Here is a 51,538-nt window from a genome sequence, read left to right on the forward strand (position 1 = left end):
GCCCAGCCGCGGCCCCAGCCCCGGGTGCGCGGCGAGGACGGCGTCGTACCGCTCCAGCAGCCCCTGGCTGTCCCGCGCGGCACGCGTGCGTGCCCGCTCCGCCGCCGACGAGGCGCTGTTGCCGCCGGAGTCCGGATCGGCGGAGCAGCCCACCAGCAGGGCGGCGCCGGCGGCCGAGGCGAGCAGGGATCTTCTGCGCGGCCCCGAGGGGGCGGGCATGGGTGGGGAGTACGGCACGGCTGACGTCCTCGGGGCCTCGTACGAACACACGGGCGGGAAGACACCCGCCGGTGATCACGGTACCCGCGCACCCCCTCGCCCCATGTCACCGGCTCAGTGGACCCACCCGAGGGGCGCGGGACCGTATCGATGCGCCGCTCCGCCGCGTGGACGCGAACAGCCCCACGAACCGCAGCCGCCCGAAGACCCGGACCCCCGAGCTCACAGGCGCCCCGCGCCACCCCCGGAGGGGACGGCATCACCCCCCGCGACCGGATACCCTTTGACCAGACACGCGACCCATCCCACAACAGCACACGCGGCCGAGGAGTCACCCGGATGAGCACCACCCAGAGCGAGAGGCTGCGAGAGCTGCTGGAACCGCTCGTCACCTCCCAGGGGCTGGATCTCGAGGAGATCGCCGTGGACTCCGTCGGACGCAAGCGGGTGCTGCGCGTGGTCGTCGACTCCGACACCGGAGCCGATCTGGACGCCATCGCCGATGTGAGCCGCGCGCTCTCGGCGAAGCTCGACGAGACCAACGCGATGGGTGACGCGGCGTACGACCTGGAGGTCGGAACCCCCGGCGCGGAGCGCCTCCTCACCGAGCACCGGCACTTCGTGCGCGCCACCGACCGGCTCGTGAGGTTCCAGCTGACCGAGGGCGGCGAGCTGGTCGCCAGGATTCTGAAGGTCGACGACGAGGGCCTCGACGTCGAGGTGCCCGGGGTGAAGGGCCGCAAGGCCACCACCCGCCGGCTCGGCTTCCCGGAGATCGGCAGGGCGCGCGTGCAGGTCGAGTTCAACCGCAAGGACGACAAGGTCAAGAAGGACATGAAGGAAGAGGAGGAGGCGTAGCCGTGGACATCGACATGAGCGCCCTGCGGGGCTTGGTTCGGGAGAAGGAGATCTCCTTCGACCTGCTGGTCGAGGCGATCGAGTCGGCCCTCCTCATCGCCTATCACCGCACCGAGGGAAGCCGCCGGCACGCGCGCGTGGAGCTCAACCGGGAGACCGGGCATGTGACCGTGTGGGCGAAGGAGGATCCCGAGGACCTCGAAGAGGGTCAGGAGCCCCGCGAGTTCGACGACACCCCGTCGGGCTTCGGCCGGATCGCCGCCACCACCGCCAAGCAGGTCATCCTGCAGCGGCTGCGCGACGCCGAGGACGACGCGACGCTCGGCGAGTACGCGGGCCGTGAGGGCGACATCGTCACCGGCGTGGTCCAGCAGGGCCGCGACCCGAAGAACGTGCTGGTCGACATCGGCAAGCTGGAGGCCATCCTGCCGGTGCAGGAGCAGGTCCCCGGCGAGACCTACCCCCACGGCATGCGCCTTCGGTCGTACGTCGTCCGGGTGGCCAAGGGCGTGCGCGGACCGTCGGTCACCCTCTCCCGTACGCACCCGAACCTGGTGAAGAAGCTCTTCGCCCTGGAGGTGCCGGAGATCGCCGACGGCTCGGTGGAGATCGCCGCGATCGCCCGTGAGGCCGGTCACCGCACCAAGATCGCCGTACGGTCCACCCGTTCGGGTCTGAACGCCAAGGGTGCCTGCATCGGCCCGATGGGCGGCCGGGTGCGCAATGTGATGGGCGAGCTGAACGGCGAGAAGATCGACATCGTCGACTGGTCGGACGACCCGGCCGAGATGGTGGCGAACGCCCTGTCACCCGCTCGGGTGAGCAAGGTGGAGGTCGTCGACCTGGCCGCCCGCTCCGCCCGGGTGACCGTGCCGGACTACCAGCTGTCGCTCGCGATCGGCAAGGAGGGGCAGAACGCCCGCCTCGCCGCCCGGCTCACCGGCTGGCGGATCGACATCCGGCCCGACACCGAACAGGCCGCCGAGTAACACTCTGGTAACGCCGGGTGATGCCGGGCAGCCCGGTGGCCCGGGGAATAGATCCAAGCCGCAGGTCGCTTGGTTTACGACAACAGCCGTTCGATCTTTGCCCCAAAGGGGTGAGGTCGGTACGGGGAGGTAGACTTAACCGTGTCTGGCCGGACGCACGCCGGAGCATGCCCTGAACGCACCTGTGTGGGGTGCCGGGAGCGGGCGGCCAAGAACGATCTGCTGCGGATCGTGAGGATCGAGGACGCATGCGCCCCCGATCCTCGCGGTACGCTGCCCGGCCGGGGTGCCTATGTACACCCCGCCCTGGTCTGTCTCGACCAGGCGGTGCGCCGCCGGGCGTTCCCGCGGGCACTGCGCGCCCCGGGGCCGCTCGACACAAAGGCGTTGCGCCGATACGTCGAGCAGACAACAGTTGCCGAGCAGGCAACACCGTAAGACGAGCCGTACGGAACCCCGTGCGGCCTGGTACCTCGCGAGTCGAAAGCAGGTCGAGATTGCGATGAGCACTCGATGAGTACGCGATGAGTACGCCCATGAACTAGCGACGGTCCGGCTTCACCCGGACCTCAAAGGAGCGAAGTGGCTAAGGTCCGGGTCTACGAACTCGCCAAGGAGTTCGGCGTTGAGAGCAAGGTCGTCATGGCCAAGCTCCAGGAGCTCGGTGAATTCGTCCGTTCGGCGTCTTCGACCATCGAAGCGCCCGTAGTACGCAAGCTGACCGACGCCTTCCAGGGCGGTGGCAGCGGCAAGTCCGCCGCGAAGCCCGCCCCGCGCAAGGCTGCCCCCAGGCCCGCCGCGCCCTCTCCGGCGCAGGCGGCCCGTCCGGCTGCCCCGAGGCCGCTGGCCCCCAAGCCTCCGACGGCGCCCGCTGCCCAGCAGCCGGCCGCCCCGGCGGCCCCTGCGGCGCCCGCCCCGGCCCCGGGCCCCCGTCCGGTTCCGGGTCCCAAGCCCGCGCCGCGTCCGGCTCCGGCCGCCCCGGAGTTCACCGCTCCGCCGGCCGCCCAGGCCCCGCAGGCCCCGGCCGCGCAGGGTCCGCGTTCCGGCGCCCGTCCGGGTGCCCCGAAGCCCGGCGGTGCCCGTCCGGGTGGTCCCGGCCAGGGCCAGGCCCGTCCCGGCCAGGGTGCCCCGCGTACCGGTGGCCAGGCCCCGCGTCCGGGTGCCCGTCCGGCCGGTCCGCGTCCGGGTAACAACCCCTTCACCTCCGGTGGCTCCACCGGCATGGCCCGTCCGCAGGCCCCGCGCCCGCAGGGCGGCCCGCGTCCGGGGGGTCCGGGTGCTCCCGGCGCCGGTCCCCGTCCGCAGGCCCCCGGCCAGCAGGGCGGCGGTCCGCGTCCGCAGGCTCCGGGCGGTTCCCGTCCGTCGCCCGCCGGCATGCCGCGCCCGCAGGGCGGTCCGCGTCCCGGCCCGTCCGGTCCGCGCCCGAACCCCGGCATGATGCCGCAGCGTCCCGCTGCCGGCCCGCGTCCCGGCGGCGGTGGTCCCGGTGGCCGCGGTCCCGGTGGCGGCGGTCGTCCCGGTGGCGGCGGCGGTCGTCCGGGTGGCGGCGGCTTCGCCCGTCCCGGTGGCGGCGGTGGCGGCTTCGCCGGTCGTCCCGTTGGTCCCGGTGCCGGCGCCGGCGGTGGCTTCGCCGGCCGTCCGGGTGGTGGTCCCGGCGGTGGCGGCGGTGGCCGTCCCGGCTTCGGCGGCCGTCCCGGCGGTCCCGGTGGCCGCGGTGGCACGCAGGGCGCCTTCGGCCGTCCCGGCGGTCCCGCGCGTCGTGGCCGCAAGTCGAAGCGGCAGAGGCGCCAGGAGTACGAGGCCATGCAGGCCCCGAGCGTCGGCGGCGTGATGCTGCCGCGCGGCAACGGCGAGACCATCCGTCTCTCCCGCGGCGCGTCGCTCACCGACTTCGCGGAGAAGATCAACGCCAACCCGGCGTCGCTCGTCGCGGTCATGATGAACCTCGGCGAGATGGTCACCGCGACGCAGTCCGTCTCCGACGAGACGCTGCAGCTTCTCGCCGACGAGATGAACTACGCGGTTCAGATCGTCAGCCCGGAGGAGGAGGACCGCGAGCTGCTCGAGTCCTTCGACATCGAGTTCGGCGAGGACGAGGGCGACGAGGAGGACCTGGTGGTCCGTCCGCCGGTCGTCACCGTCATGGGTCACGTCGACCACGGTAAGACCCGACTGCTCGACGCGATCCGCAAGACGAACGTCATCGCGGGCGAGGCCGGCGGCATCACCCAGCACATCGGTGCCTACCAGGTCGCGACCGAGGTCAACGACGAAGAGCGCAAGATCACCTTCATCGACACCCCGGGTCACGAGGCGTTCACCGCCATGCGTGCCCGCGGTGCGAAGTCGACCGACATCGCGATCCTGGTCGTCGCGGCCAACGACGGCGTCATGCCGCAGACGGTCGAGGCGCTCAACCACGCCAAGGCGGCCGACGTGCCGATCGTGGTCGCGGTCAACAAGATCGACGTCGAGGGTGCCGACCCGACCAAGGTGCGCGGTCAGCTGACCGAGTACGGCCTGGTGGCCGAGGAGTACGGCGGCGACACCATGTTCGTCGACATCTCCGCCAAGCAGGGTCTGCACATCGACTCGCTGCTGGAGGCCGTGATCCTCACGGCCGACGCCTCGCTCGACCTGCGGGCCAACCCGGCCCAGGACGCGCAGGGCATCTCGATCGAGTCCCGTCTCGACCGCGGCCGTGGTGCCGTGGCGACGGTCCTCGTCCAGCGAGGCACGCTGCGGGTCGGCGACACGATGGTCGTGGGCGACGCCTACGGCCGGGTCCGCGCCATGCTCGACGACAACGGCAACAACGTCGCCGAGGCCGGCCCGTCGACGCCGGTCCAGGTCCTGGGCCTGACCAACGTCCCGGGTGCGGGTGACAACTTCCTGGTGGTCGACGAGGACCGTACGGCCCGTCAGATCGCCGAGAAGCGCGCCGCCCGTGAGCGCAACGCGGCCTTCGCCAAGCGCACGCGCCGCGTGTCCCTGGAGGACCTGGACAAGGTGCTCAAGGCCGGCGAGGTCCAGCAGCTGAACCTGATCATCAAGGGTGACGCTTCTGGTTCCGTCGAGGCCCTGGAGTCCTCGCTGCTCCAGCTGGACGTCGGCGAAGAGGTCGACATCCGCGTCCTGCACCGCGGCGTCGGTGCGGTCACGGAGTCCGACATCGACCTGGCGATGGGCTCCGACGCCATCGTGATCGGCTTCAACGTCCGCGCGGCCGGCCGCGCGGCGCAGATGGCCGAGCGCGAGGGTGTGGACGTCCGGTACTACTCGGTCATCTACCAGGCGATCGAGGAGATCGAGGCGGCCCTCAAGGGCATGCTCAAGCCGGAGTTCGAAGAGGTCGAGCTGGGTACGGCGGAGATCCGCGAGGTCTTCAAGTCGTCCAAGCTGGGCAACATCGCCGGTGTCCTCATCCGCTCCGGCGAGGTGCGCCGCAACACCAAGGCCCGCCTCATCCGCGACGGCAAGGTGGTCGCGGAGAACCTCACCATCGAGGGCCTGCGTCGCTTCAAGGACGACGTCACCGAGATCCGCGAAGGCTACGAGGGCGGTATCAACCTCGGCAACTTCAACGACATCAAGGTCGACGACGTCATCGCGACGTACGAGATGCGGGAGAAGCCGCGGGCGTAACGGCCGACGGTTCGTGCTGGCCGGCGGGACTGCGGTCCTGCCGGCCAGCGCGCCGTTCCGGGGGCCGGCGCCCCCGGGCGGCACCGCGGCCGACGGTGCCCGGGAAACCCGCTCGAGCCACCGACGGCCAGGCGGTAACGTGGCTCCCAGGCCATCGATCCCGTACCGGCGGGTAAACCCGGCACACAACATGTACGTGGGGACTCTGTCCTTCGACCTCCTCCTCGGCGACGTCCACTCGCTGAAGGAGAAGCGCTCCGTCGTCCGCCCGATCGTCGCCGAACTCCAGCGCAAGTACGCGGTGAGCGCGGCCGAGGTGGATCACATGAACCTCCACCGGCGAGCGGTCATCGGCCTCGCCCTGGTCTCCGGCGACGCGGCGCACGTCAGCGACGTACTCGACCGGTGCGAACGGCTGGTCGCCGCCCGCCCCGAGGTGGAGCTGCTGTCCGTACGACGGCGCTTCCACGGCGAAGACGATTGACGACCGGACCCAAACACCAACGCAAGCAGAAGAAAGAACGGGAGACGGACCAGTGGCCGACAACGCGCGGGCGAAAAGGCTGGCGGACCTCATCCGGGAGGTGGTGGCCCAGAAGCTGCAGCGCGGGATCAAGGACCCGCGGCTCGGCTCGCACGTCACCATCACGGACACCCGGGTCACGGGTGACCTGCGGGAGGCGACCGTCTTCTACACGGTCTACGGCGACGACGAGGAGCGGAAGGCCGCGGCGGCGGGCCTGGAGAGCGCCAAGGGCATCCTGCGCTCCGAGGTCGGACGCGCGGCCGGGGTGAAGTTCACGCCGACCCTGTCCTTCGTCGCGGACGCCCTCCCGGACACCGCCCGGACCATCGAGGACCTCCTCGACAAGGCACGGCAGTCCGACGCCAAGGTCCGTGAGGCGGCCACCGGCGCGGCGTACGCCGCCGGCGCGGACCCCTACAAGAAGCCGGCCGAGGACGACACGGCCGAGACGGACGGCGACGCCGCGGAATGACCCAGAAGCACACCACGCCCGACGGCCTCGTCATCGTCGACAAGCCGTCGGGCTTCACTTCGCACGACGTGGTCGCCAAGATGCGCGGCATCGCGCGGACCCGCCGGGTCGGCCACGCCGGCACCCTCGACCCGATGGCGACCGGCGTCCTGGTCCTCGGTGTCGAGCGCGCCACCAAGCTCCTCGGGCACCTCGCCCTCACGGAGAAGGAGTACCTGGGCACCATCCGCCTGGGCCAGAACACGATCACCGACGACGCCGAGGGCGAGGTCACCTCGGCCACCGACGCGTCCAAGGTGACCCGGGACGCCATCGACGCCGGCATCGCCAAGCTGACCGGCGACATCATGCAGGTCCCGTCCAAGGTCAGCGCCATCAAGATCGACGGCGTACGGTCGTACAAGCGGGCCCGCGACGGCGAGGACTTCGAGATCCCCGCCCGGCCGGTGACCGTCTCCTCCTTCTCGGTGTACGACGTCCGGGACGCCGTCGCCGACGACGGCACCCAGGTCCTCGACCTGGTCGTCTCCGTCGTCTGCTCCTCCGGCACCTACATCCGCGCCCTCGCCCGCGACCTGGGCGCCGGCCTCGGCGTCGGCGGCCACCTCACCGCGCTGCGCCGGACCCGCGTCGGGCCGTACAAGATCGACACGGCGAGGACGCTGGACCAGCTCCAGAAGGAGCTGACCGTGATGCCGATCGCGGACGCCGCCGGGGCCGCGTTCCCGCGCTGGCAGGTGGACGCCCGGCGCGCCCGGCTGCTGCTGAACGGCGTCCGGCTGGAGATGCCCGACGAGTACGCGGGCGCCGGTCCCGTCGCCGTCTTCGACCCCGAGGACCGCTTCCTCGCACTGGTCGAGCAGCACAAGGGCAAGGCCAAGAGCCTGGCCGTCTTCGGCTGAGACGCCCGGCCGTCCTCGGCCGGGACACCTGCCATGGGCACTGCCCGTGGAGCGGCGGCCGGCCACGGGGTTGGGCTCCTGCCGCCGCTCCACGGTCCCCCCTCGGTTCCCCCATCCCTAGGGTTATCCAGCGGCACCCGTCCATTCACCCGACCGGGCAGGCGCTCGGAGTGAACCGGGGGAGCGGAAGGGGGCGCGTTCGCCACGCGATCTGTCCCGCCGATCATCGCCCGCCTACCGTCGTGAGACAGGGCACGGGCAAGGCGGGGAGGTACGGCCATGGCGGGACGGGGCCCGCGCACCGGAAGCGGTCGCTGGGCGGTGGCGGACGGTACGGGGGAGGCGGCGGACGGCTTCCGGCGGGGACACCGGAACCGTACGGTCGACAGGCGCGCCGGCGCCACCAGCTACACCACAGGCACCACAGGCACCGGTGACACCGCAGACCTCTCGAACCCCACCGCAGGCCACGCAAGCTCCACCGCAGGCCACCCGGACACCGCGGCCGCCCCGGGCACGCACCTCGTCGGCCCCCGCCCCGATCCCGCCCTCGTCCAGCTCCGCGACCTCGCCGGCCGGCTCCGCGGCGTCGGCTTCCTCGCCGATCACCAGGGCACCCTGCTCACCAGCCACGAGACGGTCGACGGCCTGCCCCGGCTCGTCCTGCAGGTCGCGGGGGGCGACCGGACCTGCGTGGTCGCCGCCGACGCCGTCACCCCGCTGCCCGAGCGCGACCTGGCCCTGGTCCGCACCGAGGGCCTCGGGCTGGACCCGCTGCCGCTGTCCGTACGGGAGCGGATCGACGCCGGAACCTATGTACGGATCCCCGCGGGCTGCTGGCGTCAGGCGCGGGTGCTGGACGCGACCGAGGTGACGTACACCGCCACCGACCGCTTCCACCTCCTCCAGGACGCGCTGGAGCTGGCGATCGGCACCGCCGGCCGGGACGCGCTGCGGCTGGGCGGCGGTTCGGCCGGGGGACCGGTGCTCGACGCGGATACCGGCGCGGTGATCGGCGTCCTCGGCAGCGCCCTGCACTCCGCCCAGCGCGACACGGGTTTCGCGGTGCCGCTACGGCCCGCCGACGGCCCCCTGGCCGAGCTGCTCGCCCGCAACGCGGCCACCGCGCCCGCCTACGGCGCCGACCTCAACCTGGCCGGCATCCTGCAGCTGACCGCCACCTCGGTCGGCCAGGACGGCCCGCAGGGCCTTCTCGCCGGTGCCGTGGAACCGGTCGAACGCCACGGAGTCGCACGGGAGTTGGCCGCCTTCACGGACGGCGACCGGGCCGTGCTCGGGCTCGTCGGCGCCCCCGGCAGCGGCCGTACGACGGCACTCGCGGACCTCGCCGCCCGACGGGCCCACGGCGAGCGGCTCGCCCCGACGCTGTGGCTGCGCGGCGCAGACCTGGAGGATGCCGACGAGTCGGTGGCCGACGCGGCCCGCCGCACCCTCGAACGGGCCGCCAGAATCGTCGCCGCCGCCCGCTCCGTCCGCCCCGAGACACTCGGCGACCTCACCCCCGAACACCTGGCCCACCTCGCCGCCCGTGCCGGCCGCCCGCTCCTGCTCCTCCTGGACGGCCCCGAGGAGATGCCCCCCGTCCTCGCCCACCGCCTCCCCGACTGGACCAGGGGGACGGCCGACTGGCTGCGCAGCACCGGGGCACGTCTGGCGGTGGCCTGCCGGGAGGAGTACTGGGAGCGGGCGGGAGCACACTTCCCCGCCGACCTCCTGCACACGCCGACGCCTCCTGCGGCCACCGCCACCCCGCCGGCTCCGGCGGCGTCAGCCCGTGTCGCTCATTGCGCGGGTTCGGAGGGGTCCGCTGTTTCCGGGGTATCGGCGGGGTCCGCCGCGGCTGAGGCTTCGACCGGCTCCACGGCTCCGGGCGCTCTCGCCACTTCCGCGGCCCCGACCGGTTGTACGGCCCCGACCGGTTCTGCGGGGCCGGGGATTCCCGAGGCCCCGGCCACCCCGCCCAGGGCGTCAGCGCCCGCCGCGTCTGCCGTTCCTGCCGATCCCCCTCATGCCGTTCCTGCCGATCCCGCCGCTCAGGCAGGCCCCCCGACGCCCACCGAGCCCTGCACCGCCCCCACCAGGCCCACGGCACCCCTCCCACCCTGCATGCACCTCCCCGACCTCACAGCCGAGGAGGCCCGTCTGGCCCGCGTGCGTTACGCGATCCCGGACGGCGCCCTCGCCGAGGGCGACGCCCGGCATCCGCTCGCCCTCCGGCTGCTGTCCGAAGTCCGGGCCGCCACCCCGGACGCGGAGATCGCGGGGCCGGTCGACCGGCACGAGGTGTTCGCCGCCCACCTGGACCTGATGTGCCTGCGGATCGCGGTCCGGCTCGCCGCCGAGAGCGGCCTGCGCGGCACCGCCGTACGTCGGCTCGCCGCTCGCGTGGCCGGGCAGGTCCACGAGGCCGCCCGGCGCAGCCTCGGGCCCGGACAGGGGGAGCTGGACCGGGCGTCGTTCGAGGCGGTGTTCCCCTGGGGACCCGCCCCCGCCCGGCTCGGCGGCGGCACCGGCTGGGCGTCCGCCGTACTGGCCGAGGGCCTGCTCGTCCCGGCCGGCCGGGGCTACCGCTTCGCGCACGAGGAGCTGGCCGACTGGATCCAGGGCATGCACCTCGACCTCGACGAGGCCCTGCGCGCCCTGGTCCACCGCCCCCGTGCCGACGGCGAAACCGCTCCCGTGCCGGTGCCGCACCATCGCATCGGCCCCGTCGTCCAGGCCCTGCTGCAACTCGCCCGGCAGCACGGCGAACACCAACTGGCCTCCCGCCTGCGGGACTTGACGGACGCCCTGGACCGCGACCCCGGCTCCTGGTGGGCCGCCCGGCTGCTCGCCGGCACCCTGCTGCAGGTCCCGGACGCGATGCCGTACACCCAGGTGCTGCGGGTGCTCGCCGACCGGATCGTCGCCTGGCGCCGCGCACAGCGGCCCGTGCCGGCCGATTTCGGTCCGGGCTTCTGGACCCAGCTGCCGGTCCGCGACACCGAGCGGCTCGAGCTGCTGCGCCGGCTCGTGCTGGCCGACCCGGCGCCCCCGGAGGCCGGCGAACGCTACCTGGACGCCGTCGCCCGGCTGCTCGCGGCCGCGCCCGCCGTCGTACAGCCGCGGCTGACCTGCTGGTTCGACGACGAACGGCCGCTGCCCGCGACTCCGCACGCCACCGTGGCGACCGCCGCGCAGGCGCTGCTGCACACCCACCGGCACGGCGCGCTGGACGACCTCACCGAGATCCTGGTGGCCGCCGCGCACCGGCGCGCCGACGAACTGCTCGCGACCCTCGCCGAGGACGAGCCGTCGGCCGTCTGCCGGGCGGTCGACCGCTGGGCACACGACGAGCGCCCCGCCCGCCGGGTCGCGGCCGTGACCTTCGGCCTGCGCGTGGCGCCCCACGTCCGTTCGGACGCCGACCGCGAGCTGCTGCGCTACGCCGCCCTCGCCCTGCTCGCCCGCCCCGCCGACTGCACCCTGCACGGCGGCGCCCTCGCCCTGCTGGTCCGCGACCCGCACACCCGTGACCGGCACCTCGCCGCGGCCCTGCGGCACTTCGCCGACGGCGACCCGCAGGTCCCGCCGGGCGCCCTGGCCCCCGCCCTGACCACTCACCCCGAACCGGTCCTGGAGGCCTTCCAGGCCCGGCTGCGCGGCCCGCACGCGGAGGAGGCCCTGGGCACCCTCACCGACGTCACCACCCCGGCCCTGGCCCGCCGCGTGGCGGCCCTGATCCAGGAGGCGGTACGGCTGCGCCCGCAGACCGCCGGCCGCCTCGCCGCCCACGTCGACCGCCGCCTGGCCCAGGGCCCCACCGTCCGCCCGGTCCTGCTGCCCCTGGTCACGGGCCTGCTCGACGGCGCCCCCGAACAGCTCCGCGCCGCCCTCGCCACCGTCCTCGCCGGCGCCGGCACCCCCGCCTCCCGCCCGCTGCGCCGCGAGCTCCTGGAGGTGCTGCTCGCCCGCGAACGAGAACCGTCCGTGCTGGACGCCGTCCTGCACGCGGTGGCCGAACCCGGCGACTGCGACGGTGGCGGCCACGCCGACGGCGACGGCCACGGCGGCTGCGACGGCGACGGCTACGGCGGCTGTGACGGCTACGGCGACTGCGACTGCGACGGTCGCGAGGAGGAGATCCGTGGTCTCGTCCACCGCACCGGGCTGCTCCTCGTCCGCACTCCCGAGGGCGCCACCCGCTTCGACCGCGGCCTGGTCGACCTGGGCCGGCACGTGCCCGGCTTCGCCGCGCGGATGGCCGGCTGGCTGGCCGCCACACCGGACGAATGGGCCGCCGTCGTCGGCCCCAGCACCCGCCGCATGCTGGAGAACCTCGCCGGCGTCCGGGTACCGGCGTGAGCGGCATGGAAGTACGGCCTGAGCGGCGGCGAAAAGAGACGGCTGGGAAGACGGCCCGGAACGTGCGCCCGGTCACAGCCCCGATACCGATGCGAGCCCGGGGCACCCGGCATGGCACCCTTAGACCTGCGCAAGTCTTAAGCGTCGTTATGGACACGGGTTCGAGGAGCGGTCACAGTGCAGCGCTGGCGTGGCTTGGAGGACATCCCCCAGGACTGGGGGCGCAGCGTCGTCACCATCGGTTCCTACGACGGCGTCCACCGTGGCCACCAGCTGATCATCAAGCACGCCGTCGACCGCGCCCGCGAGCTGGGCGTCCCGGCCGTCGTGGTCACCTTCGACCCGCACCCCAGCGAGGTCGTCCGCCCCGGCAGCCATCCGCCGCTGCTCGCCCCGCACCACCGCCGCGCCGAGCTGATGGCGGACCTGGGCGTGGACGCGGTGCTCATCCTCCCCTTCACCACCGAGTTCTCGAAGCTCTCGCCCGCCGATTTCGTGGTGAAGGTCCTGGTGGACAAGCTGCACGCGAAGGCGGTCGTCGAGGGCCCGAACTTCCGCTTCGGCCACAAGGCCGCCGGCAACGTCGAGTTCCTCGCCGAGCAGGGCAAGACCTACGACTTCGAGGTCGAGGTCGTCGACCTGTACGTCACCGGCGAGGCGGGCGGCGGCCTGCCGTTCTCCTCGACCCTGACCCGCCGCCTGGTCGCCGAGGGCGACGTGGAGGGCGCCCGCGAGATCCTGGGCCGCCCCCACCGCGTGGAGGGCGTGGTCGTGCGCGGCGCCCAGCGCGGCCGCGACATGGGCTTCCCGACGGCCAACGTCGAGACGCTCCCGCACACCGCGATCCCCGCCGACGGCGTGTACGCCGGCTATCTGCACGTCGAGGGCGAGGCCATGCCGGCCGCGATCTCCGTCGGCACGAACCCGCAGTTCGACGGCACCGAGCGCACGGTGGAGGCGTACGCCATCGACCGCGTCGGCCTCGACCTGTACGGCCTGCACGTCGCCGTCGACTTCCTCGCCTACGTGCGCGGCCAGGCCAGGTTCGACACCCTGGAGGCCCTGCTGGAGCAGATCGCCGCGGATGTGAAGCGGTGCCGGGAGATCGTGGCGGCGGAGGAGTAGGCCTTCGACGACTCTACGAGCACGAAAGGGCGGCCGGTGCGACGAGCACCGGCCGCCCTTTCACTTACTGCTGCTGCTGTGGCGGCGGCGGGGCCTGCGGAGGCTGTTGCCCCTGCGGCGGCTGGGGATAGCCGTACGGCTGGGCGGGCTGCTGCGGCGGATAGGGCTGCTGGCCCGGCGCGGCCTGCGGATAGGGCTGCTGGCCCGGCGCCGCCTGGGGGTACGGCTGCTGCCCCGGCGCCTGCGGGTACGGCGGCTGTCCCTGCTGGGGCGGATAGGGCTGCTGCGGAGGCCCGGTGTACAGCTCCTGGCCGGGTGCCTGCGGGTACGGCTGGCCCGGCATGGGCTGGCCCGGCATCGGCGGGGCGGCCACCGGTGGCGGGTTGCCGTCGCTGGTCCACAGCCCGTGCGCCTGCTGGTGCCGTACGAAGTCCTCGGCGATCAGCGCGGCGAGATTGAAGTACGCCTCGCGCGTCTTGGGCCGCATCATGTCGAGGTCGACCTCGGCACCGGCGGCCAGATGCTCGTCGAAGGGCACGACCACGACCGCGCGCGTGCGCGTCTCGAAGTGCGCCACGATGTCCTCGACCTTGATCATCTTGCCGGTCTCGCGGACACCGGAGATCACGGTGAGCGAGCGGGAGACCAGGTCGGCGTATCCGTGCGCGCTCAGCCAGTCCAGCGTCGTACTGGCGCTGCTGGCGCCGTCCACGGACGGCGTGGAGATGATGATCAGCTGGTCGGCGAGGTCGAGCACCCCGCGCATGGCGCTGTACAGCAGACCGGTGCCCGAGTCGGTCAGGATGATCGGGTACTGCCGTCCGAGGACGTCGATCGCGCGCCGGTAGTCCTCGTCGTTGAACGTGGTCGAGACGGCCGGGTCCACGTCGTTGGCGATGATCTCCAGACCGGAGGGCGCCTGCGAGGTGAACCGCCGGATGTCCATGTACGAGTTCAGGTACGGGATCGCCTGCACGAGGTCACGGATGGTGGCACCCGTCTCCCGGCGCACGCGCCGCCCGAGCGTACCGGCGTCCGGGTTCGCGTCGATGGCGAGGATCTTGTCCTGCCGCTCGGTGGCGAGGGTGGAGCCCAGCGCGGTGGTCGTGGTCGTCTTGCCGACGCCGCCCTTGAGGCTGATGACCGCGATCCGGTAGCAGGACAGCACCGGGGTGCGGATCAGCTCCAGCTTGCGCTGCCGCTCGGCCTCCTCCTTCTTGCCACCGAGCTTGAACCTGCCGCCCGCCGCCGCGGGCCGTCCGCTCTTCGCCTTCTGCTTCTTGTTGTTCAGCAGCCGGTCCGAGGACAGCTCCACGGCGGCCGTGTAACCGAGCGGCGCGGCACCGGGGTTGGTCGGCTGCCGCTGGTCGTGCCGGACGGGCTGCGGCCAGGCGGCACCGGACCGCGGATCGACCGGGGCCTGCGGTACCTGCGGAGCCTGCGGCGCATGTGGGGCCTGCTGGCCCTCGGCTGCCGGCGCACCGCCCGGCCCCTGCGGGAAGCCGTAACCACCGGGCTGGGGCTGGGCGTTGGGAGCGCTGGGCTGGGGGAAGCCGTAACCGCCGGATGCGTGGGGGTCGTTGGGGTTCGGCTGCGGCGCAGGGGGCTGCGGGAAGCCGTAACCGCCCGGCTGGGGCTGGGGCTGCGCGTTGGGGGTACCGGGCTGGGGGAAGCCGTAACCGCTGGACACGTTGGGGCCCGCCGGGTTCGGCTGACCGGGCTGACCGGGCTGCGGTGCGAAGGGCGCGCCGGCCTGGTTCGGCTGGTTCCAGGCGGCGGGCGCGGGCTGCGGGGCCTGCGGCTGGAACGGCGGCTGCTGGCCGGGCCCGCCACCGGGGCCCTGCGCGGCCGACGGCTGCTGCTGCGCGGGCCACTGGGCCGCAGGGGCGGGCGCCGCGGGCTGGTAGGAGGGCGGCAGCGGAGGCACCCCGCTGTGCGGCGCGGGCGGCGGCGCCCAGCCGGGCTGGGCATCCTGGGGGGCCGGGGGAGCGGGCGGTACGGCGTCCTGGGGCGCGCCGGTCTGCGCGGTGCCGTCCGGCTGTGCGCCGTCCGCCGCTGCTACTTCGTTCTGAGGCACGCCGTCCTGCACGTCGGCCTCGGTGGCGGCGTCGGTGGCGGCGTCGGCGACGACGGCGTCCTGCGCGACCGCATCCGGGGCCACGGTGCCGTCGGACTCGGCGCTGACGGTGGACCCGTCCCGGGCGCCGTCCGTCTCCGCGGCCTCGGCATCGGCGTCGCCCTCGGCCGTGTCCTCGACCTCGACGTCGGCCTGGGCCTTGGTCTCGCCGTCACCTTCGTCCTCACCGGCATCGGCCGCAGAACCGGCCGCGCCCTCCCCGGAGTCGGAGTCGGCGTCCGCGGAGACCGCGTCCACGGGGGCCACGGGGGTCGCACCCGACCGCTCCTCGGCGCCCTCGGACCCGGACGCCTCGGACGTGCTGCCCTCAGCACCGGCGGAGCCCGTGGCCGTACCCTCCGCGGAGCCCTCCTCGCCCGCGTCGTCCCGCATCGCGGCCGTGCGCTCGGCGATTTCCGCGATCTCGCGCTTCAGGGCCACGGCGGAGAACCGCATCGTGGCCCCGCTCTCCAGGTCCCCGTTGCTCGTCTCCGGTTCGACCGCGGGCGCCGGGGCCTCCGGCTGAGCCGGCTGGGCGGCCTGCGGCTGCTGCGCCTCGAAACCCTCGGGCAACCGCGGCATCGGGACGGGATTCCCGACGGGCGGCGCGGGCGGCATGGGCGCGGCGTAGGGGGCGCCCTGGGCCGGCGGAGGCGGAGTGTAGGGGGCGCCCTGAGTCGGCGAAGGCGGGGCATAAGGCGCGCCCTGGGAAGGCGGAGGCGGGGTGTAGGGCGCGCCGTGCGCCGGCGGGGGCGGCGGGGGCGCCGAAGCCGGCGAAGGCGCACCGGACGAGCTCTGCGCGTTCTGCGTGTACCAGGCCGGCGGCGCGTAGTCGATGGTGAACTCGCCCGTCATCTCGATGGCGGACTCCGCGTCGGTCTGGTCGTCGTCGGGTGTCTCCCAGCCCCCGCGGATCCCGTCCCGATCGCTGTTCACAGTTCCTCCTGGTGTGGTCGAACACCCTCATGCCGTGCCGGGGCGACCATGTCGTGTCGTTCCGAGTCGTCCGTGGTCATTCGGGGCAGTCCGAGCCGACGGTTCTCCCCCTGGGACACCGATCGCCCGGTCACGGGTCGTGCCATCGCGCCCGCTCCCAGCCTAATCACCACGAGCCGTCCCACGGCAGGCCCGCCCGCCTCTGAGCACACATCCACCGGGTCACAGCGCAGCCAGAACGGCCCGCTTGCCGCGTTGCCTGACAGAGGAATTGAGGTCGAATCGGCGGACAACGGACGAACGGGGAACACGGTTACCGCGAACAAAACGGATAGGAAGGGCAGTTCAGTCCATCCGGCGAGGTGTGCCCAACAATCCGATCTCGGCGTCGGTGGGTTGGGTCATCACGTACTGCCGGTCACGATCAGTGCACCACAGGGTGACGCCGTCGGGCAGCGCCGGCAGCGACTCGACCTCGGTCCGCGTCAGTCCCATGGTGCGCCCCAGTTCGGCGGCCTCGTCCGGCGAGACCCGCTGGATGCCGGCCAGCCGCGCCTGACGCAACAGCCGGGGCGCGACCGGGCTGAGATAGGGCAGCAGGGTCAGCACCGACTGCCAGGGACCGGACACCACGCGACCCCGCGGCGGCCGCATACCGCAGTCCCGCACCACCAGTACGGGCGTACCGGCCGAGGCGCCCTGCGGTGGCACGCGACCGACGTCGTACACGGACAGCCCGTTCTGCCCGCCGCCCATCGCGTGCACCATCTGGATCCAGGCCTGCGGCCGGCCGGTCTCCACCGCGACCCGGGCGCCGGTGGCCGCCGAGCGCAGCGCCAGTACCTGGGCGGTCCACAGGCCACCGATCAGCACGACGTCGTACGGCGTGGGCCGGTTGATGCCCAGCACGGCCGGCTGGCCCTCGGCGTCGACGCCGGCCACCACGCCGTCGTCCCCGATGGGCAGGGCGAGCGCCTCCAGTTGCTGCGCGAGCAGTCCGTGCCGCCCGTGCCGGGGCCCGATCAGGCCCAGTCCGTGCCGCAGCAGCTCGCCCATCCGGCGCGGACCGGACGCCGCCGGGGCCTCCGTGCCCGGCATCGAGGACGTCGTCGGAATCGTCGTCACCGCGCACCTCCGAGGGGCAGTGTGGCCAGCATGCCGGGCAGCTGTTCCCGGTCGAGGCGGGCCAGACCGGCCCCTGCCTGCCGGGCGGCGCTCTCCAGCGCGCGTCGCGCCGCCACGAGTTCGTCGTCGCTGCGCCCGGTCACCCGAAGATGCGCGGACAGGATCACTTCCTGTCGCTCGCCGTGGGCGAGAGTGAGGCTGAACGTGGTCGCGAGCGCCGGTATCGCCGTGACCCGGGCGACGAAGTGCGGCAGCGACTCGCCCCGGCCACCGCCCAGTTGGGGCCAGCGCCTGACCCAGTACGTCGTGTGCCGCCGGTTGTCGCAGCGCCAGCTGCGCCCGGACTCCTCCGTCCGCCGCTCCCGGTTCTCGCTGCGTCCCGCCTCGGCGGTGACCAGCGGGTTGGCGCAGGCCGAGGTGGCGAGCGCGGCGACCAGCTCCTCCTCGTCGAGCACGCGCGCCCGGAAGCCTGCGCCGGTCAGCCGGCTCGCGAGATGGTCCGCGGTCCGCGCGACACACTTCTGCGCCCCGAGCAGTCCGCCGCCGCGCGCGGCCACGGCCTCCGCGCACAGCTCAGGGTCCAGCTTCAGCGCGATCCAGGTGATGCGCACCGCGGGGGCACCCGTCTGCTCCTGCAACGGAAGGTAGTTGGAGACGGCGACGGACTGCTGGGGCAGGTGCAGCGCGGGCGCCGGCTGGGTGTGCAGCACGATCTGGGCCGACTCCAGCCGGATCCCGTCCACTTCCAGCGCGTCCCGCACCAGGGCGACCGGCAGCGGCTGCCGGCTGCGCTCGGCCCGCAGCGCGGTCGCGTCGGCCTCGACCTGGAGCACGGCCGTGACGAACGTCCCGTCGCCGATGATGCCGACCGGGCGCCGGTCACGCGGGCCGTGGGAGTACGTGCGCAGTGCGGGCTCGCACTCCACGGCAGGGACCAGCCCCGGCTCCGTGCCCGCTGGTATCGGGGTGCTCGCGGCCCGCTTCTGGCGTGCCCGCAACTCCCGTGCGGTGGCGAACCACTCGGGCAGCGACCGGCCCCGCCGCCGTACGAAGGCCAGCAGGATGAGTGTCACGGCCACGACCGCGGCGGGCACGAGGGCCACCATCCCGATGGCGAGGCCGACGACCAGCGATGCGGCCGCCAGCTCTACCAGTACGAGCCGTTGCAAACGGAACGAACCGGCCTGGCCCGGCCGGGGCCTGAGGCCGAACGCGACCGGCTGCTGCGCCGCGTCGCTCCGGGCGGAAGCCCCGCGCGCCGGCGCTGCGGACCGAGCCGCACGACCTCGTGCCGCCGATCGGTCGCGCGTACGCGACCGCGTTCCGGAAGCCATCACGGCATCCCCCCGATTTGCTCACAACTCGCTGGAATCAGGCCACTCAACAAGGCCCTTGAGGGCCCAGGTACCCTACCCGCTCCACGAGACCCGCTCCGTACCAGGCATAGTAGGGGCCGGGTCCGACAACGGAGGGCGGGGGAGTGTGGTCCCCGGGCGCCCTCCGCGTGAGTCACGGGGAGAAAAAGGCACAGATGGCATCTCGGCGGGACCAACTCAACGCCTACACCTTCGCGAAGCGTCGCATGCTCGCGTCGTTCGTGCAGTCCTCGCCGGATGCCTCCGACGAGGGGGCGCCGCGGCCGCTGCGCGCCGTCCTGCCCGGCACCATCGTCGGTGTCGTCGTCCTCGCCGCCTTCGGCGCCTGGGGCATGTTCAAGCCGACCGCGCCGCAGGGCTGGGACAAGCCCGGGCAGAATGTGATCATCGCCAGCAAGTCCACCACGCGGTACGTCGTGCTGAAGACGGAGGGCAAGGTGCAACTGCACCCCGTCCTCAACATGGCGTCCGCCAAGCTCGTTCTCGACAGCCAGAACGACGTCAGCGTGGTCACCGTGGACGAGTCGATCCTCGACAACGGCAAGATCCCGCACGGCGTCACCATCGGCATCCCCTATGCCCCGGACCGCCTGCCCTCCGACAGCGAAGCCGGCGCGACCAAGGAGTGGGCCGTCTGCGAACGGCCGAGCGGCAGCGGCAGCTCCATCCAGAAGGCCGCGTTCGTCCTGGCCAAGCGCGACCAGAAGCTGACCGACGGGCCGGAGAAGTTGCAAGGCGGCGAACTTCTCTACGTCACCACTCCGACGGACAAGAAGCAGTACGTGGTCGACGCGCAGGGCACGGCGTACCCGCTGGACGGGTCCGACCCGCTCCTGCTGGAGACCCTCGTGGGCGCTGACCGCAAGCCGCAGCAGGTGACCAGGGCGTGGATCGACACCCTCCACCTCGGCGACCGCATCAGCTTCCCGCAGATCACCGGCGTCCCGGGCGCCGCCGCGAACGCGCCCGGTGAGCTCGGCGACGCCAACAAGGTCGGCATGGTCCTCAGGGCGCCGGTCAACGGCCAGGAGCAGTACTTCGTCGTGCTGCCGGGCCGCGTCGCGCCCGTCTCGGACTTCGTCGCCCAGCTGCTGCTGGCCAGCAGGGACCTCGTCAAGCTCGGCCAGGCCGGTCACGCCCAGGAGGTCAGCGCGGGCGCCATCACCCGGGGCACGCCGTTCGCTGCCGAACACAAATGGCCGACGCAGAAGCCCAGCGCGGTCAACGACGCCTCCACCGCCGACGGCAGCCGCAGCACGATCTGCAACGTCCTGAACCACGTCGATCCCGGCAACGGGAACACCACGCTGACCACCTGGGCGGGCAAGGACTTCCCGGCGGTCCTGCCCACCGGCTCCTCGAGTGCCTACGTCACCGCCGGTTCGGGCCAGTTGTACCGCCAGTTCCAGGGCACCGCGACCAAGGACGGCCCGGTCTTCCTGGTGACCGACACCGGCCTGCGCTATGCCCTGCAGTCCAACGACGACAGCGCCACCGACGACAAGGGCATCGGTATCACGCCCCAGCAGCGCAAGGAACTCCAGCAGGAGGCCCAGCTGGCGCAGACCCGCCTCGGCTACGCCGGTGTGACCCCGGCTCCCGTCCCGGCCGCCTGGTCGGAGTTCCTGCCGACGGGCCCACGTCTGTCGACGGCGGCGGCACGCCAGCCGCAGGGTTCGTGAGGCACGCCGATGCGATCCACGCTGCGCACACGTACGATCCTGGCGACGGCGCTGGCCCTTGCCGCGTCGCTGCCGGCGGCACCGATGGCCGCCGCGGACTCCGTGTCCGACCAGTGCACGTTCTCCAGGACCAACCACAAGTACGCCGGCACACCATGGGCCCTGCAGCGCGTCAACCTCGATGAACTGTGGAGCCAGTCCAAGGGCAAGGGCGTGAAGGTGGCGGTCATCGACACGGGCGTCGACACGGCCAACCCTCAGCTGACCCCCGCGGTGGACGCGTCCCTGGGCGCGAACCTCCTGCCCCCCAAGGACAGCAAGGGCAAGCCGGTCGACGGCGCCAAGTCCAAGCCCACGACCGACACGGTCGGCCACGGCACCCGCGTGGCGGGCATCATCGCCGCCCGCCCCATGAAGGGCACCGGGTTCGTCGGGCTCGCCCCCGAGGCCACGATCATCCCGATCAAGCAGAACGACGCCGAGGGCCACGGCACGTCCTCCACCCTCGCCAAGGCGATCAAGCACGCGATCGACGTCAAGGCCCAGGTCATCAACATCTCCCAGGACACGACGAATGCCGTGGCACCGGGCGACGAGCTGCTGAACGCGATCAACGAGGCCCTGAACCGAGGCATAGTGGTGGTGGCGTCGGCGGGCAACGACGGCCTCGACGGCAACACCAAGCGGACGTACCCCGCCTCCTACGACGGCGTCCTCGCAGTCGCCGCCTCCGACCGCAACAACGAACGCGCGGCCTTCTCCCAGTCCGGAAGCTGGGTCGGCGTCGCCGCCCCGGGCGTCGACATGATCTCGACGGTGCCCGAGGGCGGCCACTGCTCCGACAACGGCACGAGCTTCTCCGCGCCCTACGTTGCCGGCGTGGCAGCGCTGATCAAGGCCAAGCACCCCGACTGGACGGCCCGCGAGGTCGTGGCCCAGATCGAGCAGACGGCAGAGCGTTCGATCAACGGCCATGACCGCCTGGTGGGTTGGGGCGTGGTCGACCCGGTCCGCGCCCTCACCGAGGACGACCACCCGATCGAGGCCCCCCGCCCCGACGCCGGCCTCACCCATGTGGAGGCCCCGACCCCGGCCAAGCTCACCCTCGGCGAAACCCCTCAGGAACGCACCGCCCGCATCGCCACGTACGTGGCCATCGGCGTGGCCGTACTGGTGGCGGGCCTGAGCGGAGGCGCGGTGGCCCTGCGGGACGCCCGCCGCAGGCGTGGTGCACTGGAGAGGCGAGCAGAAGGGTGACGACCGGCGCCGGGCCCCGGCAGAACGCGCGTCGATGCCAAGGCGTTTGGCCACCTGACTGCATCCCTGTGCGGGCGCTCCGGTGGTCTCCCCCGTCCCCCACCGCCTCCACCAACCCCGCCGGCTGGTCGCGGGCCGGCGGTTGCGCCACCTCACGGGCGGTCACAGTCAGTGCTTCATGGCTTGGTTTTGTGGTTGCAAAGATCTTGCCCCTATGACGTGCAGAGCTCGAGCAGCCGACCGTGTGTGAAATTTCTGCGCAGATGCACGGGCGCTTCTGTCGTTATTGACCACCTTGTCGGTCTTGGTTGCCCCCGAGTCGGTCACTTCGGGACACCATTGCAACTGAACCGTCGCAGAGTTCAGTTGGCCGCGAATTGCACAGTGACTACAGTGGTCAGCGATGGATCCAGGGGTGCGGGTGAGGTTCCCCGGTCCGTCGACAGCTCGACCAACGGGGAACGGGGAAGGGGCCACGGTGAGTGACGGTGGCAGCGCGAATCTGAGGCGCGGCGCCGATGCGCTGGCGAAGTTCAGTGACGGGTTGAAGAACGCGCTGACGACGTTCGAGCAGTCTCCGGCGAACCCATCCGAGCTCGGGCACCACGGGCTTGACCGCCAGTCGTTCGGTGGTACGAAGATCCCGTTCCCCGAGGCGGACTACCTGCACGAGAAGTACTCGGACGTGCATGGCGTCCTCATGGACATGTCGGCAACCTTGCGCCTGCATATCGAGGCTCTGCAGTGTGCGGCGCACTCGGCAGATGCCACGTACGACGGCACCGAAGAAGAAGTGCGGCGTCGGTTCTGGGAGATCAAGGCCAAGCTCGACGACGAGTACCAGAAGACGCACCCCAAGGAGCAGCAGCAGCCTCGGAAGGACACGAGGCAGCACACTGACGACAAGTCCGCGGGGGTGAGCTCCCAGTGAGCGACAACAACTGGCAGCAGCAGCCTCAGTACAAGACCGGCATCAAGGAAGCGAACGGGCTGGCCGGTGCGTCCGACGCACTCGGCATGGTGGAGAACTTCTTCCGGGGCATGCCGTTCGGCAGGAGCCAGTTCGACGAGTGCGATCTCAATGACATGATCGACGTGATCGAGCACGGCAAACCCGAGCATCTGGAGATGGCCGGCAAGGCCATCTGGGATGCCCGCGACGCCATCAGCACCGCCGCCAAGGACCTGCGTAAGTACGTCGACCAGGTCGACTGGGAGGGCGAGGGCGCCACGTCCTTCCATAAGTACGCCACATCACTCCTCAAGTGGGCCGGGCAATTCGAGGACTACGCTCACAACGTCGGTGCGGAGATCACTGCCGCCGCCACGGGCCTGGCCTCCGCGCACATGCCGCCCCGGGACACGCGGCCCGCGGGCGAGCAGAAGCGGCCCTGGCTGCTGCCCAAGGCCAAGCAGGTCGAGAGCAACCCGGACTACGTGCTCGCCCAACAGGTCGAGAAGAACCGGCAAGAGGCCATCAACCAGATGAACCGGTTGGGGTCCTACTACTCGGTGGCCGGCGGGGCGTTGCACTCGCAGCCCAAGCCGTCCATGGCTCAGATCGACAAGGTTCCGGACTTCGGGGTGCCTCGGCCATCTCCTGTAGACGCCGGGTCCAGCCGGTATGGCTCTGGGTCGCAGGCGCCAACGGCATCGGTCCGACAAGGCGCGACGGGTGGCCGCGAAGCAGCGGTTGATGCTCATGGCACTTCGGCAGATGGGGCGGTATCTCCCCTTAAGGAAGTGCACGTGCCCAGTGGGTATCCGGGTCACGACGTCGGCACGGAGATCAACACTGTGGGCACGCTGCCTCCCCCGGCACACACCGCACAGCCCGGCCCTCCCACGCCCACTCTTCCGGCTGCCGGCGGTGGAGGGCCAACGCCCACACCTCCGCTGGGGCCCGGACCAATGGCTCCTCCCATCGCGCCGACCGTCGGGCGCGCCACAGGTTATAGTCCGTCCGGCCGACTCCCTTTTTCGACGCAGGGGCGCACCGGCCCGTCGGGCACTGCAGGTGGCCGAGTGCCGCAGGAGCCGGAGGGCCAGACGGGGCGTACCGTCAGCGGCGGCCGTGTGCCGCAGGGGCCCATCGGGCAGGCTGCTCGCGCCATGGGGGGTACGCCTGAGGCCGGTCAGTCGGCTGTGCGTGGGTCCGCTCAGCAAGCCGGACGCTCCCCTCTGGGGCGTGGTGTCACGGGTGGAACGCCGAGGATGACCAACACGCCCGGCGAGAATGTCAGAGCGACTGGCCCCATCGGCGCGGCACGCAGCGGCGTCGTGGGCGGCAAGCCTGTCACGGGCCGAACGCCAGGAGCGGCGTCCAATTCCCGTGTCCCGCGCGGCACGGTCGTCGGCGCCGAGGAGCCGGTCTCCTCGGCGCAGCCGAAGGGCGTTCTCGGGCAGCGTGGAGTCGTCGGCGCGCCTACGGCCAAGGCAAATCCCGGTGTCGGCCAGTCGGTGCTGCGGTCGGCGGTGGCCTCCGAGGGCGCGATCGGAGTGCCCCGCAACGCCGCCGGATCACTCGGAGGCTCCGAGTCCAGCGCTCGTGGCGCAGGACTCGGCCGAGGCGCGATTGGCAACGGCCAGAGCGCGAAGGGGGAGGCCGGTCGCGAGGGAGGCCCTGCCGAGAAGCAACAGCACCGCCCGACGCAGAAGCAGCGGCGTGATGTGCCGCAGAAGCGTGACTGAACACAAGCGAGGACGGACGTACACAGGCATGAAGCCAGGGACCGGCCGACGTAGCAGAGCGACTGCCTTCCTGACGAGGCGCAATGTGAGACGTCTGGCGGCGATGTGCTCGGCACTGGGCGCTTTGGTCGTCGGCTCCGCTGGGCTGGCTCCCGGGGTGGCTGCTGCCTCGGACATTCAGTCGAAGCAGTGGTACCTGAAGGCCATGGGCGCCGACGAGATGTGGAAGTACAGCACCGGCAAAGGGGTGAAGGTCGCCCTTATTGACACAGGGGTGAATGCGGCGACCTCATCACTCAAAGGGCAGGTACTGTCCGGCGACGTGCCTAAATCGGCAGGATACCGGGCCACTGACGACTATAACGGTCACGGTACCTCCATGGCCGAGATTATTGCGGGAACGGGAGCAGGCGGCGGCATCAAGGGGTTGGCGCCGGGAGCGAAGATTGTTCCCATCCGTATCGACATGCTCGATACGAAGGGCGCTAAACAGGATCCGAATTCCCCCAGTTCCGCCGAAGCGATCCGTGCTGCCGCCGACAGCGATGTAAAGATCATCAGCATGTCCTTCGCCAGCCCTTATCCGAGCTCGGAGGAGGAGGACGCCGTCAAGTATGCTGCCTCCAAGGGGAAGCTGATGTTTGCTGGCATCGGCAATGGCGGAGAAAAGGGAAAGGTCGAATATCCCGCCACCGATCCGTACGTGGTCGGTGTCGGCGCCACCGACAGTTCCGGAACCATCGCCAAGTTCTCGACGAAAAGCAACTACGTGGACTTCGCCGCGCCGGGCGTCAACATTCCCGGCTGGTGCGACACCAAGTTCACCGAGTACTGCAACACCTGGGGAACCAGCCCCGCCACCGCCATCGCCTCCGCCTCCGCCGCCCTCGTCTGGTCGGTTCACCCCAACTGGACGGCCAACCAGGTCCTTCGGACCCTCCTCGACACCGCGGGCCGTTCCTGGCCGAAGGACAAGCCCAGCACCTACCTCGGCTACGGTCTCATCCGCCCGCGCCGCGTACTGATCGACAAGAACATCGATCCGGGTCCGGCCGACAGGGACCCCCTGTACGCCGAGAACGGAACCGACGCGAACGCAGACATCATGGCCACCCCGAGCCTGTCGGTCGCGCCCTCTTCCGGGACATCGGCAAAGGGCACCGGAACCACCGGCGGCCCCACCTCCGCCGCCGCGAAGGACTCGGGCTCCGGCGGTGACACGCAAACCTGGGTGATCGTCGGCGCCGCAGCCGCCGTACTAGTCATCGGAGGCGCTGGTTTCGCCGTGCTGCGTGCACGCCGTAGCGCCTGACCGGTCTCCCGCGCAGCTGCTCGTTCGCCGAATGAGCAGAGGTCCGCTTGCCGGCAGTGCCGACGCCAGAAGTCGGCACCCGGCGAGGTCAGTTCACACAGAAGGGCATCGAAGTGGCAGCAGGCACTCAGAAGATCACCAAAGACTCAGTCGTAGTCCTCGAGCAGAATCTTCTGCAGCAGTTCGACCACATCAAGGGCCAGCTCGCGCGCCTCCAGCACCTGATCGACTCGCTCGAGGGGCACTGGAAGGGCATCGGCGCCGGCGCGTTCAACCAGAAGCAGACCGAGATCAATGAGCGCATGGTCCGACTCGGCACCATCCTGGTCGGTTTCATCGATGCGATGAACAAGACCATGAAGATCAACGACCACACCGAGGACCAGGTCCGCGCCAGCGTCCAGGGCATCAATGTGGACCTCGGCGGCGCGCCGTCGGCGCTGACCAAACTCTGATCCGCGCCCGACCACCACTTCTCAGCAACGGAGGAATCATGAGCGTCCACAACGATGGCGTGACAGAAGTCCACTACGCCGGTCTTGACCACATGGCGACCGAAATCGGCACCCAGGCCAAAAACCTTGAGGCCAGCCTCGACCAGATCAAGAGGGAGATCCAGAAGGTCTCCGGCATGTGGGAGGGCGAGGCCCACAAGGCGTACATCGACAAGCAGACCGAGTGGGACAACAACGCCCGAGCCATCCACGAGGCTCTGGTCGCCATCGGCCACGCCGTGCACGCCGCCGGCGGTGACTACATGGGCGGCGACAAGAAGGCCGCCAGCTACTTCATGTAGGCAGCCGGAACCGATCGGCACGTCGCGGTAGCGGGGTGGGCACGCACGGAGGGTGCCCACCCCCAGTCGCGTCCGGGTACCGGCCCGGCAAAGCGGAAGAACCAGGACAGGGAATGCAGGCGACAGGTGGCGCCACGGGTGTGGCCGCCGGGGAAGAACCGGGCAGAGCCGCGAAAACGCAGCGGCGGGTGGGCCCGTACCACCTGATCACCGCGCTGGACGATCCCCACACCAAGGTGCCCGTCCCGGAGCGGCGGTACATCGCCCGTAGTGCCGACGGTCAGCACACCGTTCTGCTCTCCCTTCCCCTATCCGGCCGCGATCCCCAGCTCTTCCTGGCGGAAGCCGAGGCCTCCCGCTATCTCCTCGGCAGCTGCGCGGCGCCGGTCTCCGCCGTCGCCGGCCCAGGTGAGCCCGCCTGGTGCTGCCGCCCGTACCTGCCCGCCCTGCCGCTGCCCACCGCCCTCGCCGTACACGGCGGTCCGCTGCCCGAGCGGACCGTACGCACGCTCGGCGTCGCTCTCGCCGAGACGCTGGCGGTCGTGCACGGGCAGGGGCTGACCTTCGCCGGCATCTCTCCGGCGGCCGTCCTGCTCGCCGCCGACGGGCCCCGCCTCTCCTGCTTCGGCGCCGTGCGCGCGGCCGCGCCCGACGGTGCTTCCCGCTCAGGGCTGCCGGGTCTCGAACCGGGCAGCCTGCCGCCGGAACAGGCGACCGGCGGGCGCCCGCGTCCCCTCGGTGACGTGTACGCCCTCGGGGCGACACTCGCCTACGCGGCCACCGGGTACACGACGCCGGAACGCGACGAACTTCCCGCCGCCTTCCGTGCCGTGATCGCCCGATGCCTCTCACGTGACCCGGGCAACCGCCCCCAGCTGGCGGAGCTGATCGACGCCCTGGGCGGTGACACCGGGACGGAACGTCGTTCCACCGCCCCCGGCTGGCTCCCGGGGCGTGTCGTCGCGGCCCTCGCCCATCAGTCGGCTGCCGTCCTCATGGCGGAGATCCCCAACGAGGCCGCCCCCGTATCGTCCACCGACCCGGTATCCCACTCGCACTGAAGACGACCCATGCCCTCCCCACTCACTCATGACGACCCCCAGGCGATCGGCCCCTACCGGCCGATCGCCCGCCTCGGCAGCGGCGGGATGGGCACCGTCTACCTCGCGCGTACCGCAGGCGGCCGTACCGTCGCGCTGAAGACCATGCACGCCCGGATCGCCTCCGACCCGGCCTTCCGCACCCGGTTCCGGCTGGAGACCGACGCGGCACGGGTCGTGGGGGAGCGATACGGCGCCGGGGTCGTCGAGGCGGACCCGCGAGCCGGCACGCCCTGGTTCGCCACCGAGTACGTGCTCGGACCGCCCCTCGACGAGGCCGTGGAGCTGTGCGGTCCGCTGCCCGAGACGTCCGTACGGGCGTTGGGTGCCGCACTGTGCGGGGCCCTGGGGCAGTTGCACGCCTCGGACGTCGTCCACCGTGATCTCAAGCCGTCCAACGTCCTCATCACCGCGTACGGGCCCAAGGTCATCGACTTCGGTATCGCCCGCGCCGCCGGTGACGATCACCTCACCCGTGTCGGGGTCGCGGTCGGTACCCCCGCCTTCATGTCGCCGGAGCAGGCGAGCGGGCAGGAGCACACGGCCGCGGGTGACGTGTTCGCACTCGCCGGGCTGCTCGTCTTCGCCGCCACCGGGCATCCGCCCTTCGGGCACGGGCAGGCGGCCGATCTGCTCTACCGGGTGCAGTACGCCGAGCCCGACCTGAGCGGTGTGCCCGACAGCCTGGTACCGGTGCTCGCGCCGTGCCTGGACAAGAACCCGTTCCGGCGGCCGACGACCGGTCGGCTCGCCTCCCAACTGCACGACGGGACCGGTGAGTTCGCCGACCACCTGCCGGACGTGCTCCTGGCCGACATCGGGCGGCGGGCCACCGAGGTGTGGCAGGTCATGCCGCAGCGGCTGCCGGCTCCCGTCGATGAGCCGGCCCCCGCGCCGACGGCCGCGCCCGTACGGTGGTCCCGTCGCCGTCTGCTGCTCACCGGCGGCGGCGCGGCACTGGGCGTCGCGGCCGCGGGAGCGGCGGGGGCGTGGGCCTGGAGCGAGCAAGCCGGTGGCCCGAAGCCACAACCCGCGCCCGGGCCCAGCAACAGCCAGCTGCCGAAGAAGCAGCTGGACTCCCGCTGGCAGGTCCAGGTCGAGGACACGTACAACGGGGGCTTCACAGAGGGCCCCCTGGACTCCTATCCGGTGCCGTTGCAGGCCGTCGGCGACATGGTCGTGGTGATGGCCGGAAACTTCCTGGAAGGGGTCGTCGCGCAGAGCGGGAAGGTCGCCTGGAAGACGCTCAACTCGCCTGTACCGTGGCAGATCGCCTCCGACGCCGGTCGCATGTTCCTGGTGAAGGAGGTGAACGACGGCTACACCGGATCCGATTCCTCCCATGCGAGCCCCTTGGCGCTGGCCTCGATCGACGTCCGCGCCGGCACGGTCGGGGAGCCCTTCGCGCAGTTCACCGACCTCAATGGGCTCGCACTGAACCAGGCGCTGTGCACCGCGGACGGGGTGGCCTACGCGGTGGCCGGGCACGGCAAGTTCTCCTTCAGCTTCCTCGCCTCCCAGTCCTGGTACGTGTTCGCGGTGGACATCAGCAGCGGCAAGCGTCTGTGGAAGGCACCGCTGCCCGGTCGGCACCAGGAGGTCCCGCACCTGTTCTTCCTCGGTGCCTCGGTCGTGGGGAACCGTCTCGTGGCGCTTCAGGAAGCGAACGACGGCAGCGTGCACGCCGTCGTACGCGACACGGGTACGGGAACCGTCCGGTGGGACCGCAAGCTGGACGGCGTCGTCCCGGACCGGGTACGGGAGTCCCTGGTCACCGACGCGCAGCACCTGTACGTGGGTGCCGGCCGACTGAGGGCACTGCGGCTCGGCGACGGGAGTGTGGCCTGGGACTCGGCGTCCGAACGGCCGGGTCGCACCTATGGCCTTCCGGTGATCAAGGACGGCACCCTGTACGCCGTCGAGAAGGGGCTCGGGCTCGTCGCCTTCGACCCGGCGAGCGGGCGCGTCAAGTGGCAGGAAAAGGGTGGGCAGGGCACTGCCGCGGACCTGAGTGCCCCGCCCGTGGTCAGCTCCGACTACGCGTACACCAGGCGAGGATCGCGATTGTGGGCGATCGATCTGTCCTCCCACGAGCCGGCCCACTCCTACCGGACCACCGGTGACCGTTTCATGATCCATGAGAAGGCAAGCGCGGTCATCGCGCTCGGCGGGCACTTCCTCGCGGCCTTCCCCTTGCGATGAACCGTCCGGTGCGGAGAACGGAGAACGACAAGCGATGAGGCCCCTGGGGACCGGCGACCCGATCCGGCTCGGACCGTACCGGCTGCTCGGTGTGCTGGGCGAGGGCGGCATGGGCAAGGTGTACGTGGGGCAGGACCATGCGAGCACCGTCGCCGCCGTGAAGGTGCTGCGGCCCGAACTCGCCCACGACACGGGCCTCGCCCAGCGTTTCGTGCGGGAGGCGGTGGCGGCCGCGGCCGTGCGGAGCCCGGGTGTGGCAGCGGTGCTGGGTGCCCAGACCGAGGGTGGACGGCCGTGGATCGCCACGGAGTTCCTCGCCGGGCCGACCCTGGACCAGATCGTGGATCAGCAAGGTCCGCTGGACGACGTGAAACTGCGTGCCCTGGCCGCCTCCGTCGCCCGTACGCTGCGTGACATCCACGCCGCCGGGTTCGTCCATCGCGACCTCAAGCCGCCGAACATCGTGCTCACCTCGAACGGCCCACGGATCATCGACTTCGGCATCGCCCGCCCCGAGCACGGTCTCACGCTCACCACCACCGGGCAGATCCCGGTCACGCCGGGGTACGGCGCCCCCGAGCAGGTGCTCGGCCGTCGGGTCACCCCGGCTGCCGACGTCTTCTCCCTCGGCGCCGTTCTCGTGTACGCGGCCACCGGGCACCGGGCGTTCGGCGGCACCCATGTCGCCGCGGTCCAGTACGAGGTCGTCCACGGTGAACCGCGCTGGCACGGTCTCTCGCCCGAGCAGCACGCTCTGATCGCGCCATGCCTCGCGAAGGAGGCGGCCGGGCGGCCCACTCCCGACCAGATCGCTGGGGCCTTCGCCCCGTCCAGGCGGTCCGACGGGGTGTGGAAGAGCGGGCCCGTGGCCGATGCGATCAGGGAGCGGGAGCGTCAGGTACGGGAATTGACTGCGCCCCTGCTGACGACGCAGTCCGTGGCCGGGCCGAGCCGGAGAAGGCTGCTGACCGGATTCGCCGCCGGCGGCGCGCTGCTCGCGGCGACCGGCGGCACCGGATGGTGGCTGCTGCGCGGCGGCGGCTCGAGCCGGAAGGACCTGTTCACCATTCCGCCCGCGGTGAAGACGCCGGCGGCACGCCCTCTTTCCGCCGACGACGGCGACTTCATCGTCGGTGATCCCGTCAAGCCGCTCTGGAGGCACGATGGGGCGGTGGGAACGCATGCGCCGGCTCCGCTGCCGATCCGGGACGTCGTCGTCACCGGTGCCGAGTCCGGCGGCATGGCGGCGTTCAACGTCGTCGACGGCAAACGCCGCTGGCTGGCCTCCGACATGGAGATGTCGAGTGGTTGTCTGTCGCTCTCCGACCGATTGGTCGTGGCCGCCGACAAGGACGGCACGCTGCACACCTTCGTCCCGTCCACGGGCGAGCCCAAGTGGAGTGCGGAGGCCGAGGCCGAGGCGCTGCTGGCCGTCGACGAGGAGGCGGTGTATGTCGTGACGAAGGACCACCGGTTGCGTTCGGTGGGTCGTTCCGATGCGGGCCTCCGTTGGACCGTGTCGGTGCCGGAGCGGTTCAGGACCGGCCTCCATCCCCAGGGCGCGGTGGACAGCGGCGTACTGGTCGTCTCGACCACCAGCGGACACGCGGTGGCGGTCAGTACGAAGACCGGCCGCACTCTGTGGACGGTGTACGACCAGGCGAAGAAGACACAGCTCGTTCCGGTGGCCGGTAGCGGTGTGGTCTACCTCAACGGCAGGACAATGACCGGCCGGAGAATCTCGGACGGCAAGGAGGTCTGGCGTGGGACGAACGCATTGGGGAGCTCGTCGGAATGGGGTCCCGCGTGGGTCTCCGCCGACCGTGTGTATGCGACCGTCGGCGGCTTCATCGCGGGGCTCGGCCTCCGTAAGGGCCAGAAGGACTGGTTTGCGCCGGGCGGTACCGAGGGGAGTCCGGTCCTGCTCCAGGGCAGCGGCGCATGGGTGCTCGAGGACCTGAACGACGGCCTCTCGGTCCACACCCTGAGCGTCAAAGACGGCTCCGACACCTGGTACTACGATCCTCGCTGGGTCTTCGATCTCAAGCTTGCTGTCGGCGGAAACCGAGCCTTCGTCACCGGCGGCAACAGCCTGGTCGCGTTGCCTGTCTTCTGACCTCCCGCAAACACCGGGTACGGCGGCTCGCGCGACCGCCGTACCCGGCAAGACCCGTGGACGTCAGTACTCCACGTCCACCCATCCCGTCTGAACCAACGGCTTCCCCCGCTTCCGCGACACGAAGACGCCCCGCCCCGCGGGCATCGGCCGCGGCCTGACCCCACCGAGGATGTCGCCCTCGCCCGGGTCGCCGGCCAGGAGGATGCCCTGGGCGCCGAGTTCCTTCATGCGCTGCATGAACGGCTCGTAGGCGGCCCGGCTCGCGCCCGCGGAGGAGCGGGCGATGATGAAGCGGACGCCGACGTCACGGGCGAAGGGCAGCATCTCCGTCAGACCGCCCAGCGGGTTGCCGCTGGACGTGGAGACCAGGTCGTAGTCGTCGATCACGACGAAGACCTGCGGGCCGCGCCACCAGCTGCGGTCCCGAAGCTGCTGCGGGGTGACGTCGGCCGTGGGCGTCCGGCGCTGCATGAGGTCGGCCAGGGCCGTCATGTGGTGGTCCATCTGGCTGGACATCGGGATGTACTCCGCCAGGTGCGAGGCCGGCGTGATGTCCAGGAGGGAACGGCGGTTGTCGACGACGAAGAACTTCGCCTCGTCGCCGCCGTACCGCAGCGACAGCTGCCTGATCAGCAGCCGCAGCAGGTTGGACTTGCCGGACTCGCTCTCGCCGAAGACGAGGAAGAACGGGTCCTGCTCGAAGTCCAGGAAGACCGGCTCCAGGTTGTCCTCGTCCAGTGCGAAGGCGATGCCCTGCTTCGGGAAGTGGTCGCCCGGCGGCAGCTGCACCGCCTCCAGCCGGCGCGGCAGCAGCCGCACCTTGGGCGCGCCCGGCTCCTGCCAGTGGCGGCCGACCTCGGTGGACAGCGCCGCCGTGGCCTCGGCGAGGTCGGTGTCGGACGTCAGGCCGTCGATGCGCGGCACCGCGGCCATGAAGTGCAGCTTCTGGGGGGACAGACCACGGCCGGGAACACCGGCGGGGACGTTCACCGCCACCTTGCGGTCGATCTCCGAGTCCATGACGTCGCCCAGGCGCAGCTCCAGGCGGTTCATCAGGTGGTCCTTGAGGTTCGCCCGGACCTCCATCGAGCGCGACGCCGTGATGACCACGTGGATGCCGTAGCCGAGGCCGCGCGCGGCGATGTCCAGCACCGCCGGTTCCAGGGCCTCGTAGTCCGTGCGGAAGTTGCCCCAGCCGTCGATGATCAGGAAGACGTCGCCCCAGGGCTGGTCGGTGACCGAGATCTCGCCGCGGGCGCGGCGGTTGCGGTAGTCGGCGATCGAGGCGATGCCGGCGGAGCGGAAGTACTCCTCGCGGCGGGTCAGCACGCCGTAGACCTCGGAGACCGTACGGCGGACGCGTTCCGGGTCGAGGCGGGAGGCGACACCGCCCACGTGTGGCAGGCCGTCCACCGCCGCCATACCGCCGCCACCGAAGTCCAGGCCGTAGAACTGCACTTCGTGCGGCGTGTGTGTGAGCGCGAAGGAGCAGATCATGGAGCGCAGGAGGGTCGACTTGCCGGACTGCGGGCCACCGATGATCTGCATGTGGCCGGCCGCGCCCGAGAAGTCGAGCATCAGACGGTCGCGGCGCTGCTCGTACGGTTTGTCGACCAGGCCGACCGGGACGATCAGGCGGCCGGCGCCCTCGTAGTTCGGCTGGGTCAGACCGCGGCCCGGTACGGCCGCGAGGCCGGGCAGCAGCGCGTCCAGCGAGGGCGGGCTCTCCAGCGGCGGCAGCCACACCTGGTGCGCCGCCGGCCCCTGTGCCTCCAGCCGGCGCACGATCACGTCGAGGACCGTGTCGGCCAGCGCCTCGTCGACCTCGGGGGCGGACTCGGTGCGCTGGTGGGGGACGGCGGTGTACTGCACCGGCACCTCGGTGGCCGTGAACAGCACCGGACGCCGGTCCACCGGCAGGGGTCCGCCGCCCAGCGTCGCGCGCTGCGGGCCCGAGCGGTAGACGCCGGAGACGTACGCCGCCTTGAAGCGGACCATTTCGTCCGTGCCGAACTTCAGGAAGCCGGAACCGGGGACGTTCGGGAGCTCGTAGGCGTCGGGGACGCCCAGGGCGGCACGGGATTCCGCCGCCGAGAAGGTCCGCAGGCCGATGCGGTACGACAGGTACGTCTCCAGGCCGCGCAGGCGGCCCTCCTCCAGGCGCTGCGAGGCCAGCAGCAGGTGCACGCCCAGCGAACGGCCGATACGGCCGATCTGCACGAACATCTCGATGAAGTCCGGCTTGGCGGTCAGCAGCTCGCTGAACTCGTCGATCACCAGGACGAGCGACGGGATCGGCTGCAGGGGTGCACCCGCCGCGCGGGCCTTCTCGTAGTCGTGGATGTTGGCGTAGTTGCCCGCGTCGCGCAGCAGTTCCTGGCGGCGGTTCAGCTCACCGCGGATCGAGTCGCCCATGCGGTCGACCAGGGTGAGGTCGTCGGCCAGGTTGGTGATGACCGCCGCCACGTGCGGCATCTGCGCCATGCCGGCGAAGGTGGCGCCACCCTTGAAGTCCGCGAGGACGAAGTTCAGCGTCTCGGAGGAGTGCGTGACGGCGAGGCCCAGTACCAGGGTGCGCAGCAGTTCCGACTTGCCGGAACCGGTCGCACCGACGCACAGGCCGTGCGGGCCCATGCCTTCCTGCGCGGCCTCCTTCAGGTCCAGCATGACCGGGCGGCCGTCCTCGCCGAGACCGATCGGTACCCGCAGGCGTTCCGCCAGCGCGCGCGGGCGCCAGGTCCGCTTGGTGTCGACCGAGGCGGCGTCGCCGAGTCCGAGGAGGTCGGTGAACTCGAGGTTCGCCAGCAGCGGTTCGTCGTCATCGCCGCCGGACGCCATGCGCAGCGGCGCCAGTTGCCGGGCCAGTGCCTCGGCGGACTCGTAGGAGAGACCGTCCGGAGTGCCCTCGTAGACCTCGCCGTGCCCGGACTCCAGGCGCAGCATGCCCGGCTGCACGACGATGGACAGGTCGCCGCCCGCCGTCGTGAGTTCGCCGGGTACGACCTCGACGACCGTGACACCCTGCAGGCCCTCGGGGTTGGCGAGCACCGAGTCCGGCAGCAGGGAGATGTCGTCCAGGACGAGCACGATGTGCGGCGCGTCGAGCAGCGGGGACGCGGTGGGGTGGAAGCGGGGGCGGCCGGTCAGCCGGACGGACAGCAGGTCCTCGAGCTCGCGTGGGTCGGTGCCGATCAGCCGGCGGGAGCCCGCGCCGTCCACCTCGCCGGTGGCCTGTACATGCGGCAGCCACTTCGCCCAGTCCCAGTGCGGCAGCGCCTCCCGGCCCGTGGCCACCGCGATGAGCAGGTCCTCCGGGGAGTGCAGCGAGGCCAGCGAGCCGACCAGGGCGCGGGCACAGGACCGTACGGACTGCGGCTCGCCGCTGACCGTCACGTGGTAGAAGGCGCGCAGGGACACCGCCATCGGCAGGTCGCCGACGGTGTGGTGCGCGGCGAGGAAGCGCTGCATCGCGCCCGCGGTCAGCGGCTCCAGCTGCTCGACCGGCCCCGTCTCGGGAGCGATGAGCGGGGTCGCCAGCGGCTGCGGGCCCAGTCCGACGCGCACATGCGCGAAGTCCTCGTCGCCGGGCCGCCGTTCCCACACCCGGCTGCCCTCGGCGACGAGCGCCCACAGTTGCTCGGGAGAGGGGTGCAGGTAGTACTGCGCGTCCCGCTGCGTCCTCGCCGTCGCCACGGCGGACTTGCGGGTCTGCGACAGATAGCTGAGGTAGTCACGCCGCATGTCGGCCAGTTGGCCCTGGGAGCCGCGGCGGAAGCGGACCACCATCGCGATGGACATCGCCACCGTCGAGGCGATCATGATCATGCCCATGATCTTCATGAACGGCTGACCGTTCGTGAAGAAGAACACCACCGAGCCACCCATGCCCAGCGTGGGCAGGAGCTGCATCAGGACGCTCTCCTGATGACCCCGGGGCAGTTCGGGCGGTGGCTGGACAACGACGTCTTCCGTGGGCACTTCGGACGGCAGCGCTCTAGCGGGGCGCTTGACGACAATCTGGCTCACTGCTCACCAATTCCCTTGCCCGACCCAGGCTTTCCGCTCGCCGCCCCGTGTCCGGCGAGCGCAGGCCGCCGCGTGATCCTACTGAGTTCACCGGACACCGGTGAGCGGTAGGGTGCCGGATGTTCGCGTGAGCACACGCCGAGCAGGCTGTGCATACCGGGACAATCCCCTTGATCTTCAGGCGGGAAGACCCGGGAACCCTGCCGTACGGCACCCGTGCCGCCGCCCGCGCGGCGAACCGGCACGAGACTTTCACGAAGTAGACGCACCACCACCACTGAGGGGGAGCAGCAGGTGAGCATGACGGCCGCCGCCACCGGCGGACCCGGGACGGGAGCCCCCGCCGGGTCCGGCACCGGACTCGGCTTCTGCCGGGTCACCATCGTCGCGCCCGACAGCCGTATCGACGTCGCGCTGCCCGACGACGTCCCGGTCGCGGACCTCTGTCCGGAGATCCTCCGGCTGTCCCAGCAGAGCCCCGAGGCGGGCGCCCCGGTCGGCTACCACCTCGTCCGCACCGACGGCACCGTGCTGGACAGCGCCCGCTCCTTCGCCGCCCAGCGCATTCTCGACGGCGAACTTCTCACCCTCCGCCCGTTCGCGGAGTCCCTGCCGCCGGCCGTCTTCGACGACGTCGCCGAGGCCGTCGCCTCCGCCGTCACCAAGCAGCACAAGCTGTGGAGCGGTGACCTCACCCGGGCCGCGGGTCTCGTCGGTGGCGGAGTGCTGCCGGCGCTGCTCGCGTTCGTCGCCTGGACCGCCGACCCGCGCCACGACATGCACGGCCTGGCCGGCATCCTCGCGGCCGTCGCCGGTGTCCTCCTGGTCGTGCTCGCCGCGATCCGCGCCCGCGTCTACGACGACCGCGGCTCGGCCGTTGCCCTCGGCCTCGGCGCCTTGCCCAACATCGGGGTCGCCGGCAGCGGACTGCTGCCGCTCACCCACGGCGAGGGCATCGGCAGACTGCAGTTCCTGCTGGCCTGCGCCGCTGTCCTCGTCGCGGCGCTGATCCTCGCCCTGTGCTCCCCGCAGGGCGACGGCCCGTTCGTCGCCTTCGTGTTCGCCTCGGGGATCGCGCTGGTCGTCGTCTTCGTCGCGACGCTCACCCACTGGTCCGCGACCGAGATGGCCGCCCTGACCGCGCCCGTCGCCGTGGGCGCGCTCGCGTTCCTGCCCGGCATGTCCATGCGCTTCGCCCGGCTGCCCATCGGCTTCGAGAACCCGAGCAGCGCGGGCCCCGCCCGGTCCGCCTACGGCACCGAGTCCACCGCGCCGGAGCCGGTGGACACCGAGCGCGTGAAGGCCCAGGCCCGGCGCGGCCACGAACTCCTCGTCGGCCTCGTCGGCGGCTGCGCCGTGCTCGCCGTCGGCGCCTCGGCGGTGCTGGGCTTCTCCGACGACGTCTGGGCCCAGGTGCTCGCGCTGGCGACCGGAGTGGCGATGCTGATGCGCGCCGGGCTCTTCCGCTACACCGCCCAGGTCGCCCCCGTCCTCGCCGCGGGCCTCGCCTCCGTGGTCCTGCTCGGTCTCGGCCTCGCCCTCGACCCGCCGCGCCATGTGGTGCTCGAGGCGCTGACCGGCGACCGTACCGACCTGGACATCCGCACCATCTGGCTGATCGCGGCCATCGCCGCGGCCACCGCGGTGGTGACCGCGGTGGGCCTGATCCTGCCGCGCGGCGGCCTGACCCCGTTCTGGGGCCGCTTCCTGGAGATCTGCGAGGGCTTCGTCCTGCTGACGCTGATCCCGCTGACCCTGGCCGTCTTCAACGTGTACGCGACCGCGCGGGCCATGACCAGCAAATGATCCGCTCGGGGCCGCCGGGGAGACTCGGCGCCGGCGGCCCTCCGAAGCGGGCCCGCTCATGCCGCCGCGAGGCCCTCGGACCCGAGACCCCACAAGAACGCGATCATCGTCGCGCCGGTCACGTGCGGCGCAACCGCGGTCACCCGCGTAGTCACCCGCGACGATCTGCGCGGCCGTTACCGAAAGGACCTTTCAGCGTGAGCTTCGGCCCGCCTCCGTCGATGCACCCCCAGTCCGCGCCGGCGGCGGACCGGCCGCGGGCCGGTCGGCGCGGGCGCGTCCTCGGCACGGTCGCCGCGGTGGTGGCGGCGATCCTGTGCATCGGCGCCGGCCTGCTCTGGTACCACTCGGGCAGCCGCACGAAGGGGACCGACACCACGGGGGTCGAGCAGGCCCCGGACGCGATACGGGAGACCGTGGAGAAGGCCCCCGTCTCACCGGAGGGCCAGGTCGTCGTCCAGCACAACGAAGGCGGCCTCACCGGCAACCAGCAGCGGTTCGCGCCCGCCACCTGGGCCACGGACAAGATCGTCGCGCGGGCTCTCGCCGACCGCATCGAGGGCTACAGGATCGAGCCCGACCCCGACGGGACCGCGAAGGCGTGGACCCTCCAACTCGGCGGCCACGTCTGCGCCGTCAGCCGCGACGTCACCGCCGACGGCCGGACCGCCGTGGCCGTGGAACCCGGGCACACCGACACCCCCCAGAGCGGTGCCTGTGACGAGGTGCTCATGGTCGACCTCGGCACCGGCAAGAAGCTCTGGCAGGAGAAGGTGCCGGCGGCCGACGCCGCCTCCATCACCAGCACCGACATCTCCCTGGCGCGGGGCGTCGTGGCCATCGCCTGGGGCGAGGGGTCGGTGGCGTACGACATGGACAGCGGCAAGCGGCTGTGGAACACGCTCGGCACGTCCCAGTGCCACGACTCGGCCTACGCCGGCGGCGCGGCCCTGCTGGCCCTCGTCAAGTGCGGCGACTCCAGCGCCCCCACCTACCGGGTGGAGAAGCTCGAGCCGCGCACCGGCAAGGTTCTGTGGCGGTACTCGGTCAGCAACGGTCTACGGAGCATCTACCTGCCGTCGGCCGACCCGCCCGTGATCGCCGTCGAGGCGGGGGACTACCGGGTCACGGACCTGATCACTCTGGATCCGAAGAACGGCGCGCGGCTGGCCACCATCTCGATGAACGGCTACGACCCCAAGTGCGGCGGCAACGTCGAGGGCTACTTCGACGCCGTCGACAAGTGCTACGCCATGGTGGTCGGCCGCGACCGGGTCTTCGTCATGAGCAAGGACACCGCGGACGTCGTCAGGAAGCCCGAGAACCAGATCACCGCCTTCGACCTCAAGAAGGGCACCGCCGTCGCCAAGTTCGAGGGCCGGCCCTTCCAGCGGGTCGTTCCCGTCCGCATGAACGGCGACGACCTGATCATTTTTCGTACCACCGAGGACGACGTCCAGCCGGCCGCCGTGGTGGACTGGAACCTCCGGACCGACAAGGAGACCCCGTACCTCCTGTTCCACCTCCCGGCGGACGACCAGGGTGAACTCAGTGACCCGGAGCAGTCGGACATCCTGTACGAACAGGGACACGCCTTCTTCGCCCGCCGCATGCTGACACGCGACGTCGTCCATCCGAAGAACCCGGTGCTGTCGGTGATCGGAGTCGGCAGTGCGGGGCTGAAGCACTGACGTGCGAAGGGGGCGGCACGCACGCGTGCCGCCCCCTTCGCGATGTCGCTCACTGCCCCGCAAGCCCCCCGTTCCGCTCCGACGGCTCCAGATCGAACTCCCCGTCCCGCGCCCCCAGTACGAACGCCCGCCACTCCGCCTCGGTGTAACGCAGCACGGTGGCGTGGTCGAGGGAGGAGCGCATCGCCACCGCCCCGCCGGGCAGGTAGGCGATCTCGACCCGCTCCTCGTGCTCCTCCGTGCCCGGCGCGCAGTGCCACTCCACGCCGGAGATGTCGAGCGCGTACAGCTCGTCCCGTTCCCGCTCCTTGCGCGCCTTGACGTCTTCCTGCGATTCCGGCGCCGGTGCCCCGGCGCTCGTGCCCTGTGTCTCGGCCATGGTGAAGCGGCCCCCTTCGGCTCACGGACAGCGTTGCGCTGTCACCCTACTGGGACGGCACGCGCGCGTACGGTGAAACAGCCTGGTCAACGCCCGGAGGAGTGTGGACAACGGTCGTCGTCCTGGTCGTCGTGATCGCGGCCCTCCTGGTCTGGAACGCCCGACGCGACCGGCGACCGCGACCGGTGACACGGACGGCCGAACCGTGCTGGTACCCTGAGTGACGGCCGTTTGTGTACGCACCCCCGGAGCCCTTCGAAAAGGTTCTGGAGGCCGCGCCCAGCGGATCCCGCCTCCCGAGTAACGGAAGCTCCCCCGAGACGTAGACCGGGGGCACTCGGTGGCACTCAACAGACTATGAGGAGTACGCGTGTCGCTCGACGCCGCTACGAAGAAGCAGATCATCGCCGAGTTCGGTACCAAGGAGGGTGACACCGGCTCCCCCGAGGTCCAGGTCGCTCTGCTCTCCCGTCGGATCTCCGACCTGACGGAGCACCTCAAGACCCACAAGCACGACCACCACTCCCGTCGTGGCCTGCTGATCCTGGTCGGTCAGCGCCGTCGCCTGCTGCAGTACCTGGCGAAGAAGGACATCCAGCGCTTCCGTACGCTGGTCGACCGCCTCGGCATCCGCCGTGGTGCGGCTGGCGCCAAGTAAGACGCCGTGAAGGGAGCGGTTCCCGGCAGGACCCCGGGACCGCTCCCTTCGTCGTACGTGCGAGGTCTTCCTCGCGCATGCGGAAACGTGCGGAGTGTCACTCACGCTTTGTAGTGTGGTAGCACAACGCAATACGCACGACACAGCACGACAACGCACGACAACGAACGACGAGAAGCGCACCTCGCCGCCGCCGGTCCTCGGTAGTGGCCCCCGGGGGAAGCGAGCCCCGGGTGCTTCGATCGAAGACCGGCCCGCACCAGACGGCGCGCTTCTCCACCACCGTCCCCCTGCCACACGGGCAGCCAAGGGACGAAAGACGATATGTAACGGAGAAAACGCTAGTGGAGAACGAGACCCACTACGCCGAGGCCGTCATCGACAACGGCGCCTTCGGCACCCGCACGATCCGCTTCGAGACGGGCCGTCTGGCCAAGCAGGCCGCCGGTTCCGCCGTGGCGTACCTGGACGACGACACCATGGTGCTGTCGGCCACCACCGCCTCCAAGAACCCCAAGGACCAGCTCGACTTCTTCCCGCTCACGGTAGACGTCGAGGAGCGGATGTACGCGGCCGGGAAGATCCCCGGCAGCTTCTTCCGCCGTGAGGGCCGGCCGTCCGAGGACGCCATCCTCACCTGCCGCCTGATCGACCGCCCGCTGCGCCCGTCCTTCAAGAAGGGCCTGCGCAACGAGATCCAGGTCGTCTGCACGGTCATGGCGCTCAACCCCGACCACCTGTACGACGTCGTCGCGATCAACGCCGCGTCCGCGTCCACGCAGCTGGCCGGTCTGCCCTTCTCCGGCCCGATCGGCGGCGTCCGCGTCGCGCTGATCCGCGGCCAGTGGGTCGCGTTCCCCACGCACACCGAGCTCGAGGACGCCGTCTTCGACATGGTGGTCGCGGGCCGCGTCCTGGAGGACGGCGACGTCGCGATCATGATGGTGGAGGCCGAGGCCACCGACAACACCATCAAGCTGGTCGAGGGCGGCACCGAGGCGCCGACCGAGGAGGTCGTCGCCGCCGGTCTGGAGGCTGCCAAGCCCTTCATCAAGGTCCTGTGCCGCGCCCAGTCCGACCTCGCCGCCAAGGCCGCCAAGCCGACCGGCGAGTTCCCGATCTTCCTGGACTACCAGGACGACGTCCTGGAGGCCCTGACCGCCGCGGTCAAGCCCGAGCTCGCCCAGGCGCTCACCATCGCCGGCAAGCAGGAGCGCGAGGCCGAGCTGGACCGCGTCAAGGGGCTCGCCGCCGAGAAGCTCCTGCCGGAGTTCGAGGGCCGCGAGAAGGAGATCTCCGCCGCGTACCGCTCGCTGACCAAGACCCTGGTCCGTGAGCGCGTCATCAAGGAGAAGAAGCGCATCGACGGCCGCGGTGTAACCGACATCCGCACGCTGGCCGCCGAGGTCGAGGCCATTCCGCGGGTGCACGGCTCCGCGCTGTTCGAGCGTGGCGAGACCCAGATCCTGGGCGTCACCACCCTCAACATGCTCCGCATGGAGCAGCAGCTGGACACCCTCTCCCCGGTGACCCGCAAGCGCTACATGCACAACTACAACTTCCCGCCGTACTCCACCGGTGAGACCGGCCGCGTCGGCTCCCCGAAGCGCCGCGAGATCGGCCACGGCGCCCTCGCCGAGCGCGCGCTCGTGCCGGTGCTGCCCACGCGCGAGGAGTTCCCCTACGCGATCCGCCAGGTGTCCGAGGCCCTCGGCTCCAACGGCTCGACGTCCATGGGCTCCGTCTGCGCCTCCACCATGTCGCTGCTGAACGCCGGTGTGCCGCTGAAGGCCCCCGTCGCCGGTATCGCCATGGGTCTGATCTCCCAGGAGATCGACGGCGAGACGCACTACGTCACCCTCACCGACATCCTCGGTGCGGAGGACGCCTTCGGCGACATGGACTTCAAGGTCGCCGGCACCAAGGAGTTCGTGACCGCCCTCCAGCTCGACACCAAGCTGGACGGCATCCCGGCCTCCGTCCTGGCCGCGGCCCTCAAGCAGGCCCGCGACGCCCGCCTCCACATCCTCGACGTGATGATGGAGGCCATCGACCGGCCCGACGAGATGAGCCCGCACGCCCCGCGGATCATCACCGTCAAGATCCCGGTCGACAAGATCGGTGAGGTCATCGGCCCCAAGGGCAAGATGATCAACCAGATCCAGGAGGACACCGGCGCCGAGATCACCATCGAGGACGACGGCACGATCTACATCGGTGCCGCCGACGGCCCCTCCGCCGAGGCCGCCCGCGCCACGATCAACGGCATCGCCAACCCGACGATGCCCGAGGTCGGCGAGCGCTACCTCGGTACGGTCGTCAAGACGACCACCTTCGGTGCGTTCGTCTCCCTGCTGCCCGGCAAGGACGGTCTGCTGCACATCTCGCAGATCCGCAAGCTGGCCGGCGGCAAGCGCGTGGAGAACGTCGAGGACGTCCTCGGCGTGGGCCAGAAGGTCCAGGTCGAGATCGCCGAGATCGACTCCCGCGGCAAGCTCTCCCTCGTTCCCGTGATCGAGGGCGAGGAAGGCTCCGACGAGAACAAGGACGACGCCGAGCAGTGACGTCCCGTAGCTCCAAGGTGACGGCCCGCCCCTCTTCGGAGGCGCGGGCCGTCGCCCGTACCCAAACCCTCATCAAGGGCCAGAACGGCATCGGCACGGTCCGCAAGACCACCCTCCCGGGCGGCCTGCGCATCGTCACCGAGACCCTGCCCTCGGTCCGCTCCGCCACCTTCGGCATCTGGGCGCACGTCGGCTCCCGCGACGAGACGGCGGCCCTGAACGGCGCCACGCACTACCTGGAGCACCTGCTCTTCAAGGGCACGCAGAAGCGCAGCGCGCTGGACATCTCCTCCGCCATCGACGCCGTCGGCGGCGAGATGAACGCGTTCACGGCCAAGGAGTACACGTGCTACTACGCGCGCGTGCTCGACACCGACCTGCCGCTCGCCATCGACGTGGTCTGCGACATGCTGACCGGCTCGCTCATCGTCGAGGAGGACGTCGACGTCGAGCGCGGCGCGATCCTCGAAGAGATCGCCATGACCGAGGACGACCCGGGCGACTGTGTGCACGACCTGTTCGCGCACACCATGTTCGGCGACAACGCCCTCGGCCGCCCGGTCCTCGGCACGGTCGACACGGTCAACGCCCTCACCGCCGACCGCATCCGCCGCTTCTACAGGAAGCACTACGACCCCACCCACCTGGTGGTCGCCTGCGCCGGCAACATCGACCACAACAAGGTCGTACGGCAGGTCCGCGCGGCCTTCGAGAAGGCCGGTGCCTTCAAGAACCTGGACGCACGGCCCGTCGGCCCGCGCGACGGCAGCCGTACGATCCGCACCTCCGGCAAGGTCGAGCTGCTCGGCCGGAAGACCGAGCAGGCGCACGTCGTCCTCGGCATGCCGGGCCTCGCCCGCACCGACGACCGCCGCTGGGCCATGGGCGTGCTCAACACCGCCCTCGGCGGCGGCATGTCCTCCCGCCTCTTCCAGGAGGTCCGGGAGAAGCGCGGCCTGGCCTACAGCGTGTACTCGTACACCTCCGGCTTCGCCGACTGCGGCCTGTTCGGCGTGTACGCCGGCTGCCGGCCGAGCCAGGTGCACGACGTGCTGAAGATCTGCCGCGACGAACTCGACCACGTCGCCGTCAACGGCCTCACCGACGACGAGATCGCCCGCGCCATCGGCCAGCTCCAGGGCTCCACCGTCCTCGGCCTGGAGGACACCGGCGCGCTGATGAACCGCATCGGCAAGAGCGAGCTGTGCTGGGGCGAGCAGATGTCCGTCGACGACATGCTGGACCGCATAGCGGCGGTCACCCCGGACGAGGTCCGCTCGGTCGCCCGCGACATCCTGGGACAGCGCCCGTCGCTGTCGGTCATCGGCCCGCTCAAGGACAAGCAGGCCGCGCGGCTGCACGACGCCGTCGCCTAACCACCTCCCCGTCGCCCCTAAGGAAGCAAGAGATGAGCAAGCTGCGCGTGGCGGTCCTCGGTGCCAGGGGCCGGATCGGCTCCGAGGCGGTCAAGGCGGTCGAGGCCGCCGAGGACATGGAGCTGGTCGCCGCCCTCGGCCGGGGCGACAAGCTCCAGACCCTGGCGGAGACCGGCGCCCAGGTCGCCGTGGAGCTGACCACCCCCGACTCCGTCATGGACAACCTCGACTTCTGCGTGCACCATGGCATCCACGCGGTCGTGGGCACGACCGGCTGGACCGAGGAGCGCCTCGCGCAGCTGACGGGCTGGCTCGCGGAGTCCCCGGAGACCGGTGTGCTCATCGCGCCGAACTTCTCCATCGGCGCGGTCCTGACGATGAAGTTCGCGCAGATCGCCGCGCCGTACTTCGAGTCGGTCGAGGTCGTCGAGCTGCACCACCCCAAGAAGGTGGACGCGCCGAGCGGTACGGCCACGCGCACGGCCCAGCTCATCGCCGAGGCCCGCCGGGCCGCCGGTACGGCCCCGGCGCCGGACGCCACGGTGACCGCCCTGGACGGCGCGCGGGGCGCCAGCGTCGACGGGATCCCGGTCCACGCCGTACGCCTGCGCGGCCTCCTGGCCCACCAGGAGGTGCTGCTCGGCGGCGAGGGCGAGACCCTCACCATCCGCCACGACTCCCTGCACCACAGCAGCTTCATGCCGGGCATCCTGCTCGGCGCCCGCCGCGTCGTGACCACTCCGGGCCTGACCTTCGGCCTGGAGCACTTCCTGGACCTGAGCTGAGTACAGAGTCTCCGATGCGCGCGAAGATCACCTACCTCGTCACGGCCGCCGTCCTGGTCTTCTACTTCGTCCTGGTCGGCAGCCGCGGCGTGATGCTCATCCAGTCCGGCACGGTCCTCACCGTCACCTTCGGGGTCGCGGTGCTGATCCTGCCGGTCATCGGCCTGTGGTTCCTGTGGAAGAACACCCAGTTCGTCCGCAGGGCCAACGCCCTGGCCGCCGAACTCGACGCCCAGGGCGGCCTGCCGGTCGACGAGCTGAAACGCCTGCCCAGCGGCCGGATCGACCGCGACTCGGCCGACGAGGTCTTCGCCCGTCGCAAGGCCGAGACCGAGGCGTCCCCCGACGACTGGCGCTGCTGGTTCCGGCTCGCCGTCGCCTACCACGACGCCCGCGACACCCCGCGCGCCCGCAAGGCGATGCAGAGGGCCATCGCCCTGCACGACGGCAGGCCGGCCGAGGCCTAGGCACCGGTTCTCACCGCCCGGGAATGCTGCCCCCGCCGTCCACGCCGAGCTGCTGCCCGGTGATGAACCCGGCGTCCTCGCTCAGCAGGAAGGCGATCGCCGCGGCCACCTCCTCCGGGCGGCCGAAGCGGCCCGCGGGCACCGAGCGCAGCACCCTGGCCTCTTCCGCGCCGCCCACGGGGTGCGAGGCGCGGAAGAGGGCGGTCTCCACCGGACCGGGAGCCACCGCGTTGACCGTCACCCCGTCCGCCGCCAGCTCCAGCGCCCAGGTCCGGGTCAGGCCCACGAGCGCGCTCTTGGCCGCCGCGTAACTGCTGCGCCGGCGCGCGCCGTGCACGGAGCGGCTGGTCACATTGACGATCCGGCCCCAGCCGCGCTCGCGCATCCCGCCGACGCAGGCCTGGGTGACCTGAACGGCGGTGCGCACATTCAGGTCGTACACGGCCCGCAGGGTGTCGAACGTGATCTCGCCCAGCGGTTCCGGCACGGCGATGCCGACGTTGTTGACGACCGCGTCCACGCGCTCCGCCCGTGTCACGGTCTCCAGCAACGCGCGGGTGGCTTCCGCATCGGCGAGGTCGCAGGCGTGCAGCACGCCCGGGAAATCACCGTCCGGGGCGCTGCGGGCGACTCCCAGCACCCGGTGTCCCCGGGCGGCGAGGCGGTGTGCGGTGGCCAGGCCGATCCCCTTCGACGCTCCGGTGATCAGCACGGTACGTCCGGACAACAGCGGTCTCCCTTCCCTGCGCGTGAACACCTCACGGCCGATGCCTCCACCGGCCCTGCGTGCCGTGCCCCCGGCCCGGGACGCCGAAGGAAGCCGCCCCGCAGCATCCGGACCGCCCCTCCGGGATGGTCCGGGGTCAGTGGGGGCGGTTCTCCGCGGCCCACGCCTCCACGGTGTCCGCGGCACGGTCGAAGGCGACCGGGCGGCCCAGGAAGTCCAGGGTGTGCGTGGTGATCAGTGGCTCGGTGTCCTCGGCCGGCCGGTCCTTGCGTACCAGCGCCAGCGCCTGCCCCTGCACCGTCCGCGGCAGCCCCAGCCAGCGCACCGGCTGCTGCACCGTCCGCACCGAGACCACCCGCGCCCACGGCACCGTACGCGTCACCAGGAAGCCGACGTGGCGCAGCCCGCGCCCGCTCACCCACACGCCCATGCGCAGCAGCCGCAGTGCGCCGGCGATCACCACGAGCCCCGCGACGAGGATCGCGCCGGCGGAGGACACCGAGCCGGTCAGGGCGATGACCACCGCCGCGAACAGCACGAAGGAGGCGAGCAGCAGCACCAGCGCCGCCACAGCCACACGCCAGGGACCGGGCCGGTAGGGGCGCCGCCAGCGCTCCCGGTCGTCGTACGGCAGCGCACTCTCGGAAGCGGCCTCGAACGTGCGGTCGGCCGTCAGGAAGGACAGGGGCACGGCTGGTCCTCATTCGCATGCGTGCGTGGGCTGTGCCCGGTGAGGTTATCCGCCGCTGTTCCCGCCCACCACCCTGGGCAGCCGGAAGAGTCAGTGCCCCTGCGAGGCCTGGGACTGCTGCGTCGGCGTACTGGACGGCGTGGACATCGCCGGCATACCGAGGATCAGGGCCCCCACCAGCCCGGCGACGAGGGTGAGCCCCAGCAGCGAGCGCCCGGCTATCTCCCCGAAGGACGCCCGCGGACGGGGCGGGGGAGTGACATTGCTGCGGAACCTGTCCGTCTGGGCCAGGAAGGCGAAGGGTACGGGCTCGCGCCGACGGAACATCGCGGTACGTCTCCTTTCGGGGTCGAACGACTGGGTGTCACCGGTACAGACGCTCGAGTGACACAAAAGGTGCCCATGTCGGAAAAAATCCGTGGTGGGATTTTTGAGGTCCGGTACCGCCGTGGGTGGCCGGGTACTGCGTGGCCCGGGCGGGCGCCCCGTAAGGTGGGCGCGAACCACAGCTGTGATGGGAAGGACCCCAACCCCCGTGACCACCCCCGAGTCGCTCACGTTCCGCAGTGACGTCACCGTCGACCTGGTGAAGTCCAGTGCTTCGGACGCCGACGTCCTCTTCGCCGCGCGCGTCTCCACCGCCGGCGAGCAGTCCCTGGACGAGCTGAAGAAGGACCCCGAGCGCTCCAAGGGGCTGATCAACTACCTGATGCGCGACCGGCACGGCAGCCCGTTCGAGCACAACTCGATGACGTTCTTCATCAGTGCCCCGATCTTCGTCTTCCGCGAGTTCATGCGGCACCGCGTCGGCTGGTCCTACAACGAGGAGTCCGGCCGCTACCGCGAGCTCCAGCCGGTCTTCTACGTCCCCGGCACCGACCGCAAGCTGGTCCAGGAGGGCCGCCCCGGCAAGTACGTCTTCGTCGAGGGCACCCCGGCCCAGCACGACGCGGTCACCAGCACCCTGCGGGAGTCGTACGAGCAGGCGTACACGGCCTACCAGAAGATGCTCGCCGAGGGCGTCGCCCGTGAGGTCGCCCGCGCGGCCCTCCCCGTCGGCCTCTACTCCTCGATGTACGCCACCTGCAACGCCCGCTCCCTGATGCACTTCCTCGGCCTGCGCACCCAGCACGAGCTGGCCAAGGTGCCGTCCTTCCCGCAGCGGGAGATCGAGATGGTCGGCGAGAAGATGGAGGCGGAGTGGGCGAAGCTCATGCCGCTGACGTACGCCGCCTTCAACGCGAACGGGCGCGTGGCTCCGTAAGCACGGGTGCGTGACCCCGTAAGAAAGGCCTACGAAGCCCTGTTCCCCCATCAGGAACGGATGTACGGATCAGCCGCGCGAAGTGTCCGTATTGCGGCATTTGGAGAAGTTCATCTAGCCTGATCAAACGGACCCGGCACTGCTTGAACCCCCGAGCAGGCAGTGCCGGGCTCCGCATTTGTCCTGACTTTCCCGACCCCCCGAGGGCAGACCGCACAGGGAGCACCGAGTAGCGTGTTACCCATGGCTCCGACCTCGACTCCGCAGACCCCCTTCGGGCGGGTCCTCACCGCCATGGTCACGCCCTTCACGGCGGACGGCGCACTCGACCTCGACGGCGCGCAGCGGCTCGCCACGCACCTGGTGGACGCAGGCAACGACGGCCTGATCATCAACGGCACCACCGGCGAGTCCCCCACCACCAGTGACGCGGAGAAATCGGACCTCGTACGGGCCGTCCTGGAGGCCGTCGGCGACCGTGCCCACGTCGTCGCCGGCGTCGGCACCAACGACACCCACCACAGCATCGAGCTGGCCCGCCAGGCCGAGCACGTCGGCGCCCACGGCCTGCTGGTCGTCACGCCGTACTACAACAAGCCCCCGCAGGAGGGCCTGTACCGGCACTTCACGGCCGTCGCCGACGCCACCGGGCTGCCGGTCATGCTCTACGACATCCCCGGCCGCAGCGGCGTCCCGATCAACACCGAGACCCTCGTCCGGCTCGCCGAGCACCCCCGGATCGTCGCCAACAAGGACGCCAAGGGGGACCTCGGCCGCGCCAGCTGGGCCATCGCCCAGTCCGGCCTCGCCTGGTACTCCGGCGACGACATGCTGAACCTCCCGCTGCTCTCCGTGGGCGCGGTCGGCTTCGTCTCGGTCGTCGGCCACCTGGTCACGCCGGACCTCCGCGCCCTCGTCGAGGCGTACGCGTCCGGTGACGTCGTCAAGGCCACCGAGATCCACCAGAAGCTGCTCCCGGTCTACACCGGCATGTTCCGCACCCAGGGCGTCATGACCACCAAGGCCGCGCTCGCCCTCCAGGGACTGCCCGCGGGCCCGCTGCGCTCGCCCATGGTCGAGTGCTCGCCCGAGGAGATCGCCCAGCTCAAGATCGATCTTGCCGCCGGCGGGGTACAGCTCTGACAACGGACTTGGCACCACACGGGCTTCACAACTGAAGAGCAACTGAAGAACAACAGAAGAAGCGGGCCACCGGTGCCCGCACCCCACAACGACAACTGCTTCTGCACGAACGTCTCACGCGCCACGTGCCCGACCGGTACGTGGCGCGTGTGGTGAGGAGAGTCTTTTGAGTCATCCGCATCCCGAACTCGGCCCGCCTCCGCCACTCCCGGAGGGCGGCCTGCGCGTCACCCCGCTCGGCGGTCTCGGTGAGATCGGCCGAAACATGACGGTCTTCGAGTACGGCGGCCGCCTGCTGATCGTCGACTGCGGAGTGCTCTTCCCCGAGGAGGAGCAGCCCGGAATCGACCTGATCCTGCCGGACTTCTCGTCCGTCCGGGACCGTCTCGACGACATCGAGGGCATCGTCCTCACGCACGGCCACGAGGACCACATCGGCGGTGTCCCGTTCCTGCTCCGCGAGAAGCCGGACATCCCGCTGATCGGCTCCAAGCTGACCCTCGCCCTGATCGAGGCCAAGCTCCAGGAACACCGGATCCGCCCGTACACCCTCGAGGTGGCCGAGGGCCGGCGTGAGCGCGTCGGCCCCTTCGACTGCGAGTTCATCGCCGTCAACCACTCCATCCCGGACGCGCTGGCCGTCGCCATCCGCACCCCCGCCGGCATGGTGGTGCACACCGGCGACTTCAAGATGGACCAGCTACCGCTGGACAACCGCCTCACCGACCTGCACGCCTTCGCCCGGCTGAGCGAGGAGGGCATCGACCTCCTGCTCACCGACTCCACGAACGCCGAGGTCCCGGGCTTCACTCCGCACGAGCGCGACATCTCCAACGTGCTGCGGCAGGTCTTCGCCGGCGCCCGCAAGCGGATCATCGTGGCGAGCTTCGCCAGCCACGTCCACCGCATCCAGCAGATCCTGGACGCGGCCCACGAATACGGCCGCCGGGTCGCCTTCGTCGGCCGCTCCATGGTCCGCAACATGGGCATCGCGAGGGACCTGGGGTACCTGAAGGTGCCCCCGGGACTGGTCGTGGACGTGAAGACGCTGGACGACCTCCCCGACCACGAGGTGGTCCTGGTCTGCACGGGCTCCCAGGGCGAACCGATGGCGGCGCTGTCGAGGATGGCGAACAGGGATCACCAGATCCGGATCGTCGACGGCGACACGGTCATCCTGGCGTCCTCACTCATCCCCGGAAACGAGAACGCCGTCTACCGGGTCATCAACGGTCTGACCCGCTGGGGCGCCAATGTCGTGCACAAGGGCAACGCCAAGGTGCATGTTTCCGGCCACGCGTCCGCGGGCGAGCTGCTGTACTTCTACAACATCTGCCGCCCGAAGAACCTCATGCCCGTCCACGGCGAATGGCGCCACCTGCGCGCCAACGCCGAGCTGGGCGCGCTGACGGGCGTCCCGCACGACCGGATCGTCATCGCCGAGGACGGCGTTGCTGTCGACCTGGTCGAGGGCAAGGCCAAGATCTCCGGCAAGGTCCAGGCGGGTTACGTCTACGTCGACGGCCTCTCCGTCGGCGACGTCGGCGAGCCGGCCCTCAAGGACCGCAAGATCCTCGGCGACGAGGGCATCATCTCGGTCTTCGTCGTCGTGGACTCGTCCACCGGCAAGATCACCGGTGGCCCGCACGTCCAGGCGCGCGGCTCCGGCATCGAGGACTCGGCCTTCGCCGACGTCATCCCGAAGATCACGGAAGTGCTGGAGCGGTCCGCCCAGGACGGCGTCGTGGAGCCGCACCAGCTCCAGCAACTCATCCGGCGCACCCTCGGCAAGTGGGTCTCGGACACCTATCGCCGCAGGCCGATGATCCTCCCTGTGGTCGTGGAGGTCTGACGGTCCGTCGGAGCATCACCCGAGCGGGGCGCCTCGATTTGCATCGAGGCGCCCCGCTCCAGTACGTTTACGGCTCCGCCCAACCGGGAACCCCAGCACTTCACGCGCTGGACACGGGGCCCGGAGCGGGTGGGAAAACCGACTCAGAACTTCTGATAAAGTCGGAACCGCCGGAAAGGAAACCGCGAGAAAACGCGCGGGACCTGGAAAGCACCGAGGAAATCGGATCGAGAAAAGATCTGATAGAGTCGGAAACACCGAAGGGAAGCGCCCGGAGGAAAGCCCGAGAGGGTGAG

Annotated in this window: 37 protein-coding genes and 1 pseudogene; 29 read left to right on the forward strand and 9 right to left on the reverse strand. The window is 71.1% G+C overall.

The window, feature by feature from the left end; all coding sequences use genetic code 11:
• Positions 1-219: pseudogene (locus ABT288_RS29385) on the reverse strand (hypothetical protein); the annotation flags it as partial.
• Between the two features lie 339 nt (positions 220-558).
• Between ABT288_RS29385 and rimP the strand changes: the two are divergent.
• The 9 genes from rimP to ABT288_RS29430 all read left to right on the forward strand — a co-directional run bounded on the left by rimP (position 559) and on the right by ABT288_RS29430 (position 13,101).
• Positions 559-1,077, forward strand: a complete 519-nt coding sequence (gene rimP / locus ABT288_RS29390; RefSeq protein WP_351613872.1) for a ribosome maturation factor RimP — start codon at positions 559-561, stop codon at positions 1,075-1,077.
• A 2-nt stretch (positions 1,078-1,079) separates the two neighbouring features.
• On the forward strand, positions 1,080-2,066 hold the full coding sequence (nusA, locus tag ABT288_RS29395) for a transcription termination factor NusA (RefSeq protein WP_351613875.1): 987 nt from the start codon (positions 1,080-1,082) through the stop codon (positions 2,064-2,066).
• Between the two features lie 141 nt (positions 2,067-2,207).
• Positions 2,208-2,504 carry a YlxR family protein gene (locus ABT288_RS29400; protein ID WP_351613878.1) on the forward strand — a complete coding sequence of 99 codons (297 nt, stop codon included), beginning with the start codon at positions 2,208-2,210 and terminating at the stop codon, positions 2,502-2,504.
• Positions 2,505-2,648: 144 nt separating this feature from the next.
• A complete protein-coding gene (infB, locus tag ABT288_RS29405) occupies positions 2,649-5,711 on the forward strand; it encodes a translation initiation factor IF-2 (RefSeq protein ID WP_351613881.1) in 3,063 nt (1,020 codons plus the stop codon).
• Positions 5,712-5,901: 190 nt separating this feature from the next.
• Positions 5,902-6,195, forward strand: a complete 294-nt coding sequence (locus tag ABT288_RS29410; protein WP_351613884.1) for a DUF503 domain-containing protein — start codon at positions 5,902-5,904, stop codon at positions 6,193-6,195.
• Positions 6,196-6,247: 52 nt separating this feature from the next.
• On the forward strand, positions 6,248-6,709 hold the full coding sequence (gene rbfA / locus ABT288_RS29415) for a 30S ribosome-binding factor RbfA (protein WP_351613887.1): 462 nt from the start codon (positions 6,248-6,250) through the stop codon (positions 6,707-6,709).
• Complete coding sequence (truB, locus tag ABT288_RS29420) at positions 6,706-7,611, forward strand: tRNA pseudouridine(55) synthase TruB (RefSeq protein ID WP_351613890.1); 906 nt, start codon at positions 6,706-6,708, stop codon at positions 7,609-7,611. Before rbfA ends, truB begins: the two co-directional genes overlap by 4 nt.
• A 279-nt stretch (positions 7,612-7,890) precedes the next feature.
• On the forward strand, positions 7,891-11,976 hold the full coding sequence (locus ABT288_RS29425; RefSeq protein ID WP_351613893.1) for a trypsin-like peptidase domain-containing protein: 4,086 nt from the start codon (positions 7,891-7,893) through the stop codon (positions 11,974-11,976).
• A gap of 177 nt (positions 11,977-12,153) precedes the next feature.
• Positions 12,154-13,101, forward strand: coding sequence for a bifunctional riboflavin kinase/FAD synthetase (locus ABT288_RS29430; protein WP_351613896.1), 948 nt, complete (start codon positions 12,154-12,156; stop codon positions 13,099-13,101).
• A gap of 64 nt (positions 13,102-13,165) precedes the next feature.
• On the opposite strand, the gene ABT288_RS29435 is transcribed toward ABT288_RS29430, so the two are convergent.
• The 3 genes from ABT288_RS29435 to eccE form a co-directional block, all read right to left on the reverse strand.
• The gene (locus tag ABT288_RS29435; RefSeq protein ID WP_351613898.1) at positions 13,166-16,153 is read right to left on the reverse strand and encodes an SCO5717 family growth-regulating ATPase; all 2,988 of its coding nucleotides are present in this window, start codon (positions 16,151-16,153) and stop codon (positions 13,166-13,168) included.
• A gap of 345 nt (positions 16,154-16,498) precedes the next feature.
• Positions 16,499-17,251 carry a hypothetical protein gene (locus tag ABT288_RS29440; RefSeq protein WP_351613960.1) on the reverse strand — a complete coding sequence of 251 codons (753 nt, stop codon included), beginning with the start codon at positions 17,249-17,251 and terminating at the stop codon, positions 16,499-16,501.
• A gap of 23 nt (positions 17,252-17,274) precedes the next feature.
• Complete coding sequence (gene eccE / locus ABT288_RS29445) at positions 17,275-18,612, reverse strand: type VII secretion protein EccE (RefSeq protein WP_351613900.1); 1,338 nt, start codon at positions 18,610-18,612, stop codon at positions 17,275-17,277.
• A gap of 197 nt (positions 18,613-18,809) precedes the next feature.
• Here eccE and eccB point away from each other — a divergent pair, with 197 nt between their 5' ends.
• From eccB to ABT288_RS29495, 10 genes are all read left to right on the forward strand, one after another.
• Entirely contained in the window at positions 18,810-20,336 is a 1,527-nt protein-coding gene (gene eccB, locus ABT288_RS29450) for a type VII secretion protein EccB (protein WP_351613903.1), read from the forward strand.
• 9 nt (positions 20,337-20,345) lie between these two features.
• Positions 20,346-21,593 (forward strand): type VII secretion-associated serine protease mycosin, encoded by a 1,248-nt coding sequence (mycP, locus tag ABT288_RS29455; protein ID WP_351613906.1) that lies wholly within the window; start codon positions 20,346-20,348, stop codon positions 21,591-21,593.
• Between the two features lie 478 nt (positions 21,594-22,071).
• Positions 22,072-22,524, forward strand: coding sequence for a DUF2563 family protein (locus tag ABT288_RS29460; protein WP_351613909.1), 453 nt, complete (start codon positions 22,072-22,074; stop codon positions 22,522-22,524).
• On the forward strand, positions 22,521-24,284 hold the full coding sequence (locus ABT288_RS29465) for a hypothetical protein (RefSeq protein ID WP_351613912.1): 1,764 nt from the start codon (positions 22,521-22,523) through the stop codon (positions 24,282-24,284). The genes ABT288_RS29460 and ABT288_RS29465 overlap by 4 nt, the downstream gene beginning before the upstream one ends.
• Positions 24,285-24,387: 103 nt before the next feature.
• Positions 24,388-25,596: a S8 family serine peptidase gene (locus ABT288_RS29470; RefSeq protein WP_351613963.1), complete on the forward strand. Its 1,209-nt coding sequence runs from the start codon at positions 24,388-24,390 to the stop codon at positions 25,594-25,596.
• Positions 25,597-25,652: 56 nt separating this feature from the next.
• The gene (locus ABT288_RS29475) at positions 25,653-26,051 is read left to right on the forward strand and encodes a WXG100 family type VII secretion target (protein WP_351613966.1); all 399 of its coding nucleotides are present in this window, start codon (positions 25,653-25,655) and stop codon (positions 26,049-26,051) included.
• A gap of 38 nt (positions 26,052-26,089) precedes the next feature.
• Positions 26,090-26,392: a WXG100 family type VII secretion target gene (locus ABT288_RS29480; protein ID WP_351613915.1), complete on the forward strand. Its 303-nt coding sequence runs from the start codon at positions 26,090-26,092 to the stop codon at positions 26,390-26,392.
• Between the two features lie 113 nt (positions 26,393-26,505).
• Positions 26,506-27,453, forward strand: a complete 948-nt coding sequence (locus tag ABT288_RS29485; protein WP_351613918.1) for a protein kinase family protein — start codon at positions 26,506-26,508, stop codon at positions 27,451-27,453.
• 9 nt (positions 27,454-27,462) lie between these two features.
• Positions 27,463-29,694, forward strand: a complete 2,232-nt coding sequence (locus ABT288_RS29490) for a protein kinase domain-containing protein (protein WP_351613921.1) — start codon at positions 27,463-27,465, stop codon at positions 29,692-29,694.
• Positions 29,695-29,728: 34 nt separating this feature from the next.
• Complete coding sequence (locus tag ABT288_RS29495) at positions 29,729-31,810, forward strand: protein kinase domain-containing protein (protein WP_351613924.1); 2,082 nt, start codon at positions 29,729-29,731, stop codon at positions 31,808-31,810.
• Positions 31,811-31,873: 63 nt separating this feature from the next.
• Here ABT288_RS29495 and eccCa read toward each other — a convergent pair whose 3' ends face one another.
• On the reverse strand, positions 31,874-35,839 hold the full coding sequence (gene eccCa, locus ABT288_RS29500; protein ID WP_351613927.1) for a type VII secretion protein EccCa: 3,966 nt from the start codon (positions 35,837-35,839) through the stop codon (positions 31,874-31,876).
• A gap of 300 nt (positions 35,840-36,139) precedes the next feature.
• On the opposite strand from eccCa, the gene eccD reads away from it, so the two are divergent.
• Together eccD and ABT288_RS29510 are read left to right on the forward strand one after the other, a co-directional pair.
• A complete protein-coding gene (gene eccD / locus ABT288_RS29505) occupies positions 36,140-37,645 on the forward strand; it encodes a type VII secretion integral membrane protein EccD (RefSeq protein ID WP_351613969.1) in 1,506 nt (501 codons plus the stop codon).
• Positions 37,646-37,842: 197 nt separating this feature from the next.
• Complete coding sequence (locus ABT288_RS29510; protein WP_351613930.1) at positions 37,843-39,336, forward strand: outer membrane protein assembly factor BamB family protein; 1,494 nt, start codon at positions 37,843-37,845, stop codon at positions 39,334-39,336.
• A 49-nt stretch (positions 39,337-39,385) separates the two neighbouring features.
• Here the strand turns inward: ABT288_RS29510 and ABT288_RS29515 are convergent, their stop codons facing one another.
• On the reverse strand, positions 39,386-39,715 hold the full coding sequence (locus ABT288_RS29515) for a DUF397 domain-containing protein (protein WP_351613932.1): 330 nt from the start codon (positions 39,713-39,715) through the stop codon (positions 39,386-39,388).
• A 370-nt stretch (positions 39,716-40,085) separates the two neighbouring features.
• Here ABT288_RS29515 and rpsO point away from each other — a divergent pair, with 370 nt between their 5' ends.
• The 5 genes from rpsO to ABT288_RS29540 all read left to right on the forward strand — a co-directional run bounded on the left by rpsO (position 40,086) and on the right by ABT288_RS29540 (position 45,565).
• A complete protein-coding gene (gene rpsO / locus ABT288_RS29520) occupies positions 40,086-40,373 on the forward strand; it encodes a 30S ribosomal protein S15 (RefSeq protein ID WP_030619140.1) in 288 nt (95 codons plus the stop codon).
• A gap of 344 nt (positions 40,374-40,717) precedes the next feature.
• A complete protein-coding gene (locus ABT288_RS29525) occupies positions 40,718-42,937 on the forward strand; it encodes a polyribonucleotide nucleotidyltransferase (protein WP_351613933.1) in 2,220 nt (739 codons plus the stop codon).
• Positions 42,934-44,313 carry a M16 family metallopeptidase gene (locus ABT288_RS29530; protein ID WP_351613935.1) on the forward strand — a complete coding sequence of 460 codons (1,380 nt, stop codon included), beginning with the start codon at positions 42,934-42,936 and terminating at the stop codon, positions 44,311-44,313. The genes ABT288_RS29525 and ABT288_RS29530 overlap by 4 nt, the downstream gene beginning before the upstream one ends.
• 32 nt (positions 44,314-44,345) lie before the next feature.
• On the forward strand, positions 44,346-45,098 hold the full coding sequence (gene dapB, locus ABT288_RS29535) for a 4-hydroxy-tetrahydrodipicolinate reductase (RefSeq protein WP_351613938.1): 753 nt from the start codon (positions 44,346-44,348) through the stop codon (positions 45,096-45,098).
• 14 nt (positions 45,099-45,112) lie between these two features.
• A complete protein-coding gene (locus ABT288_RS29540) occupies positions 45,113-45,565 on the forward strand; it encodes a tetratricopeptide repeat protein (RefSeq protein WP_351613941.1) in 453 nt (150 codons plus the stop codon).
• 10 nt (positions 45,566-45,575) lie between these two features.
• Here the strand turns inward: ABT288_RS29540 and ABT288_RS29545 are convergent, their stop codons facing one another.
• From ABT288_RS29545 to ABT288_RS29555, 3 genes are all read right to left on the reverse strand, one after another.
• Positions 45,576-46,292, reverse strand: coding sequence for an SDR family oxidoreductase (locus ABT288_RS29545; RefSeq protein ID WP_351613944.1), 717 nt, complete (start codon positions 46,290-46,292; stop codon positions 45,576-45,578).
• A gap of 136 nt (positions 46,293-46,428) precedes the next feature.
• Positions 46,429-46,983, reverse strand: a complete 555-nt coding sequence (locus ABT288_RS29550) for an SCO5741 family PH domain-containing membrane protein (protein ID WP_351613947.1) — start codon at positions 46,981-46,983, stop codon at positions 46,429-46,431.
• Between the two features lie 90 nt (positions 46,984-47,073).
• Positions 47,074-47,310 carry a hypothetical protein gene (locus ABT288_RS29555; RefSeq protein WP_351613949.1) on the reverse strand — a complete coding sequence of 79 codons (237 nt, stop codon included), beginning with the start codon at positions 47,308-47,310 and terminating at the stop codon, positions 47,074-47,076.
• A 187-nt stretch (positions 47,311-47,497) separates the two neighbouring features.
• Here ABT288_RS29555 and thyX point away from each other — a divergent pair, with 187 nt between their 5' ends.
• The 3 genes from thyX to ABT288_RS29570 all read left to right on the forward strand — a co-directional run bounded on the left by thyX (position 47,498) and on the right by ABT288_RS29570 (position 51,242).
• Positions 47,498-48,247: an FAD-dependent thymidylate synthase gene (thyX, locus tag ABT288_RS29560; RefSeq protein ID WP_351613951.1), complete on the forward strand. Its 750-nt coding sequence runs from the start codon at positions 47,498-47,500 to the stop codon at positions 48,245-48,247.
• A 243-nt stretch (positions 48,248-48,490) separates the two neighbouring features.
• Complete coding sequence (gene dapA, locus ABT288_RS29565) at positions 48,491-49,390, forward strand: 4-hydroxy-tetrahydrodipicolinate synthase (RefSeq protein WP_351613954.1); 900 nt, start codon at positions 48,491-48,493, stop codon at positions 49,388-49,390.
• Positions 49,391-49,556: 166 nt separating this feature from the next.
• Positions 49,557-51,242 carry a ribonuclease J gene (locus ABT288_RS29570; RefSeq protein WP_351613957.1) on the forward strand — a complete coding sequence of 562 codons (1,686 nt, stop codon included), beginning with the start codon at positions 49,557-49,559 and terminating at the stop codon, positions 51,240-51,242.
• The last annotated feature ends 296 nt before the right edge of the window (positions 51,243-51,538 follow it).

Source organism: Streptomyces sp. NPDC001093 (genome assembly GCF_040298985.1).
In the GTDB taxonomy this organism is placed as follows: Bacteria; Actinomycetota; Actinomycetes; order Streptomycetales; family Streptomycetaceae; genus Streptomyces.

What these genes read in the sequence shown, in the direction of transcription:
- rimP (WP_351613872.1), top strand. Translation starts at nt 559, where the DNA reads ATGAGCACCACCCAGAGCGAGAGGCTGCGAGAGCTGCTGGAACCGCTC.
- ABT288_RS29410 (WP_351613884.1), top strand. Translation starts at nt 5,902, where the DNA reads ATGTACGTGGGGACTCTGTCCTTCGACCTCCTCCTCGGCGACGTCCAC.
- truB (WP_351613890.1), top strand. Translation starts at nt 6,706, where the DNA reads ATGACCCAGAAGCACACCACGCCCGACGGCCTCGTCATCGTCGACAAG.
- ABT288_RS29425 (WP_351613893.1), top strand. Translation starts at nt 7,891, where the DNA reads ATGGCGGGACGGGGCCCGCGCACCGGAAGCGGTCGCTGGGCGGTGGCG.
- ABT288_RS29440 (WP_351613960.1), bottom strand. Translation starts at nt 17,251, where the DNA reads ATGCCGGGCACGGAGGCCCCGGCGGCGTCCGGTCCGCGCCGGATGGGC.
- eccE (WP_351613900.1), bottom strand. Translation starts at nt 18,612, where the DNA reads ATGGCTTCCGGAACGCGGTCGCGTACGCGCGACCGATCGGCGGCACGA.
- eccB (WP_351613903.1), top strand. Translation starts at nt 18,810, where the DNA reads ATGGCATCTCGGCGGGACCAACTCAACGCCTACACCTTCGCGAAGCGT.
- mycP (WP_351613906.1), top strand. Translation starts at nt 20,346, where the DNA reads ATGCGATCCACGCTGCGCACACGTACGATCCTGGCGACGGCGCTGGCC.
- ABT288_RS29470 (WP_351613963.1), top strand. Translation starts at nt 24,388, where the DNA reads ATGTGCTCGGCACTGGGCGCTTTGGTCGTCGGCTCCGCTGGGCTGGCT.
- ABT288_RS29480 (WP_351613915.1), top strand. Translation starts at nt 26,090, where the DNA reads ATGAGCGTCCACAACGATGGCGTGACAGAAGTCCACTACGCCGGTCTT.
- ABT288_RS29485 (WP_351613918.1), top strand. Translation starts at nt 26,506, where the DNA reads ATGCAGGCGACAGGTGGCGCCACGGGTGTGGCCGCCGGGGAAGAACCG.
- ABT288_RS29490 (WP_351613921.1), top strand. Translation starts at nt 27,463, where the DNA reads ATGCCCTCCCCACTCACTCATGACGACCCCCAGGCGATCGGCCCCTAC.
- ABT288_RS29495 (WP_351613924.1), top strand. Translation starts at nt 29,729, where the DNA reads ATGAGGCCCCTGGGGACCGGCGACCCGATCCGGCTCGGACCGTACCGG.
- eccD (WP_351613969.1), top strand. Translation starts at nt 36,140, where the DNA reads ATGACGGCCGCCGCCACCGGCGGACCCGGGACGGGAGCCCCCGCCGGG.
- ABT288_RS29515 (WP_351613932.1), bottom strand. Translation starts at nt 39,715, where the DNA reads ATGGCCGAGACACAGGGCACGAGCGCCGGGGCACCGGCGCCGGAATCG.
- dapB (WP_351613938.1), top strand. Translation starts at nt 44,346, where the DNA reads ATGAGCAAGCTGCGCGTGGCGGTCCTCGGTGCCAGGGGCCGGATCGGC.
- ABT288_RS29540 (WP_351613941.1), top strand. Translation starts at nt 45,113, where the DNA reads ATGCGCGCGAAGATCACCTACCTCGTCACGGCCGCCGTCCTGGTCTTC.
- ABT288_RS29555 (WP_351613949.1), bottom strand. Translation starts at nt 47,310, where the DNA reads ATGTTCCGTCGGCGCGAGCCCGTACCCTTCGCCTTCCTGGCCCAGACG.
- thyX (WP_351613951.1), top strand. Translation starts at nt 47,498, where the DNA reads ATGGGAAGGACCCCAACCCCCGTGACCACCCCCGAGTCGCTCACGTTC.
- dapA (WP_351613954.1), top strand. Translation starts at nt 48,491, where the DNA reads ATGGCTCCGACCTCGACTCCGCAGACCCCCTTCGGGCGGGTCCTCACC.